The organism is Vibrio sp. MOR3 (assembly GCF_001557775.1).
GTDB classification, from domain to species: domain Bacteria; phylum Pseudomonadota; class Gammaproteobacteria; order Enterobacterales; family Vibrionaceae; genus Vibrio; species Vibrio jasicida.
Window position 1 is genome coordinate 1 of the sequence record NZ_LNRD01000014.1, and the last position, 57,671, is coordinate 57,671.

At 45.6% G+C, this 57,671-nt stretch carries 51 protein-coding genes, 1 pseudogene and 1 riboswitch (1 of these 53 running past the window's edge); of the genes and pseudogenes, 31 read left to right on the forward strand and 21 right to left on the reverse strand.

The features are described from left to right. Positions 1 to 161: 161 nt before the first annotated feature. From glpD to ATB76_RS21235, 4 genes are all read right to left on the reverse strand, one after another. On the reverse strand, positions 162 to 1,721 hold the full coding sequence (gene glpD / locus ATB76_RS21220) for a glycerol-3-phosphate dehydrogenase (RefSeq protein WP_061036085.1): 1,560 nt from the start codon (positions 1,719 to 1,721) through the stop codon (positions 162 to 164). 179 nt (positions 1,722 to 1,900) lie between these two features. Continuing rightward, the gene (locus ATB76_RS21225) at positions 1,901 to 2,692 is read right to left on the reverse strand and encodes a DeoR/GlpR family transcriptional regulator (protein WP_005436581.1); all 792 of its coding nucleotides are present in this window, start codon (positions 2,690 to 2,692) and stop codon (positions 1,901 to 1,903) included. Positions 2,693 to 2,882: 190 nt separating this feature from the next. Beyond that, positions 2,883 to 4,400, reverse strand: a complete 1,518-nt coding sequence (gene glpK / locus ATB76_RS21230) for a glycerol kinase GlpK (RefSeq protein ID WP_061036086.1) — start codon at positions 4,398 to 4,400, stop codon at positions 2,883 to 2,885. A gap of 58 nt (positions 4,401 to 4,458) precedes the next feature. Beyond that, positions 4,459 to 5,313, reverse strand: a complete 855-nt coding sequence (locus ATB76_RS21235; protein ID WP_005436583.1) for an MIP/aquaporin family protein — start codon at positions 5,311 to 5,313, stop codon at positions 4,459 to 4,461. A gap of 869 nt (positions 5,314 to 6,182) precedes the next feature. Here ATB76_RS21235 and glpT point away from each other — a divergent pair. From glpT to ATB76_RS21255, 4 genes are all read left to right on the forward strand, one after another. After that, positions 6,183 to 7,550, forward strand: a complete 1,368-nt coding sequence (glpT, locus tag ATB76_RS21240) for a glycerol-3-phosphate transporter (protein ID WP_038879065.1) — start codon at positions 6,183 to 6,185, stop codon at positions 7,548 to 7,550. A 53-nt stretch (positions 7,551 to 7,603) separates the two neighbouring features. Beyond that, positions 7,604 to 8,659 (forward strand): glycerophosphodiester phosphodiesterase, encoded by a 1,056-nt coding sequence (glpQ, locus tag ATB76_RS21245; RefSeq protein ID WP_052485327.1) that lies wholly within the window; start codon positions 7,604 to 7,606, stop codon positions 8,657 to 8,659. 483 nt (positions 8,660 to 9,142) lie between these two features. Then, complete coding sequence (locus tag ATB76_RS21250; RefSeq protein WP_038879070.1) at positions 9,143 to 9,409, forward strand: YqaE/Pmp3 family membrane protein; 267 nt, start codon at positions 9,143 to 9,145, stop codon at positions 9,407 to 9,409. Beyond that, the gene (locus tag ATB76_RS21255) at positions 9,410 to 10,057 is read left to right on the forward strand and encodes a hypothetical protein (protein ID WP_042603816.1); all 648 of its coding nucleotides are present in this window, start codon (positions 9,410 to 9,412) and stop codon (positions 10,055 to 10,057) included. Between the two features lie 342 nt (positions 10,058 to 10,399). Here the strand turns inward: ATB76_RS21255 and dapD are convergent, their stop codons facing one another. The 5 genes from dapD to ATB76_RS21280 all read right to left on the reverse strand — a co-directional run bounded on the left by dapD (position 10,400) and on the right by ATB76_RS21280 (position 15,317). Further along, positions 10,400 to 11,431: a 2,3,4,5-tetrahydropyridine-2,6-dicarboxylate N-succinyltransferase gene (dapD, locus tag ATB76_RS21260; protein WP_061036087.1), complete on the reverse strand. Its 1,032-nt coding sequence runs from the start codon at positions 11,429 to 11,431 to the stop codon at positions 10,400 to 10,402. A gap of 326 nt (positions 11,432 to 11,757) precedes the next feature. Beyond that, entirely contained in the window at positions 11,758 to 12,741 is a 984-nt protein-coding gene (locus tag ATB76_RS21265; protein WP_061036088.1) for a GGGtGRT protein, read from the reverse strand. Positions 12,742 to 12,764: 23 nt separating this feature from the next. Further along, a complete protein-coding gene (locus ATB76_RS21270; protein WP_009707467.1) occupies positions 12,765 to 13,457 on the reverse strand; it encodes an iron-sulfur cluster assembly scaffold protein in 693 nt (230 codons plus the stop codon). Positions 13,458 to 13,717: 260 nt separating this feature from the next. Next, positions 13,718 to 13,792, reverse strand: a riboswitch (Fluoride riboswitch). A gap of 156 nt (positions 13,793 to 13,948) precedes the next feature. Next, positions 13,949 to 14,248: a YebG family protein gene (locus ATB76_RS21275; RefSeq protein WP_038879081.1), complete on the reverse strand. Its 300-nt coding sequence runs from the start codon at positions 14,246 to 14,248 to the stop codon at positions 13,949 to 13,951. Between the two features lie 151 nt (positions 14,249 to 14,399). Further along, complete coding sequence (locus ATB76_RS21280) at positions 14,400 to 15,317, reverse strand: LysR family transcriptional regulator (RefSeq protein ID WP_005427361.1); 918 nt, start codon at positions 15,315 to 15,317, stop codon at positions 14,400 to 14,402. Positions 15,318 to 15,429: 112 nt separating this feature from the next. On the opposite strand from ATB76_RS21280, the gene ATB76_RS21285 reads away from it, so the two are divergent. The 7 genes from ATB76_RS21285 (at position 15,430) to ATB76_RS21310 (ending at position 27,659) form a co-directional block, all read left to right on the forward strand. Beyond that, a complete protein-coding gene (locus ATB76_RS21285) occupies positions 15,430 to 16,404 on the forward strand; it encodes a TDT family transporter (RefSeq protein WP_042603211.1) in 975 nt (324 codons plus the stop codon). 348 nt (positions 16,405 to 16,752) lie between these two features. Next, complete coding sequence (locus tag ATB76_RS21290) at positions 16,753 to 17,001, forward strand: GlsB/YeaQ/YmgE family stress response membrane protein (RefSeq protein ID WP_005436595.1); 249 nt, start codon at positions 16,753 to 16,755, stop codon at positions 16,999 to 17,001. Between the two features lie 22 nt (positions 17,002 to 17,023). After that, complete coding sequence (locus ATB76_RS28280; RefSeq protein WP_009707463.1) at positions 17,024 to 17,302, forward strand: hypothetical protein; 279 nt, start codon at positions 17,024 to 17,026, stop codon at positions 17,300 to 17,302. Positions 17,303 to 17,538: 236 nt separating this feature from the next. Then, positions 17,539 to 21,012 carry an exodeoxyribonuclease V subunit gamma gene (recC, locus tag ATB76_RS21295; protein WP_061036118.1) on the forward strand — a complete coding sequence of 1,158 codons (3,474 nt, stop codon included), beginning with the start codon at positions 17,539 to 17,541 and terminating at the stop codon, positions 21,010 to 21,012. 290 nt (positions 21,013 to 21,302) lie between these two features. After that, complete coding sequence (gene recB / locus ATB76_RS21300) at positions 21,303 to 24,941, forward strand: exodeoxyribonuclease V subunit beta (protein ID WP_061036089.1); 3,639 nt, start codon at positions 21,303 to 21,305, stop codon at positions 24,939 to 24,941. Then, entirely contained in the window at positions 24,941 to 27,118 is a 2,178-nt protein-coding gene (gene recD / locus ATB76_RS21305) for an exodeoxyribonuclease V subunit alpha (protein ID WP_061036090.1), read from the forward strand. The genes recB and recD overlap by 1 nt, the downstream gene beginning before the upstream one ends. A 160-nt stretch (positions 27,119 to 27,278) precedes the next feature. After that, positions 27,279 to 27,659, forward strand: coding sequence for a hypothetical protein (locus ATB76_RS21310; RefSeq protein WP_061036091.1), 381 nt, complete (start codon positions 27,279 to 27,281; stop codon positions 27,657 to 27,659). 40 nt (positions 27,660 to 27,699) lie between these two features. On the opposite strand, the gene ATB76_RS21315 is transcribed toward ATB76_RS21310, so the two are convergent. After that, the gene (locus tag ATB76_RS21315) at positions 27,700 to 27,885 is read right to left on the reverse strand and encodes a hypothetical protein (protein WP_005427310.1); all 186 of its coding nucleotides are present in this window, start codon (positions 27,883 to 27,885) and stop codon (positions 27,700 to 27,702) included. A 253-nt stretch (positions 27,886 to 28,138) separates the two neighbouring features. Beyond that, positions 28,139 to 29,476, reverse strand: coding sequence for an amino-acid N-acetyltransferase (gene argA, locus ATB76_RS21320; RefSeq protein WP_061036092.1), 1,338 nt, complete (start codon positions 29,474 to 29,476; stop codon positions 28,139 to 28,141). Positions 29,477 to 29,640: 164 nt separating this feature from the next. Here argA and ATB76_RS21325 point away from each other — a divergent pair, with 164 nt between their 5' ends. The 4 genes from ATB76_RS21325 (at position 29,641) to csdE (ending at position 32,853) form a co-directional block, all read left to right on the forward strand. After that, on the forward strand, positions 29,641 to 30,096 hold the full coding sequence (locus tag ATB76_RS21325) for a DUF2850 domain-containing protein (RefSeq protein ID WP_038864621.1): 456 nt from the start codon (positions 29,641 to 29,643) through the stop codon (positions 30,094 to 30,096). 283 nt (positions 30,097 to 30,379) lie between these two features. After that, positions 30,380 to 31,492, forward strand: coding sequence for a murein transglycosylase A (gene mltA, locus ATB76_RS21330; protein ID WP_042600076.1), 1,113 nt, complete (start codon positions 30,380 to 30,382; stop codon positions 31,490 to 31,492). A 102-nt stretch (positions 31,493 to 31,594) separates the two neighbouring features. Continuing rightward, a complete protein-coding gene (gene tcdA, locus ATB76_RS21335) occupies positions 31,595 to 32,404 on the forward strand; it encodes a tRNA cyclic N6-threonylcarbamoyladenosine(37) synthase TcdA (protein WP_005427322.1) in 810 nt (269 codons plus the stop codon). A gap of 20 nt (positions 32,405 to 32,424) precedes the next feature. After that, positions 32,425 to 32,853, forward strand: a complete 429-nt coding sequence (csdE, locus tag ATB76_RS21340) for a cysteine desulfurase sulfur acceptor subunit CsdE (RefSeq protein ID WP_054756489.1) — start codon at positions 32,425 to 32,427, stop codon at positions 32,851 to 32,853. Between the two features lie 95 nt (positions 32,854 to 32,948). On the opposite strand, the gene csdA is transcribed toward csdE, so the two are convergent. From csdA to ATB76_RS21360, 4 genes are all read right to left on the reverse strand, one after another. Then, entirely contained in the window at positions 32,949 to 34,160 is a 1,212-nt protein-coding gene (csdA, locus tag ATB76_RS21345) for a cysteine desulfurase CsdA (protein ID WP_042600074.1), read from the reverse strand. Beyond that, positions 34,160 to 34,759: a DJ-1 family glyoxalase III gene (locus ATB76_RS21350; RefSeq protein WP_005436618.1), complete on the reverse strand. Its 600-nt coding sequence runs from the start codon at positions 34,757 to 34,759 to the stop codon at positions 34,160 to 34,162. The genes csdA and ATB76_RS21350 overlap by 1 nt, the downstream gene beginning before the upstream one ends. Then, positions 34,756 to 35,646 (reverse strand): 2-dehydropantoate 2-reductase, encoded by an 891-nt coding sequence (panE, locus tag ATB76_RS21355; RefSeq protein ID WP_038879104.1) that lies wholly within the window; start codon positions 35,644 to 35,646, stop codon positions 34,756 to 34,758. Before panE ends, ATB76_RS21350 begins: the two co-directional genes overlap by 4 nt. A gap of 107 nt (positions 35,647 to 35,753) precedes the next feature. Beyond that, positions 35,754 to 36,551 carry an outer membrane protein OmpK gene (locus ATB76_RS21360; protein WP_038864630.1) on the reverse strand — a complete coding sequence of 266 codons (798 nt, stop codon included), beginning with the start codon at positions 36,549 to 36,551 and terminating at the stop codon, positions 35,754 to 35,756. A 323-nt stretch (positions 36,552 to 36,874) separates the two neighbouring features. Between ATB76_RS21360 and ATB76_RS21365 the strand changes: the two genes are divergently transcribed. From ATB76_RS21365 to ATB76_RS21380, 4 genes are read left to right on the forward strand one after another with little or no spacing between them, the layout of a single operon-like run. Continuing rightward, positions 36,875 to 37,471 (forward strand): LON peptidase substrate-binding domain-containing protein, encoded by a 597-nt coding sequence (locus ATB76_RS21365; protein WP_038864631.1) that lies wholly within the window; start codon positions 36,875 to 36,877, stop codon positions 37,469 to 37,471. Then, positions 37,468 to 38,826, forward strand: coding sequence for a DUF4397 domain-containing protein (locus tag ATB76_RS21370; protein ID WP_038879106.1), 1,359 nt, complete (start codon positions 37,468 to 37,470; stop codon positions 38,824 to 38,826). Before ATB76_RS21365 ends, ATB76_RS21370 begins: the two co-directional genes overlap by 4 nt. A gap of 46 nt (positions 38,827 to 38,872) precedes the next feature. Next, complete coding sequence (locus ATB76_RS21375) at positions 38,873 to 39,457, forward strand: RNA polymerase sigma factor (protein WP_038864633.1); 585 nt, start codon at positions 38,873 to 38,875, stop codon at positions 39,455 to 39,457. Then, on the forward strand, positions 39,454 to 40,116 hold the full coding sequence (locus tag ATB76_RS21380) for a ChrR family anti-sigma-E factor (RefSeq protein WP_061036093.1): 663 nt from the start codon (positions 39,454 to 39,456) through the stop codon (positions 40,114 to 40,116). The genes ATB76_RS21375 and ATB76_RS21380 overlap by 4 nt, the downstream gene beginning before the upstream one ends. A 63-nt stretch (positions 40,117 to 40,179) precedes the next feature. Here ATB76_RS21380 and ATB76_RS21385 read toward each other — a convergent pair whose 3' ends face one another. The 4 genes from ATB76_RS21385 to ATB76_RS21400 all read right to left on the reverse strand — a co-directional run bounded on the left by ATB76_RS21385 (position 40,180) and on the right by ATB76_RS21400 (position 43,915). After that, the gene (locus tag ATB76_RS21385; RefSeq protein WP_061036094.1) at positions 40,180 to 41,532 is read right to left on the reverse strand and encodes an MFS transporter; all 1,353 of its coding nucleotides are present in this window, start codon (positions 41,530 to 41,532) and stop codon (positions 40,180 to 40,182) included. 71 nt (positions 41,533 to 41,603) lie between these two features. Further along, complete coding sequence (locus tag ATB76_RS21390; protein ID WP_061036095.1) at positions 41,604 to 42,149, reverse strand: peptidylprolyl isomerase; 546 nt, start codon at positions 42,147 to 42,149, stop codon at positions 41,604 to 41,606. Further along, positions 42,149 to 42,718, reverse strand: coding sequence for a YajG family lipoprotein (locus ATB76_RS21395; RefSeq protein ID WP_042600070.1), 570 nt, complete (start codon positions 42,716 to 42,718; stop codon positions 42,149 to 42,151). The genes ATB76_RS21390 and ATB76_RS21395 overlap by 1 nt, the downstream gene beginning before the upstream one ends. A gap of 39 nt (positions 42,719 to 42,757) precedes the next feature. Continuing rightward, positions 42,758 to 43,915, reverse strand: coding sequence for a methyltransferase (locus ATB76_RS21400; protein ID WP_042600082.1), 1,158 nt, complete (start codon positions 43,913 to 43,915; stop codon positions 42,758 to 42,760). 204 nt (positions 43,916 to 44,119) lie between these two features. On the opposite strand from ATB76_RS21400, the gene bolA reads away from it, so the two are divergent. From bolA to nqrM, 9 genes are all read left to right on the forward strand, one after another. Next, positions 44,120 to 44,428 (forward strand): transcriptional regulator BolA, encoded by a 309-nt coding sequence (gene bolA / locus ATB76_RS21405; RefSeq protein WP_005427328.1) that lies wholly within the window; start codon positions 44,120 to 44,122, stop codon positions 44,426 to 44,428. Between the two features lie 471 nt (positions 44,429 to 44,899). Next, complete coding sequence (locus ATB76_RS21410; protein WP_038864644.1) at positions 44,900 to 46,240, forward strand: Na(+)-translocating NADH-quinone reductase subunit A; 1,341 nt, start codon at positions 44,900 to 44,902, stop codon at positions 46,238 to 46,240. 3 nt (positions 46,241 to 46,243) lie between these two features. Beyond that, on the forward strand, positions 46,244 to 47,485 hold the full coding sequence (locus ATB76_RS21415) for an NADH:ubiquinone reductase (Na(+)-transporting) subunit B (RefSeq protein ID WP_005436648.1): 1,242 nt from the start codon (positions 46,244 to 46,246) through the stop codon (positions 47,483 to 47,485). Continuing rightward, entirely contained in the window at positions 47,475 to 48,260 is a 786-nt protein-coding gene (locus ATB76_RS21420; RefSeq protein ID WP_038864645.1) for a Na(+)-translocating NADH-quinone reductase subunit C, read from the forward strand. Before ATB76_RS21415 ends, ATB76_RS21420 begins: the two co-directional genes overlap by 11 nt. Beyond that, the gene (locus tag ATB76_RS21425) at positions 48,260 to 48,892 is read left to right on the forward strand and encodes an NADH:ubiquinone reductase (Na(+)-transporting) subunit D (protein WP_005436651.1); all 633 of its coding nucleotides are present in this window, start codon (positions 48,260 to 48,262) and stop codon (positions 48,890 to 48,892) included. The genes ATB76_RS21420 and ATB76_RS21425 overlap by 1 nt, the downstream gene beginning before the upstream one ends. A gap of 7 nt (positions 48,893 to 48,899) precedes the next feature. Then, a complete protein-coding gene (gene nqrE / locus ATB76_RS21430) occupies positions 48,900 to 49,496 on the forward strand; it encodes an NADH:ubiquinone reductase (Na(+)-transporting) subunit E (RefSeq protein ID WP_005436652.1) in 597 nt (198 codons plus the stop codon). A gap of 33 nt (positions 49,497 to 49,529) precedes the next feature. After that, the gene (nqrF, locus tag ATB76_RS21435; protein ID WP_038864647.1) at positions 49,530 to 50,753 is read left to right on the forward strand and encodes an NADH:ubiquinone reductase (Na(+)-transporting) subunit F; all 1,224 of its coding nucleotides are present in this window, start codon (positions 49,530 to 49,532) and stop codon (positions 50,751 to 50,753) included. A gap of 155 nt (positions 50,754 to 50,908) precedes the next feature. Then, positions 50,909 to 51,913, forward strand: a complete 1,005-nt coding sequence (locus ATB76_RS21440) for an FAD:protein FMN transferase (protein WP_038864649.1) — start codon at positions 50,909 to 50,911, stop codon at positions 51,911 to 51,913. Positions 51,914 to 51,934: 21 nt separating this feature from the next. Continuing rightward, positions 51,935 to 52,168: a (Na+)-NQR maturation NqrM gene (nqrM, locus tag ATB76_RS21445; RefSeq protein ID WP_005427386.1), complete on the forward strand. Its 234-nt coding sequence runs from the start codon at positions 51,935 to 51,937 to the stop codon at positions 52,166 to 52,168. A gap of 69 nt (positions 52,169 to 52,237) precedes the next feature. Here nqrM and ATB76_RS21450 read toward each other — a convergent pair whose 3' ends face one another. After that, positions 52,238 to 53,452 (reverse strand): diguanylate cyclase, encoded by a 1,215-nt coding sequence (locus tag ATB76_RS21450; protein WP_038864651.1) that lies wholly within the window; start codon positions 53,450 to 53,452, stop codon positions 52,238 to 52,240. Positions 53,453 to 53,649: 197 nt separating this feature from the next. Between ATB76_RS21450 and dinB the strand changes: the two genes are divergently transcribed. After that, complete coding sequence (dinB, locus tag ATB76_RS21455) at positions 53,650 to 54,678, forward strand: DNA polymerase IV (protein ID WP_042600069.1); 1,029 nt, start codon at positions 53,650 to 53,652, stop codon at positions 54,676 to 54,678. Here the strand turns inward: dinB and ATB76_RS21460 are convergent. Beyond that, positions 54,675 to 56,600 (reverse strand): annotated as a pseudogene (locus ATB76_RS21460) (RecQ family ATP-dependent DNA helicase). The gene dinB and the pseudogene ATB76_RS21460 overlap by 4 nt on opposite strands. 91 nt (positions 56,601 to 56,691) lie before the next feature. On the opposite strand from ATB76_RS21460, the gene ATB76_RS21465 reads away from it, so the two are divergent. Beyond that, positions 56,692 to 57,171, forward strand: a complete 480-nt coding sequence (locus tag ATB76_RS21465) for a GreA/GreB family elongation factor (RefSeq protein WP_061036119.1) — start codon at positions 56,692 to 56,694, stop codon at positions 57,169 to 57,171. 59 nt (positions 57,172 to 57,230) lie between these two features. Continuing rightward, positions 57,231 to 57,671, forward strand: the 5' portion of a protein-coding gene (locus tag ATB76_RS21470) for a YggN family protein (protein WP_042600067.1). 303 nt of this gene lie beyond the right edge of the window; 441 of the gene's 744 nt are visible here — the first part of the coding sequence; it begins with the start codon at positions 57,231 to 57,233; its stop codon lies beyond the right edge, outside the window.

Genomic DNA, 57,671 nt, shown 5'->3' on the forward strand with positions numbered 1-57,671 from the left:
TTTAGCGTCTGAGTGTGTCATCTTAGTGTTTCAGTAAGGATTACTAAGTGATCAGATCACACACACTTGAAAGAGTTCAAAAAAAATCCCCAAGCTACAAGCTTGGGGATTTGTGTATAAGAGACAGGCGGGGGGCAGGCTTTGTATTAGGAGAGTCCAATTTAACTTACTTGTGAGAGGCTAACGACTTTCTGTTGCAGCTTCTCTTTTAGATATTCTGCCAGTGCGATTTTCTCCTCTTCGTTCATGTATAAACCAAGTTTTGTACGACGCCATAAGATGTCTTCATCGGTTAGCGCCATTTCGTGATTCATCAAGAAATCAATTTCACGTTGATATACGCCGCTTGCTTGCTCCGAAAAGCAATGACCAAGATCTTCTACGTTGCTAGTGCCTTCCATTAGGTCCCAAGTTTGTGTACCAAACTGAGTCACATAGCGCAGCAACATCGCTTCTGATGCCCATGAGTACTTCGCATGAATCATCTTCGCCAATTGCTCACGGCTACAACTGAAGTTACCGCCAGGAAGGGTTTGGTTTGCTGTCCAATCTTTACCCATTTCAGGCAGGAACGGGGCAAGTTTCTTCATTGCTGCTTCACCAAGCTTACGGTAAGTCGTGAGCTTGCCACCGAACACTGAAAGTAAAGGTGCGTGGTCGTATTCAGCGTCCAGTTCTAGTGTGTAGTCACGTGTGATCGCTTGCGGTGAGTCAGACTCATCATCACACAACGGACGTACACCACTGTATGTCCACACCACGTCTTCGCGGCTTAGCTGGTGGACAAAGTGTTGGTTAACGATATCGATCAAGTAATCGACTTCATCTTCGGAAATCGCGACTTCACGCGGATCGCCTTTGTACTCCACATCCGTTGTACCAATGATCGAGAACTTATCTAAGTAAGGGATCATAAATACGATGCGGTTATCTTTGTTTTGTAGGATGTAGGCCTGCGGCTCGTTGTGGATACGAGGAACAACGATGTGCGAGCCTTTGATCAAACGAATGTTGCGAGGGGAGGTTTGTTCTAATCCTTCATCAAAGAACTGTTTCACCCATGGACCGGCAGCGTTAACCAGAGCTTTCGCTTTGCGTTCGAAACGTTGGTCTGTGGTGACGTCATGAATAGTGACATGCCAAATGCCGCCTTCACGGTGTGCTTTTTCTACGCGACAGTAGTTGCGAACTTCTGCGTTATTCTCTTTAGCCGCTAGAACGTTCAACAACACCAAGCGTGCGTCATCTACCCAACAATCTGAGTATTCGAAACCGGTTTTCATTTCAGGTTTTAATAGGCCTGATTTTGCTAGGTTGACGGTTTTGCTGCCTGGAAGAGTGGTTCGTTTACCCAAGTTATCGTAAAGGAACAAGCCACAGCGGATCATCCAAGCTGGGCGTAAAAATGGGCGATGAGGTAAACGGAAGCGCATTGGTAGAGCCACATGTGGTGCTTTACGTAAGATCACTTCACGTTCAGCGAGCGCTTCCGAAACTAAACGAAACTCATAGTGTTCAAGGTAACGTAATCCGCCGTGGATCAGTTTTGAACTTGCAGAAGAGGTTGCCGATGCGAAGTCATTAGCTTCGTACAAACCGACGCTTAAACCACGGCCAGCAGCATCTGCAGCAATACCAGCCCCGTTAATGCCGCCGCCGATCACGATCATGTCTAGAGTAGGGGATGAATTCGTCGTGGAAGCATTTTGTTGGATACTCATAAATTTGACCTCTTGGTGAGCGAACGAGCATTTTGGAACATGAGCTTATCCTAGCTTAGGTTTCGTTTGTGGTCATTATTTATTTTCGTTTGTGAGCGTTTTGTGTGATTTGGGCACAAAAAAACCTCTGCCTAATTAAGACAGAGGTCATTTATGCGCGTAAATAGTGAGTGTAAACGCTATTCTGTTATGGCTCTTTCCATTTGTGTATCAACCACTTCGAGCGGAACGGCTGCTTCTTTTAGAATCGCGAGAATCTCTTCTGGTGGTTGTTTGTTGGTAAATACCATGTTCAATTGCGCGATATTGCCCAGTTTCACCATCGCATTACGACCAAACTTCGAATGGTCAACCGCAAGGAAAACGCTGCGGCTGTTATCGATAATCGCCTGTTTAACGCGAACTTCGTGGTAATCAAAGTCCAGTAGCGAGCCATCAAAATCGATACCACTGATGCCCAAAATACCGAAATCGAGGCGGAATTGTTTGACGAAATCGAGCGTCGCTTCACCGACAATGCCGCCATCTCGGTTGCGAACTTCACCGCCCGCCAAAATCACTTTGATTTCCGGGTTCGGTAAAAGAATGGTGGCAACATTAATGTTGTTGGTCACCACGCGAAGCTGTTTGTGGTTTTTATTGAGCGCTCGAGCGACGGCTTCTGGGGTCGTGCCAATATCAATAAACAAGGTTGCGCCATCTGGAATGTGTTTTACGAGTTCTTCCGCAATGACATCTTTTTCATTGAAGTTAAGCGCTTTACGCGTGTTGTATGAGGTGTTCTCTGAACTGAGAGGAATGGTTGCACCACCGTGGTAGCGACGAATTTTGTTTTCATCTGCGAGGTCATTTAGGTCGCGGCGAATAGTCTGAGGACTAACATTAAATTTTTCTACCAGCTCATCCGTGCTGACATAGCCTTGTTTTTTCACCAACTCAACAATCTGTTGGTGTCTTGGTATTTGCTTCACTTAGCACTCCCTTGTGCACTGGTAACCGCCAATGCTTCAAAATCGAAAATAGAAACTTGCTCTATTGTGCTCGAATTAGCGCATTGTGAGAAGCTGTGGGAGTGTGGAATCCGCGATCGAACGCAAAAAAAGAGCGCCAACTCGGCGCTCTTTACGATTAATCAGGGGGAAACTAATCGTTTATCAGAAATTAATCGTCTTCGTCGTGAAGCTCAGACCAGGTTTGAGCACACTTAACTGCGCGCTTCCAACCTTTGTAACGACGGTTACGTTTCTCTTCATCATCATGTGGTTCGAATGTGCGATCGAGCACTGCTTTGTCTTGCAGTTCATCAATGCTATCCCAGAAACCAACCGCTAGACCAGCTAGGTAGGCAGCACCCAAAGCGGTTACTTCGGTTACTTGAGGGCGATGAACTTCGGTATTAAGAACATCAGATTGGAACTGCATCAGGAAGTTGTTCGCCACTGCGCCGCCATCCACGCGAAGGTTCGCGAGTTTGATGCCCGAGTCTGCTTGCATTGCATCTAGCACATCACGAGTTTGGTAAGCGATGCCTTCCAAAGTTGCACGGATAATGTGGTTAGAGTTTACGCCACGAGTTAGACCGACAATCGTACCGCGAGCGTAAGCATCCCAGTATGGTGCACCTAACCCAGTAAAGGCAGGAACGACATAAACCCCATTTGAAGAATCGACTTTAGTTGCGAAGTATTCCGAGTCTTCAGCACCAGCCAGAATCTTCATTTCGTCACGTAGCCATTGAATTGAAGCACCACCCATGAATACTGCACCTTCAAGGGCGTAAGCTGGTTCACCTTTTGGACCACATGCTAGGGTGGTCAATAGGCCATTCTTAGAGGTTACCTTCTCTTGACCTGTGTTCATCAATAAGAAACAACCTGTACCATAAGTGTTCTTCGCTTGACCAGCTTCAACACACATCTGACCGTAAAGCGCGGCTTGTTGGTCACCTGCAATACCTGCGATTGGGATGCGAGTACCGCCTTTACCACCAATGTTGGTTTGGCCGTAGATTTCTGATGAGCGTTTGACTTCTGGCATCATCGACGCTGGAATGCCTAATTCATCCAACATTTTCTGATCCCAGCATAGGTCGTTAATGTTGAAAAGCATAGTGCGCGAAGCGTTGGTGTAATCGGTTACGTGAACGCGGCCTTGTGTCATTTTCCAAACCAGCCAAGTATCCACTGTACCGAATAACAACTTGCCCGCTTCCGCTTCTTCACGCGCGCCTTCAACGTTATCTAGAATCCACTTCACTTTTGTGCCAGAGAAGTAAGGGTCTAAAACCAGACCTGTATTGTCGCGAACGTAATCTTCTAGTCCGCGCGCCTTTAATTCTTCACAAATATCGGCAGTACGGCGACATTGCCACACGATCGCGTTGTAAACCGGCTTGCCTGTTTCTTTGTTCCATACAATTGTGGTTTCACGTTGGTTGGTAATACCGATACCAACAAGTTGGTCGCTACGGATACCGGTTTTTGCAAGTGCTTCAACCAAAGTAGAGCTTTGAGTTGCCCAGATTTCCATTGGGTCATGTTCAACCCAACCAGCCTCTGGATAAATCTGAGTAAATTCTCGCTGAGCGACGCTTACGATATTCGCGTCATGATCCAGAATGACAGCACGAGAGCTTGTCGTGCCTTGGTCTAGGGCAACAATGTATTTTTGCTCAGTCATGGTAAGAATCCTTTTGTTTCGTTATTTATATTTTAGTAAATGTTCGAATGAGTTGGTTTTAAGCTTGAGCTTGTTCTGCTTCTTCTTCGGTCTCGCACTGGTTAGGGATAGTACAGCCATGACCTTGTTGTGGCAGATATGCAGCAATCGCTTTCGGGTACAACCAACCACCGAAGCAAGCACCTGCGATAGGAGCAAGAATTGGAACAATAAAGTATGGGATTTCACGCGCACCGGTCAGTGCGTAATCCCAGCCGGCAAAGTAAGCAAACAGTTTAGGGCCGAAGTCACGAGCAGGGTTCATCGCAAAGCCAGTCAGTGGGCCTAAAGAACCACCGATAACCGCAATGAGAATACCGATAAGTAATGGGTTCATAGCGCCGCGAGGTGCACCGTTGTTCTCATCACCAAGAGCAAGAATGGCAAACATTAGCACTGCAGTAATCACGAATTCCACAGCAAAAGCGCCAAAGAAAGAGAGAGAAGCGTGTGGGTAAGTCGAGAAAATACCTGCTGTTGCTAATGCGTCTTGGCTGCTACGAACGAAATTGTGTGCGATTTCGTAATCAGTAAATAGGTTGCTGTACAAGCTGTAAACCAAAGCGGCAGAGCAAAATGCACCGAGCATTTGCGCAATGATATAAGGCACCACTTTCGCCTTATCGAATCCATGGAACATCGCCAGCGCGATGGTAACTGCAGGGTTGATGTGTGCACCGGATACGCCCGCAGTACAGTAAATTGCAATGGCGACGCCAAAGCCCCATACAATACTGATTTCCCATTGACCAAATTGAGCTCCGGTCAAAACGAGTGCAGCAACACAGCCTACGCCAAAAAAGATAAGTAATCCGGTACCGATAAACTCGGCCAAACATTCTCCGAGCAGTGAGGGGTGTTTGTTCGTTGTCATGTTAAGAGTCCTTTAATATTTATGCTTATCTAGCACGGTTCTATTGTGCATATATAAACGTTTGCGAAAACAAACGAGCGTTAAAAGTGAGCGTTTGAGCATAAATTTGTTAATCAAACTCTTCGTTTTTGTTAATTGACGCATCTTTTGCTCAAAAAGGAAACTCGATAAAACGATTCAGAAGCTTCTACTTCTATTTTTCGGCCTAAAACTACCGATGTGAAAATCAATGCACAAACTGGTAAGAGGAGTTTTGTGAAGCTGCTTCGCGAATGGTGGGAAATTACTCAGATTACTGGTTGAAAACTAACCCTAAAGAGCTAGCTGACACTAATGATGATAAGGGGGAGGCTGATATTGATGCGCTCGTTGCTCTGAGTTAAACCACCGTTAAGAATGAAGAAGTTTATTTGTGGTTGATACGACGTCTTTTACTAGAGATTTGTTTTGAATGCGCTTTGGGATTGGTTGGCTGATGTCGATGCTAATTGTTAACGAAGTGACATTGTTGCAACACGTCATGCTGGTCTTTAATTACTTAAATAGCGTGTTTTATCTCTTCAACCTCTACCTTTTATCCATTTATGTGGTCATTTGAGCGCTTGGTTTACTTAAGATAGCGATGATTTTGTTCGTTTGCGCACTTCATGCTCTATATAGACAGTAACGGAATGTGGGGGAAATGGAAGCACTGTCTAATTAAATGCTTCTAGTTCACTGTATTTACTGAAATTTAATTCCTATGCAACATTTATCACAGAAATAAAAATTGTATTTCATAAAATGCATTCACTTTCGAACGAAACTCCTTTTTGCTCGTTCGCGATTTATTACTCCCTACCATCGCTCACATAATTAATGAGGTTCCTATGTTTGGAATATTCAAACCTAAGGCGCATATCGATCGCTTATCGTCCGATAAGATCGACGGCACCTATTCTCGCTTACGTTGGCAACTCTTCATCGGTATCTTCGTCGGTTACGCTGGCTATTATTTAGTGCGTAAAAACTTTAGCTTGGCGATGCCTTACCTTATTGAGCAAGGTTTTAGCCGTGGTGACTTAGGTGTTGCTTTAGCTGCAGTTTCCATTGCTTACGGTTTATCAAAATTCTTAATGGGCAGTGTTTCTGACCGCTCTAACCCTCGTTATTTCTTAAGTGGCGGTCTGTTAATGTCTGCGCTTGTGATGTTCTGCTTCGGCTTTATGCCTTGGGCTACGGGCAGCATTACCGCGATGTTTATTCTATTGTTCCTAAACGGTTGGTTCCAAGGTATGGGATGGCCTGCCTGTGGTCGAACCATGGTTCACTGGTGGTCACGTAAAGAACGTGGCGAGATCGTATCGGTTTGGAACGTGGCGCATAACGTAGGTGGTGGTTTAATTGGTCCACTATTTATTCTTGGTCTTTGGGCATTTAACGACGATTGGCGCACCGCTTTCTATGTTCCTGCATTTTTTGCCACGCTCGTAGCTGTCTTTATTTGGTTCACGGTAAGAGATACACCTCAATCTTGTGGTCTTCCGCCAATTGAAGAGTATAAAGACGACTACCCAGACGATTACGACAAGTCTCATGAGAAAGAAATGAGTGCGAAGGAGATTTTCTTCAAGTATGTCTTTTCTAATAAATTGTTGTGGTCAATTGCGATCGCGAACGCGTTTGTTTACCTGATCCGCTACGGTGTGTTGGACTGGGCTCCAGTGTATTTAAAAGAAGCAAAAGACTTCTCAGTAGATAAATCTTCTTGGGCTTACTTCCTATACGAGTGGGCTGGTATTCCTGGTACGTTATTGTGTGGTTGGATTTCTGACAAAGTGTTTAAAGGTCGCCGCGCCCCTGCTGGCATCTTATTTATGGTTCTTGTCACGGTTGCGGTGCTTGTTTACTGGTTTAACCCAGCAGGTAATCCAGCCGTCGATATGATGGCGCTGGTGGCTATCGGTTTCTTGATTTACGGCCCTGTGATGTTGATTGGTTTGTATGCACTAGAGCTTGCTCCTAAAAAAGCGGCGGGTACTGCCGCTGGCTTGACCGGGCTATTCGGATACTTAGGTGGCGCTGTTGCTGCGAACGCTATTCTTGGTTACACCGTTGACCACTTCGGTTGGGATGGTGGGTTCATCATTCTTGTCGGGTCTTGTATTACCTCTATTATCTGCTTGATTTACGCTTTCTTGGGTGAACGCGCTCATCACGAACAAAAAGCACGTGAGAAAGAAGCATTGGCGTCATAAAACATTAAAGGGGCGGTGGAATACTGCTCCTTCAATAAGTTAAGGAAAGAACAATGAAAACAACGTCAATTTGCATGACGATTCTCGCTCTCGGCATTTCAGCTGGAGCGGTTGCACAACCGCTTGTTATCGCGCACCGAGGAGCATCGGGTTATCTGCCAGAACATACGTTAGAAGCAAAAGCTCTTGCGTATGCAATGAAGCCGGACTACATCGAGCAAGATGTGGTGATGACCAAAGACGATCAACTCGTCGTATTGCATGATCATTACCTCGATCGCGTGACCGATGTGGCTGAGCGATTCCCAGACCGTGCTCGTAAAGATGGTCGCTACTACGCGATTGATTTCACTTTGGAAGAAATCAAATCATTGCGAGTCACTGAAGGCTTTAACATCGATGATAAAGGTAACAAGGTTGCTGGTTATCCGACACGATTCCCAATGTGGAAATCAGATTTTACCGTTCCTACTTTTGCGGAAGAGATTGAGTTGATCCAAGGTTTAAATAAAACACTGGGTTATGACATCGGTATCTACCCAGAAATTAAAGCGCCTTGGTTCCATCGCCATGAAGGTAAAGACATCTCAAAAGCGGTGCTTAACGTTTTAAAGCAGTACGGTTACGACTCACAAGACGACAAAGTGTACCTTCAGTGTTTTGATGCGAATGAGCTTCAACGCATCAACAGTGAGCTCATGCCTGCAATGGACATGGATTTAAAGCTCGTTCAGCTCATGGCTTACACCGACTGGAACGAGACCATGGAGTACAAAGGCGACAAGGCAACACCATACAGTTATGACTGGATGTTTGAAGCCAATGGTATGAAGAAGGTCGCGGAATACGCGGAAGGGATCGGTCCTTGGAAGCCAATGTTGGTGGATGACAAATCAACCAAGGATAACATCATCATCAAACCTTTGATGAAAGCGGCAAAAGACGCGGGCTTACAAGTACACCCTTATACTTTCCGAGCGGACCCTGGGCGTATTCCTGCTTACACCGACAGCTTCGATGGGATGATGGACATCTTCTACAATCAGGTGAAAGTGGATGGTTTGTTTACTGATTTCCCTGATAAAGCGGTGAACTTTCTGAACAAGTAAAGTTCTAAAAAACTGAGTGTTTGAAACGCTCAGTATTACGTCACACGCCATGTCGTAACAATAGGCTCTCATTGAGCAATCATTATCCCTCAACAGTGACTCTCCTGTTGGGGGATTTTTATATGTATGGAACACGATCAACACCTTTTACTTCTCTTTCATTGCTCCCGCTGTGTATGCATTCCCATTGTTCTTGATTTGCAGATGCTAAATATTCACACCACCGATATGGTTACTATACAGGGGTATTGTAAATTGGTGCCCTTTGCTAATGCCATTGTGGAGAAGACTGTGTTCCATTGGCTTAGTTTGCCCTTTCAGCTTGCCGCTTAAGTCTTGCTTCACATGTCGGTTCGTAGCTCCAAATTCTTAGGCGGCCTTTTCTTTTGAACAAAGCGATCCCGACGGCAATTCATTCTCTGATAAGCCGAGCATTAGTGCGCAATACGATCATGAATAATAAAAGACTTAATAGGACATGACATGAGACTAGTACTTGCCATTCTAATTCCTTGGCTGCAATTTTTTACTATTGGCCGTTATTGGGCGGGAGTAATCTGTTTGTTATTGCAGATTACTTTGGTTGGTTGGTTGCCCGCTGCCATTTGGTCTGTATACGCATTAGTTAATTACGAAACGGATAAAAAAATCGAGAAGCTAGCTGCAGAGAGAGATGGTCCAGAGGCGTTCTCAAATTACGCACGAAAAGCGCCAGCGTCTTCGGATCAAGATGGTGGTGGAGACGAGTAGGTGTTTCCGTCGAATAAAGGTAAGCCTTATTTCTGGGGGGGCTTACTATTGAGTTGTTTTGGGTTTGCTTCTAGTGCACAAGCAGAGCTCACGATTCAAGAAGCGGTCGATTTGTGGATCTTGGATGGCGCAGAGTTCCGTCAGATGGTGAAATGCTCTCCGCAAGCGCAGTTGAACAACGGTGTGCAGCAAATCTATTACGACTCGTCATCTTGTGTATTGAGCGAACTGGCAACTTATGCGTTGGCAAAAGAGTGTTTTGGAGATGCGAAGGCTCAGCGCGTCAATATTCTGGATGCCGCGGATAAATCGAAAGTGATGTCTTTTGATATCAACGCTGCCAGCTGTTCATTATTAGAGAAAAAAACTGGTCAAAAGAAATCGAATCCAGCGCCACCACCAAAACCATCTCGACCATCGACATCAAACTCTAAGGCTTATGTTGTTCAGCTCTACTCTGGCGTTAAGCCTCCGAACAAGGTATTTGCACAATGTGCGACTGCACCTTTATATGAGCACCATATTCACGGCTCGTACTATTTGTTTAGTGACGTGTATTTCAAATACTCGGAAGCAAAGCAATTAATGGATCACTTAAAGTACGAATGCCCTGATTTATCGATGTGGATTCGTCCGATAAAGCGCTAGTTAAGACTGATAATTAAAAAATCCCCCAACAGTTTCCTGCTGGGGGATTTTTCGTAGGGCTAATTCACTGCAATACCCAAATGACTTCAAGATGCTCAGTTCAGAGCGTGGTCACTGATACGAGTTCAAGGAAAATGACGAAGTGAAATAGCTCGCTATTTTCAAGTTATTTGACGTGGGAATCGTGATAGTGACACGCTCCCAAAGGGCGAGTTGTCTTGGCTTTCATGCTTTGTTAACGAGCTTTGATTTAGACTGACTAGATCTTCAACTCGTTGCCGCGCCTGCAAGCCAAGTCAGCCTCGCTGAATCAAGCATCTCGAGGTTATTTGGGTATTCTTATTAGTTGTTTTTATGCAGTTCGCTGTTCAGTTCAACCGCGCTCTTGTTTGCAAGACACTCGATTTGACCTGTTACAGAGTTACGACGGAACAGTAGGTCAGAAACACCAGCAAGATCGCGTGCTTTCACTACTTCTACTTCTTGACCAGCAGAATCTAGCATGCGCACTTTAGAACCAGCAGTTACGTACAGACCTGATTCGATAGTACAACGGTCACCCATTGGGAAGCCAAGACCTGCATTCGCGCCTAGTAGAGAGTTTTCACCGATAGAAACCACAACTTTACCGCCGCCAGATAGCGTACCCATGATAGATGCGCCGCCGCCGATGTCAGAGCCGTTACCAACCACTACGCCAGCAGAGATACGACCTTCAACCATGCTCACGCCAGTTGTACCCGCGTTGAAGTTGATGAAGCCTTCGTGCATTACCGTTGTGCCTTCGCCAACGTGTGCGCCAAGACGTACGCGAGAAGTGTCAGCGATACGAACGCCAGTTGGTACCACGTAGTCCACCATTTTAGGGAACTTGTCTACGCAATCTACGCCTAGTGCACGACCCGCTAGGCGAGCTTCGATTTGACGCTCTGCCAGTTCAGGTAGGTCGATTGGGCCTTCGTTAGTCCATGCGATGTTGTGTAGTAGACCGAAGATGCCGTCTAGTACCGTGCCGTGTGGTTGAACTAGGCGGTTAGAGATAAGTTGAAGTTTTAGGAAACCTTCAGCAACGCTTTGTGGCTGCTCGTCAGTTGCAAGGATAACCAGTACAAGTGGTTGTGCTGATTCTGCTGCTTTTGCTGCGAAAGATGCGTTTGCAGTATCGCCGTTTGCTTCAAATGCTGCTGCCAGTTCTGCGCTTTGTGCTGCAGAGATCTCGATAGCTTGGTTGCCTTGCTCGTAACCTGCTACTGCTGCTAGTGCGTTAACAAGCGCTTCGCTTGGGTTAAGAACTGGGTTTGGGAAAAACGCTTCGATGATTTTGCCGTCGCGGTTTTTAGTTGCCGTACCAAAGGCTAGAGAGAAGAAAGCCATAGTTGATCTCCATGTGTTGAGTCTTGTGTCTCGTCTGTTCACTGACAAGAAATAATTAAGTTGTCAGCCATCATAAAGAGAGTGTTGGGGAGTTTAAAGAGGGGAAATGGAGAAAGTCTGTAGATGGATACCTTTTGTCTTTTTAGAGATATGTTTGTCTGATGAGAAATGTGTCGCAAAAGCCTTATCAGACCGATTTTGGGCAGAGACACAGTGACGTTGGAGAAGAGGGCATCGCAAAAAAAATAAGGGGAGGACCGAAGTCACTCCCCCTACACTGGGTTTGTTGGATTTACTGGCTTTGGATAGTAAAGCGATAAATCGACTTAGAGGCTTAGCTCACCGACCTCTACCGCAAGTGCAACCGTTGCACCTACCATTGGATTATTGCCCATACCGATGAAGCCCATCATTGCTACGTGTGCTGGTACTGAAGAGCTACCCGCGAATTGCGCATCGGCGTGCATGCGACCCATGGTATCGGTCATGCCGTAAGAGGCAGGACCTGCCGCCACGTTGTCTGGGTGTAGAGTACGACCAGTGCCACCGCCTGATGCCACAGAGAAGTAAGGCATGCCTTCACGGTTACGTTCTGCTTTGTAGATACCTGCTACAGGGTGTTGGAAGCGAGTTGGGTTGGTTGAGTTACCGGTGATGCTCACATCCACTTGTTCTTTATGCATGATAGCTACGCCTTCACGTACATCATCAGCACCGTAGCAAAGGATCTCACCACGTGGACCTTGCGAGAATCGACGACGTTCTACTTCCACTAACTCACCAGTTTGGTAGTTGTATTGAGTGCGTACGTAAGTGAAACCGTTAATGCGTGAGATTAGGTAAGCGGCGTCTTTACCCAAGCCATTTAGGATAACTTTCAATGGATTTTTACGTGATTTGTTCACGTTCAATGCGATTTTGATTGCGCCTTCTGCCGCTGCGAATGACTCATGACCGGCAAGGAAAGCGAAACAGCCACTTTCTTCATTCAATAGACGAGCCGCCAATGCACCGTGACCGATACCCACTTGGCGTTGCTCTGCCACGCTGCCTGGTTTTGTGCAGGCTTGAAGGCCTTCACCGATGATGTTTGCAGCTTCTTCCGCTGTTTTTGCACCGCGGAAAATCGCCAAAGCAGTGCCCAGTGTGTAGGCATCTGCAGCGCTTTCAAACGCGATAGGTTGAGTGTCCATCACCAGCGCTTTAGGGTCGATACCACGATCCATACAGTATTGGTAAGCCTCTTCCAGAGAAGAAAGTTGCATTTCGTCTAATGTGCGAAGTACAGATTCAGTAATTGGAGTGTTCATAATCTCTTTCCTCTAGGTGGCAATTATTGTTGGCGTGGGTTGATGGTAGATACGGCTTCGTCAAAACGACCGTAAGTCCCCGTTGCTTTGTCTGCCGCTTCTGCAGCAGATACGCCTTCGTTGATGGCTTTCATCATCTTGCCTAGGTTGAGATATTGGTAACCAATCACTTCTTTGTTTTCGTCTAGTGCGAGTTTTGTTACGTAGCCTTCAGCTAACTCCATGTAACGCACGCCTTTTGCTTTAGTTGAGTAACTAGTACCCACTTGGCTACGTTGAGTTTGACCAAGGTCTTCCAGTGCCGCACCAATTTCCAAGCCGCCTTCAGAGAAAGCAGATTGAGTACGGCCGTAAACAAATTGAAGGAAGATTTCGCGCATCGCAACGTTGATAGCATCACACACCAAGTCGGTATTCAGTGCTTCCAGAATGGTTTTGCCTGTTAGAATTTCTGCGGCCATCGCGGCTGATTGAGTCATGCCTGAACAGCCGATCGTTTCGATCAAAGCTTCTTCGATGATGCCGTTTTTGACGTTAAGAGTCAGTTTTGCTGCGCCTTGTTGAGGAGCACAAGCGCCAACGCCGTGGCTAAGACCAGAAATTGCGATAACGTCTTTTGGATTGATCATTGCGCCTTCAACAGGGATCGGTGCAGATGCATGAAGATCGCCGCGTTGAATCGGGCACATTGATTGGATTTCGTGTGAGTATTGCATAATGTTTTCCCAGTGTACGATATCCGGCATATTGGTCAGACTCAACGGCGTTGATTGCTCTTATTCGCTCCATCAGATAGAAAAACTATGTTCAGGAGGCTCACGCGTTTGTCGCCTTGTTGAGTTAACAACTATTTTGGATATCTTTTTAATTTTTGAGAAAACAGGTGCGGGGTTGGAGAAGAGTTGAATTGCTCACTACAGAACTCTTGCTTTCACAATATAGGTGAAAGCATTTCCAACAGGGCTGACCTGTTTTCGTTTCTGTAGGAGTCATTAGCTTTAAAGCGGTTCGAATCTTTCGATTCCGGTGGCACCCCATCACCGTGCCCATTTAGATTAGATCTAAGTCACACTAATCTGCAACATGAAATTTAGAGCAATTTGGGATATTAAATCGGTTCTTTATATTCTCAGAGATATATAGCGATAAATGCAACGCATAAAAAAACGTCGCATTATGCGACGTTTTTTCTAAACAAGTGAGAGGCTTATGCAGCGTCTTCTTGCTCGCTATCTTCTTCAACAGCTTCAAGCTTCTTTGCTTTTTTTGGTGCAGGTTTACGTTTTGCACCTAGAGCGTAAAGCACTTCTTCTTTGTTTTGCGCAAGGTACATTGCAAGATCTTCTTGCTTACCTTCGTCTTCTAGAAGTTCACTCTTACTTAGCAGTGAGAATAACTCGTCCGCCATATCCAGCATTTTGTCGTATGCGTCAGCTTCCGCTTTAGAGGTAAAAGTCATTTTCTCTTCTCCATTGCGTTCTACCACGTACTTGACGATTACAGCCATGGTTGGTCCTCTAAGTTAATTTGTTAAATTTTATACTGGCTTTTTATACAGTTTTTGACCAGTTAAGTCTAGCGACAAGCCTCAGAATGAGAGCCGTGTACAACTAAGTGACCAGCATTTGAACTATCTCCCGTGAACGACCCATCTCGAACTAGCCATCTTTAAGATGTGGGTTCTCTGGTCGCTCCCAATCTTGGCAGAATTCAATGAATGTACGTAGGAGCGGGTTTTGATACTTCTCTTTGTGGATCAAAAGCCAGAAGCGACGCTTCATATCCAGTGGCATGTTGAGCATTTTCACACGACCATCTCGAATTGCAGGTTCTGCAGATAGGCGTGATAAACAACCTAAACCCAGCCCAGCAGATACCGAATTGATCAGCGCTTCTGTTGTATTGAGCTGAAAAGCCTCATGCCAGTGTTCTAGACGCGGAGCGATGGCGCGCATAAAGAACTCTCGAGAGCCAGAACCCGCCTCTCGCAGAATCCATTCCGTGTCTTCGAGTTCGTTTAGGCTGATTGGCCCTTCATCGAAGTTAGGATAGTCCGGCGGACAAATCACACACATTTCGTCTTCACTGAATTGCGTTGATTCCAACTCTGGGTGTATGGTCTTGCCCTCGATGAGCGCGATGTCGAGTTCGTACGCGATCAACATGTCACAAATCTGGGCAGAGTTAGAGATGAATAAACTCTGCGACTGGTGATTCGTTTCATCACGAAAATCACTTAACAGGTAAGGTGCAACTTGGTTGCCGATGGTGTCACTGGCACCGATGCGAAGCAGCCCTGATAAGGTTTGGTCGCCATCGAACACACTCTCAATATCCCGAGCTCGGTTGAGGAGTTCATCCGCGAGGGGCAAAAGTTTTTGTCCTTCTTGGTTGAGAATTAAGCGGTTGTTCACCCGGTCAAATAGGTGATGACCAATTTGTTTCTCTAACTCAGACAGCGCCATACTCACGGCCGCCTTAGAAAGAAACAGGCTTTCCGAAGCCGCAGTTAGCGTCTTGTGCTGAGTGATCGTAGTAAAAACTTTCAGTTGTTTAAGAGAGATATGACTAGGCATGATATTCCGTTAAGTTTATCTGAACGTTAGTTTTAAATAATTAGATATATTGGAACGAAGTGCAAGAGTAATATACACCCCATAGAAAGTTAGCTTAGATTTTGAGGTCGTAATGATTCAAAGAACAAAAGCAAAAGTAATGGGAGCACCAACGCCAATGGCGGGTCTGGCTCTTGGTATTGCGAGCTTAGGTTGGAGTTGGGAAAACTTCGCCGAATTAAATGGCTATGGACAGTGGATTAGCGCAGGTATTGCAAGCGTACTGCTAGCAATCTTGGCGACTAAATTTCTTTTTCACAATCATTTGTTGAGACAAGATCTTGCGCACCCTGTGGTGGGTAGTGTCGTTCCAACTTTCGCGATGGGAACCATGGTGGTTTCAAATTCTCTAGGGCACTTTTTCCCTGTTGCAGGTGACGTGCTTTGGTTAGTGGCGGTAGCTCTACATATCGTGTTCCTAGTGAGCTTCTTGTACCACCGCGCGAAAGACTTCGAACTACACCACATGGTGCCAAGCTGGTTCGTACCACCAGTGGGTATTATCGTTGCAGATGTGTCTTTCTCAGGTAACCCAGTGCTTGCACCTATTGCACACGGTGCGTTGGTCTTCGGTATGGTGGCTTACGCGGTGATGTTGCCAATGATGATCTACCGTTTCATGTTCACTCATGAAATCCCAGATGCAGCAAAACCAACCATGGCAATCATGGCGGCACCAGCTAGCCTATCGTTGGCTGGTTACCTAACCGTAACGGCAACACCTTCACCAGTGATTATTGCTCTGTTGTTTGGTATCGCGGTATTGATGACAGCCATCATCTACTTAGCCTTCTTTAAATTGCTAAGACTGCCATTTAGCCCAGGTTACGCAGCGTTTACCTTCCCAATGGTGATTGGTGCAACGGCTCTGTTCAAAACAGCAAATTGGATGGAAGCAAATGGTCTAGCAGCGCACTATGTACAACAAGTTCGCGGTCTAGCAGGTATCGAATTGATTGTGGCAACGATTGTGGTGACTTACGTAGGTTTGCAATACATCAATAACTTACTAATCCAACCACGCTTGATGACGACACATCACGCATAAGTCTTACTCGTAAAGCAAAGTCTCTTGGTCTCTCTCGCCAAGAGGCTTTTTTTGTATCGGTAGGGTGGGATCTAAAGCCAATCTGCAGATAAAAAAATGCCACCCCAAAAGGGTGGCGGAAAATTAGATACAATTTTAATACATCAAACTTTAGTAACCGCAGCCATTGTAGCGAGAGTTCTCATGCAGAAAATGGCAATTCGAAATTTACCTCTCTTCACTATGCCTACTCAAAGTCATAACCTTTGGCTGACTTAGGCACTCGCAAATGTATAAATTACCGAGTGCTAATGTATAAAAAATATAACTTTCTAGAATGTTAACTTTCTCAATAGGAAGGATTTTTACATGGCTATCATTGCTTGGGCGGTTTTAGGGTTAGTTGCTGGTGTATTGGCTCAATGGATATTGCCGACGAGAACTTCAAATAGTTGGCTAGCAACCATCATTCTTGGTGTGCTCGGTGCATTTGTCGGTGGTTACGTAGGTTCAATGTTTGGTTTTGGTGCTGTAGGTGTGTTGAGCGTTGAGGGGATTATTACTGCGACCATCGGCGCTGTCATTTTGCTTTTTGTTTTCCGATTGCTGCGCAAATAACACGCTCAGACACGGTATCAGCATGCAGTATTCTCTCGAAGAAATCTTACACTACTTGAACGACAACCATTTTAGAGCCAGTAATAAAGCGGTCGCTGAAATCCTAGGTGTCAGCGTTTGGTCACTTATCTACAAATTGGATAAGTGTCATCCAGCAGACTCTTGGTTAGTTGATGACAAAACTGGGCTTCCTGTCGGCTACAGTTCAAAGAACTATCACCCTCATTTGTTCCAAAGGAGGGTGATATTGTCGAGTGTGTCTGTGTTAAGGCAACACTTACTTCATCAATATGCTCGCTAGGAGGGAGGGGGGCACTGGTGTGAGCTATCCCTTCCTTCCAACTCCGCTGTATTTTATATATCTACCTTGAGTACTCAGTGAGGAAGGGAAGTCATTGTCTACAGGCAGTTGATTACTTGTTCAAACTTTGTCTAATCTCTAACCTTTTGTTATTTAAGCTATCGAGATCGCTCTAGGAATAAATGTGGCTGTGCTAAGCTTGCTAGCAGTTTCCATTGGCATTCGGTGCACCTACTTTGTTTACTGTCTATCACTCCAATCAGGTCGATGTTCTCAAATCACTTCTTGTTGAACTGATTCGCATCAATCCATTAGAAAATCCATTCGAAAAAGAGCAAATTCTGGTGCAAAGCCCGGGTATGTCTCAGTGGTTAAAAATGGAATTGGCGAAAGAGTTTGGTGTTGCGGCAAACCTAGAATTTCCGCTGCCAGCGACTTTCATTTGGGACATGTTCACCCAAGTATTGGCTGATGTGCCTAAGCGCAGTGCCTTCAACAAAGAAGCTATGACGTGGAAGCTGATGCACTTGCTTCCGGGTTTACTAAACGAAGCGTCATTCGAACCTTTGGCACGTTATCTTCAAGACGACAGTGACAACTCCAAGCTGTATCAATTGGCAGAGAAAATTGCCGATATTTTCGATGGTTATTTGGTGTATCGCCCAGAGTGGATTGCAAGCTGGGAAGCCGGACAAACGGTGCCTGAACTTGAAGACGAACACCCATGGCAGCCGATTTTGTGGCAGGCGCTGTACGACCACACGGTTACCCTTGGGCAATCGCCTTATCATCGTGCCAATTTGTACGAACACTTCATTGATACGCTCGAAAACTTCAACGGTAATTTTGACCATCTGCCAAAGCGTTTGTTTGTGTTTGGTATCTCTTCACTACCGCCACGTTACATGGATGCGCTCAAAGCCATTGGTGAACACATTGATGTGCATCTGATGTTTACCAACCCATGCCGTTATTACTGGGGTGAGGTACGCGACCGTAAATTCCTAGCTCGCTTAGCTGCAAAGCATCGTCAGCACGTGGTGTGGCAAGAAGACCATTCTGAAGTGCAAGGTGAGAGTGAGCAGTTAAAAGGTTCACTAGAAGAAAACGTGGTGGATGAGCTGCATACCGATGTGGTGGGTAACAGCTTGTTGGCGTCGATGGGCAAACTTGGACGCGATAACATGTATCTGTTGTCGCAGCTTGAATCCCATGAGATAGAAGCTTTTGTTGATGTCGAGCGCGATAGTCTGCTCCATCAACTTCAAGCAGATATTCTTAATCTAGAAGAGCACCAAGACGACGAGCAAATCGACAGCAGTCAGCACAAACAAGTGGTGAGTTTGGGTGATAAATCTCTGAGCTTGCACTCTTGTCACAGCCCAATGCGAGAAGTGGAAGTGCTACACGACCAGCTTCTGGCGATGTTCGATGCTGATCCAACACTGAAACCGCGCGATATTATTGTCATGGTAGCAGACATCAATGCCTACAGCCCTGCGATTCAGGCGGTGTTCGGCAATGCGCCGGGTGAGCGATTTATTCCTTACTCGATTTCAGACCGAACGGCCGATCAAGAAAGCCCAATTTTGGCGGCTTTCATGCAACTAGTTAATTTACCGAATACACGTTGCTTGGCTTCTGAATTACTTGAGCTGTTAGAAACGCCGGCGATTTTGAAGCGATTCGACTTAAGCGAAGATGACTTCCTTCAAGCCAAACAATGGGTGGAAGAATCTGGCATTCGCTGGGGGCTAGATAGCCATACGGGCAGCGAATTTGAACTGCCAGAAACACGCCAAAATACATGGCAATTTGGTATTCAGCGTATGTTATTAGGCTACGCGATGCCAGAATCTGCCGGTTTGTTTGAAGCGCAAGAAGGTAGCCTCTCGCCCTACAATGAAGTACAAGGGATGGGCGCAGAACTTGCTGGTAAGTTAGCCCACTTTATTCAACAAATTAGCCAATATCGCCGCAAACTTTCCCATCTTCAGTCGATTGATGCATGGCGTGAAACCTTGGTGGCGATGTTGGATGACTTCTTCTCCGTTGAGCTAGAAGGGGAAATGGCGCTTAAGTCCATTCGAGATACCTTGAGTCAACTGAAAGAACAGCTAACCGATGCGGCATTTGATGAGGCCTTGTCGCCTTCTATTGTTAGCCAGTATCTACAAAACAAGCTGTCAGGAACACGAGTCAGCCAGCGCTTCCTTGCCGGACAAGTGAACTTCTGTACGCTGATGCCGATGCGTTCGATCCCATTTAGAACCGTATGTCTACTCGGTATGAACGATGGTGTGTACCCGCGCTCAATGCCACCAGAAGGTTTTGACTTAATGACAGGACGCACTAAACCGGGTGACCGTTCACGCCGAGACGATGACCGTTACCTATTCTTAGAAGCCGTGCTGTCTGCACAACAAAGTTTGTACATCAGTTACGTTGGGCGTTCTATTCAAGATAACACTGAGCGCGTGCCGTCTGTGCTGGTGTCAGAGTTGATGGAATATTGCCATCAAAACTACTGCCTAAATGGCGATCAAGGCCAGCCAGTCGATGACTCCGGTGATAAACTACTCAAGGAGTTAGTGAATGTGCATGCCATGGTGCCATTTAGCCCAAGTGCATTCCAAGGTTCTCACTCAAGCTATGCTAAGGAGTGGATTCCGGCCGCGTTAACCCAAAGCAATCAATCGCAAGGTCATGCGCGTGGCGAGTTTAACCGCGCATTGGATGATTACTTGCTTGGCGCAACCTTCCCAATCGAGTTGGACTTGGTGGAATTACAACGCTTCTGGCGTTTGCCAGTTCAGTATTTCTTTAACCGCCGTTTGAAAGTGATGTTCGAGCCGCCATTGCCTGTGATGGAAGATGACGAGCCCTTTGTATTAGGCGGCTTAGAAAGCTATCAAATGCGCGATGAGTTACTAGAAACCTTGCTCGAAACCGCCATTACTCAACCGTCCGCAAAAGCAGACGTACTCAAACATTTTATGAGTGAGCAACGCGCGCAGGGCAAATTACCGGTTGGCGCATTTGGTGATATCGAGTTTGAAACCAACCGTGTGCAAGCTGAAGAGTTGGTGGATAAGTTGGCGTTTTTATCCGGTGCACCACAAGACGATTTAGAAATTGACCTTACCTTCGATGTGCTTGGTGAAGGAAAAAACATCCGTCTAACCGGTTGGCTAACTCAATGCTATCAGTCTGGTTTGATTCGTTACCGCAGCGGAAAAATTCGTGCGCAGGATTACCTCGCTGCATGGATTGATCATCTTGCTATGTCTGCCTCTGGTCACGCTAGAAAGACCCACGTTATCGGTTATGACCGCAAGGAAGGCGCGGTGCATTTAGTTTACCCAGCAATGGCAGACGCTGCGCAAGCGAAACAACTGCTTGCTGAATTAGTGCGTTTGTTTTTTGAAGGCATGACCAAGCCATTACCATATTTCCCGAAAACAGCACTGGCGTGTGTCGAAGCGGGCTTTAGTCGTGGCCACTGGGCTGATGACGAAGAGAAATCGCTGAAGAAAATGGCGGACGCATTCAATGATGGTTACATGAGCCCAGGCGAAGGAAACAATGCGTATATTTCGCGTATTTGGTCTGCTTGGAATGATGAGCTTGCAGCAGAAGTTCGCACGCTGACTGCATTGGTTCTTCAAGGCGCAAGATTGGCAGCACAAGATGCTGATGATGAAAAGTAAGTTGGATTATTTAGACAGAGAAGAGAGTAGGGTGGCCGCCAGAAAATCATTATTTTTTGTAGGGCGTTCGCTGTACGGCCACAAGGTCAGAGGGACCATGATTCGTTTGAGTGTAGCTGCCTGAAAGGCTTGGCTTATCTCGTGAGGCGCATACTAGCGGTTGAAGATCAGGATAACCGTGAGTGAGATCCCACTAACCTTTAAATATTCCAACTTGTTAGACATATAAATAGAATTTTTAACGACAGATCACAGTTCGGTCAGTCGATAATCCGGAGAGATTCAGCGTTATGGCGCAAATGTCAGTTCCAACTCCACTGCAAACCATGACTTTTCCACTGCATGGTGCAAGGTTAATTGAAGCATCGGCGGGTACGGGTAAAACCTTTACCATCGCGGGTTTGTATCTGCGACTCCTACTAGGGCATGGCACGACAGATACCAAACACCGCGTGCCGTTGACCGTGGATCAAATTCTGGTGGTGACCTTTACCGAAGCTGCAACGGCGGAGCTGCGTGATCGTATTCGTGCGCGTATTCACGACGCGAGGATCGCATTCGCTCGCGGACAAAGCTCAGATCCTGTGATTCAACCTTTGTTGGAAGAAATAGAGGATCATAAACAAGCCGCTGAGATCCTATTGCAAGCAGAGCGCCAAATGGATGAAGCCGCGGTGTACACCATTCACGGTTTCTGCCAACGCATGCTGACGCAAAACGCATTCGAATCCGGTAGTCGTTTCAATAATGAGTTTGTGACAGACGAAAGCCATCTTAAAGCGCAAGTCGTTGCCGATTACTGGCGTCGTAACTTCTACCCTCTGCCATTCGCTTTGGCTGGAGAAGTACGCCAACTCTGGGGCTCGCCATCGGATCTGTTGTATGACATCAGCAACTACCTCACAGGCGCGCCGCTAAGTCTCTCTGTTCCTGCAATGGAAGGTAGCCTTGCCGATTTGCATGAGCAAAACTTAAAGCAAATTGATGCTTTGAAAGCCCAATGGCGTGATAACCAAGAGGACTTCCTCACACTGATTTCTGATTCCGATGTCAACAAACGCAGCTACACCAAAAAGTCTTTGCCGACGTGGTTAGAAGCGGTTAACGTATGGGCTTCGACAGAAACCACGGGCTATGACTATCCAGATAAGCTGGAGAAGTTCACCCAGAATGTGTTGCTCGAGAAAACCCCGAAAGGCACTGCGCCACAGCACCCTGTGTTTGAGGCGATTGAAACTTTCCTTGCCAACCCAATCAGCTTAAAAGCGCCGCTATTGGCTCACGCAATTGAGCATTGTCGCGTGATGCTGGCAAAAGCAAAAAATCAGAAACAATGGTTGTCATTCGATGACTTGCTGACTCAGCTCTCTGCCTCGATTGATACCGATGAAACCGCACTACTGACAGAGCGCATTCGCACGCTTTATCCGGTTGCGATGATCGATGAATTCCAAGATACCGACCCACTGCAATACAGTATTTTCAGTCGCATTTATTTGAATAATTCTGAGTGCGGTTTGTTTATGATCGGTGACCCGAAACAGGCGATTTACGGCTTCCGTGGTGCGGACATCTTTACCTACATCAAGGCGCGTAACCAAGTTAGTGCTCACTACACGCTTGGCACCAACTGGCGCTCAAGTGCCGATATGGTATTGGCAGTGAACCAGATTTTTGCTCTGCCAGATAGCCCGTTTATTTACGACTCTGACATTCCATTCCATTCTGTGGATTACAGCCCAAGTGCTGACAAACGAGTTTGGACTATGGGTGGTCAAAAGCAACCTGCGCTGACTTATTGGTTGCAAGAAGCGGAAGATAAACCATTGCCAAAAGGTGAATACCTCGCTGCTATGTCAGAGGCGACAGCAAGCCAAATTCAAACCATTTTGACCGCAGCACAACAAGGTCAAGCGTGTCTGGTCAATGGCGAAAAGCAGAGTCCAGTCAAAGCGGGTGACATTGCAGTGTTGGTGCGCACGGGTAGCGAAGGTCGCATGGTCAAACAGGCGTTAGCAGACCAAGGCATTGCTAGTGTGTATTTGTCCAACCGTGATAGCGTATTTACTAGCTCTGTGGCGCAAGACTTACAGCGTTTGCTGCAAGCAGTATTAACACCAGAAAACGATAGAGCATTACGCGCCAGTCTAGCGTCAGAATTATTTGCTCTGGATGCAGCCAGCTTAGACGCCCTCAATAACGACGAAACCGTGTGGGAAAACGCGGTTAATGAGTTCAAAGAATACCGCAAACTTTGGGTGCAACGTGGTGTGCTTCCTATGCTTCGAGCAGTGATCAGCAAACGCCATATTGCTGAACGTCTGCTAGAAGAAGGGGCGAGCTCACAAAGCGAAAACGGTGAGCGAGTACTTACCGATCTGATGCACATTGGTGAACTATTGCAGCAAGCAAGTAACGAATTAGACAGCGACCACGGTTTGCTGCGTTGGTTGGCGCAATCCATCAGCGATGCAGAGCATGGGTTGGGTGGCAGCGATGACCAAATTCAGCGTCTGGAATCAGAGCGTAACTTGGTGCAAATCGTCACCATTCACAAATCCAAAGGTCTGGAATATGACTTGGTCTTCCTACCATTTGTGTTTGGTTACCGAGAAGCAAGTGAAGCCAAATACTACGACGCTGAGAACGATCGTACTGTACTTGATATCACGGGTAACGATGCGTCGTTAAAACAGGCAGATAAAGAACGCCTTGCTGAAGATTTACGCCTTATCTATGTAGCGCTAACGCGTGCCGTGTATGCCTGCTTTATTGGTGCTTCACCACTGCGCAATGGTCGCTCAACCAAAGAGCCAACCGGTGTGCATCACAGTGCGATTGGTTACTTGGTGCAAAATGGTCAAGAGGGCGGCATCAACGACCTGTTTGTAGGACTGAAGAAGCAACAAGAGAATCTCGATAACGTCATGATTTGTGACCCTCCAAAGCAGCACGACGAGATATATGTTGCGGAGCAAACCGAGTTAGAAGCGTTGACTGCCAAAGAGCTGCAAAACCCGATTGATAGAAACTGGCGCATCACCAGTTATTCGGGCTTGGTTAAGCAAGGCTCTCATCATGCTGAACATGACGCGACGATTGAAATCACCGGCTTTGATATCGACTCTTCAGAAGAGCAAGATGAAGCGGAATTGGTTGAGCCAGAACGCTCTATCTTCAACTTCCCGCGTGGCGCACGTCCGGGTACTTTCCTGCACAGCTTATTTGAGGAAATTGAGTTTACTCAACCAGCGACAACGGAAGAGAACACCCAAATTATCCTCGGTTTGATGGAAAGTGAGCAGCTTGATGAAGAGTGGCTGCCAATCCTGCAACAGTTGATTGATACCGTGCTGGCAACGCCTTTGGATAGCAAAGCACTACTGCTCAATCAGAAAGGTCCGGCGCAACGTTTGGTTGAGATGGAATTTTTATTACCGATTGAAGTGCTATCTGCACCAGCATTGAACCGTGTGATTCAACGTCATGATCCGCTGTCTGCCAAAGCGGGCGATTTGGGTTTCCAAACCGTGCAAGGCATGTTGAAAGGCTTTATTGACTTGGTGTTTGAGCATCAAGGTAAATACTACGTCCTCGACTGGAAATCGAACCACTTAGGCGATGATGTGTTCCACTATCATGGCGATGCGTTGAAGTCGGCGATGGCGGATCACCGATACGATCTGCAATACCAAATCTACGCTTTGGCGCTGCATCGTTTCTTACGTAGCAGATTGCCAAATTATGATTATGAACAGCATTTTGGCGGTGTTTATTACCTGTTCTTGCGTGGTATGGATGGACAAAGTGATCACGGTATTTTTTCTGCCAAGCCAACCTTTGAATTTTTACAAGAGATGGATCATTTGATTGATGGTCAAGCACCAGACACGCGATCCAGCGAATCTGGTCAGATGGAGTTAATTTGATGAAAACCAATGATCTTCTTTCTGAGCAAAGCAGCCCAGTGGCAACTCGAGATCTAGCGGCAACGCCAGAACTATTGGCAACGTTAGAATCGCTAGCAAATAAAGGGGCGATTCGCCAATTGGATTTCCAGTTCGCACGCTTTATCTATTCTCAAGTTGAGCAACAAGAGAACAGCCAAGAACTGGCTTTTATTGCTGGTGTGGTCAGCAGTGAGTTAGGCAAAGGACACATCTGCTTGCCTCTGTTTGATAGCCAAGGGCAACCAGCAGATCTTGGCAGTAAGCTCGGTCTGTTTGGAGAGTCTGCGTTAGCGCTTAATACTCAACTGCAGGGCGTCAATTGGGTGGAGCTTCTGCAAGTATCGCCTTTGGTTGGTACTCAAGGTGAAGCCTTACCAATGATGTTTGATGGCGAGCGTCTCTACTTGCATCGTTACTGGTACTATGAAGTGACGTTGGCGGACAAACTCAATCAACTCGGTGCGGCTGTAAACTTACAGCCTCAAGAGTTCACACGTTTGTCTGAGTTGCTGCATCATTTATTCGCTCGTCAGTATCACTTTTTGTTCAATGCATTAGCCAAAGCGGAAGAGGCAGGAACCAGCAACCAAGTGCTACGTCAGCAATTAGTCTGTGATCATTTGGATGTGGTCACTGTAGACAGTCTCGATTGGGCAGCCATTGATGCGGCAGTCTGCCAAGCAAAACAGGTTCATGAATTGCAAGTGCTGGACAAGCTTGTACCGTTATCAGCTTGTGTTAACTGGCAGAAGGTCGCGGCAGCGGTAGCACTGACGCGTCGTTTTGCGGTGATTTCCGGTGGTCCGGGGACGGGTAAAACCACCACGGTAACCAAACTGCTAGCCGCGCTGATTGAGCAAGCAGGGCAAGAGAAAAACCTCACCATCAAGCTGGTGGCGCCAACAGGTAAAGCCGCCGCACGTTTGACGGAATCTATTGGTAAAGCGATTCAAGAGTTGCCAGTTGAGCTTGAGCTTAAAGCGAAAATTCCAACCGAGTCGAGCACTTTACATCGCCTGTTGGGCGCGATCCCAAACAGTGCAGAGTTTCGTCACAACAAACAAAATCCGCTACACCTCGATATTTTAGTGGTGGATGAAGCCTCCATGGTCGATCTGCCGATGATGTACAAAGTCGTCGATGCGCTGCCCAAGCATGCGCGTTTGATTCTACTGGGAGATAAAGATCAGTTGGCATCGGTAGAAGCAGGTGCGGTGCTCGGTGATATCTGTTCGTTCCACGCATTTGGCTTTGGCAAAGAGCAGGCGTCTGCGGTCGCGAAGTTAACAGGCTTTGACACGTTGGCGTACAGTACCAACAGTAATGCTTCGATTGCCGATAGCTTGTGCATGCTACAAAAGAGTTACCGATTCGACGCTCGATCTGGTATCGGTCAGCTAGCAAAAGCGGTCAACGCTGGCTCAGCGGCAAAAGTAGACGACGTTTGGAATCGTGATTTTGCTGATATCGAGCATTTCGCATTGAGTAGCCAAAACTACAATCAGATGATGCAGACTTTGGTTGCTGAATATGGTCGTTATCTAAAACGCATCGGACAGCAAGAGATTGACCAGAAGACTGGGGAACCAGAAATACTGACCCACAAAGCCAAAACAGTGCTGGATACCTTTAACCAATGCCGCTTGTTGTGTGCCATTCGTGAAGGTGATTTTGGTGTGAGCGGTTTAAACCAACGCATTGAAAAAGCACTAGCTGCACGTAAGTTGATTCAAACCCAAGACGAGCTTTGGTATCACGGCAGGCCAGTAATGGTCACGCGTAATGATCATGGCTTGGGATTGTATAACGGTGATATCGGCATTTGTATGCGAGACGACAGCGAAGGTGAGCCGCGCCTTAAAGTGTTCTTCGAACTGCCAGACGGCAGCGTGAAGTCGGTGCTGCCAAGCCGAGTCCCTGAGCATGAAACCGCATATGCGATGACCATTCATAAATCACAGGGCAGTGAGTTTGAATACACGCTAATGATTTTGCCGCCAGATTTCAGCCCAATCCTCACTCGCGAGCTGATCTACACAGGTATTACTCGTGCAAAGAAACGCCTTGCGATGTTCGCTGAGATGAATGTTCTCAAGCGCGGAATTAAAGTAAAAACCACCCGAGCGAGTGGGTTGGTTGAGCGACTTAGAAATTGAGTTTACTCATTCAAAAGTGAGAAGTTTTCATGAACTGAATATGTTTTTATGTGGCGGGTCGTAATCCCGCCATTTTTATGTCTGAGTCATTCGACCTGCATTGAACCCCATGCTTTTTCGACGATATTGTTTGAGCTTTGATGTCGAGTGAGGTGTGACCGTGGATTTTTCCTGGCTTCTACATATCGCATTTATCGCTTTTTTTGTATCAGGTGCTGCGTTGTTTATTTGGTTTGTAGTGCTAGGCGCTTTTCTCGTCTTCTTTACACCCAAAAATGTAAAGCAGTACGCTTTCAACGAGCGACATTTTTCTGAAGTTGAGCTAGCCATCAGCTCCGGTTTTCATTTTGGCTCTCTTATCTATGGCACCGGCCTGCTTGCGACCATCGCGTTTCCTCGACTTGGGAAAAAGCGGGGACTGAGCGATGTACGCAGCATAAGTCCTCAATGGCTTATTAAGGTTAGCGTGGTTTATTGGTTGATACTGCTAATCATTCTATTCGTTATATTTTTGACGTTATTAATTATGACCTTTCACTGAGCATACGTACAAAAAGACCGAGCGCGATGCTCGGTCTTTTTTAATTTTGTGTAAACGCATTGGTAAATGACACGCTGCGAATTTTGTATTGTTGCTGATAAGCCAAGATAAAATCTTTAATGGCGTCATTGACGGGAAATACGCAGTGGACGTCGAGCCCTTCGAGAAAATGGTTATCCGCCATATCCCAGAAGCTTTGAAGTGAGTTACAAATAATGGTTTTCATAACAGTGCTCATCTTATTCATTGTAAGAGTAACAACTGTCCTTGATGCGTCATGCAGAGCAGCCAAGCTTGCTCCGCACTTTAGGGTGATAGTTATTCACCTAGATCCATTTGCCGATTGTTTAAAATACGACCGTTTGTCGCGCAGAGTATAACCAACAGTATGTATATTGAAAAGGTTAAATTGCGACCAATGTCAATGTAAAGGTTTGCATAACTATTTAGGTTTAGGTTGAATTACGTTTCTTTAATTCTCACAGGTCTAATGCCAGAATTTTTGACTTACGCTGGAAGTTATACAGTCCTTGTTTTGCCCCCGGAAGATAATCAACGCTCACTTCATAAAAGCCTTGTTCTCTAAACCAATGAAGGCTGTGTGTGGTCAGCACAAAGATTTGATTGATGTTGTCTGATTTTGAACGGTGCTTCATGTAATTGAGTAGCAATAATCCACGGTTACCATCGCGATAATCTTGGTGAATAGCCACGCAAGCCATTTCCGCTTTTTGCTCTTCAATATATGGGTACAAAGCCGCACAACCGATGATCAAGCCGTCTTTTTCGATGATGGTGAACTTATTAATTTCTTGCTCAAGTTGCTCGCGAGATCGCCTTACTAGCACACCTTGTTCTTCTAGTGGGCGAATAAGATCTAAAATACCGCCAATGTCATCGATGTCCGCTTCACGCACCTGTTCGGCACTGGCCATGACAACCTGTGTACCGATACCATCGAAAGAGAACAATTCTTGGATGAGTGCGCCATCAACTTTGTAGCTAATAAGATGGCTTCTTGGCACACCTGCACGGCAAGCAGAAATCGAACCTTTGAGAAAACGTAATGTTCCAGAGTTATAGTCGGAATCTGGTGAGGTGTCTGCCATGAGTTTCGTGATGACATGCTCTGCTTCAATAGGGAACAATTCCGCGACGGCGTTACCGTTGTCATCAATAACCCCTTGCTCAGAGCAGAACCCAATCAATTTATCCGCACCAAGCTTAATCGCTAGTTGGGTCGCGACTTCTTCTGAGGGAAGGTTGAAGCATTCCCCTGTCACTGAGCTGGCGATTGGGCCGAGTAACACAATTGAGCCTTGATCGAGTGTGCGGTGGATTGCATCGGTGTCGATTCGACGAATGCGCCCGCTGTGGCAATAGTCGACGCCGTCATCAACACCGAGTGGCTGAGCAATGACAAAGTTGCCGCTCACAACGTTAAGTTGGGTACCCGCCATTGGCGTGTTGTTAAGACTCATGGATAAGCGCGCGGTAATCGCCAGTTGAAGCTGTCCTGCTGCTTGCATAATTACCGAAAGCGCGGCTTCATCTGTGATTCGAACGTTTTTGTGGTATGGCGTAGTAAGATCTTGTTTCTCTAGTAGTTGGTTGATCTGTGGTCTGGCACCATAAACAACGACGACTTTAATACCAAGGCTATGCATCAATGCAATATCATTGATAATGTTGCCAAAGTTTTTATCGGCAACGGCTTCGCCCCCAAGCATCAAAACCATGGTTTTTCCACGGTGTGCGTTAACATAGGGTGTGGATTGACGGAATCCTTTAACCAGAGCAGTACTACGAATTTTCACTACAGCCATTCCTTGTGTTTATTTATGCTTTAATATTGTCTTTTTATTCAATTATTGGCAAGGTAATTTTTTGGAATAAAGCACAAACATCGTGAGCGTGATGCTTGGCTGTGTTTGGTTGATGAGGGTACAATGTTCCCGTCTAGTTCAAACACGTGAGCCTCATGTCTTCAGTTGTAAATAAGAATGCTGCGATCGCTGCTCAATCAGAGCAAAATATCTCTACAAAATCGCCACTTCGTAAATGGATTGAGCGTTCGCTTATGCTAACGGCGATCGTAGGTACGATAGTTGTATTTATGATGTATGGTGATTTGATTACTCGATATATAAACCCACCAATTTCTAAGTCAGTGATTTATGGCAAGTGGGTAGAGCAAGACGTGGCGCCATATGCTCGTGAAGAGTTTATTCTTAGTGAGCGTGGTGTAATGGTGAGAGGTTCAACCGTCGCAACGGATTTCGAATTTGATGGCGACACACTTTCTTATAAGGTTGGTTCTACAGTGCGTCGATTTGACTTTCTCGATCAGCATCATTCTGAAATGAAGTTAGATTCAAATGCCCACTATCTGCCCGTTTTTCACCTAGAAGGTCATTCGAACCTAGCTATTCGCTAGCGCTTCATATTCGTAAAATTCTTTCTATAACTGCTTGCTGAGTCTCAGTGTGAGAGGGTCAGCGTTTTTGGGGATCTTAAAATTCCTGCCACTTCTATCAGACATTGTCCGGACAATTGTTTGATTACATTGCTGTTATTATCTAGCTTCTCTATTTTTATGGATGAATTGGCAGCAACTAAAGCCTTTGCCTTATCGCTGATACACTTTGTCGCAGCTTTTCAATTGCGTCGTTTGCATTTGTTTGCCATCCTTTTGCTATCTTCTATTACGGAAAAAACACGTGTTAAAAAAACTCCTTCCTATTGTTTCTTTGAGCCTGCTATTTGGCTGTGCCGCTGAGCCTGAACAGAACCTACTTGCTAAGCAAGATTACGATGGCGAGTTTTCGCATATCTTGAACAAAGCTGATGTCGTTGAATCCAACAAGCCGCAAGATTTCACTGAGTTCAACAAACAAGCTGAACAGGTTGTGATTAAGTCGCCTTCAATGGCAAAAATGTACCAGCCACTTTACGAGAAGTTGAGTGAATGGGCATTGCAGAGTGGTGATACGACAGCGCTCAGTGCTTACGGTATTCAAGCTGCGCAGCTTGGTGGTGGTGATAAGAAGGGCAACGTGTTGTTCACAGGCTATTTCTCTCCTGTGATGGAATTGCGTCATCAACCAAATGCAACATATAAGTACCCGGTTTATGGCAAGCCAAATTGTGGTTCAAGCTGCCCAACACGTGCAGAAATTTATAACGGAGCGTTAGACGGTCAAGGTCTGGTATTGGGTTACGCACCCAACCGTATTGATCCATTCATGATGGAAGTGCAGGGTAGCGGCTTTGTTCATTTCGAAGATGACGATACGCTGGAATACTTTGCTTACGCAGGTAAGAACAATAAAGCGTACGTGAGTATTGGCCGAATTCTAATTGAGCGTGGTGAAGTGCCACGTGAAGAGATGTCACTCAAAGCCATCAAAGACTGGGTGATGAAGAATGATGAAGCAACGGTTCGTGAGTTGCTAGAGCAGAACCCTTCTTATGTGTTCTTTGCTCCACAAGCGGATGCACCAGTAACGGGCTCTGCAGGTATTCCACTATTACCAATGGCATCGGTAGCAGGCGATCGTTCGATTCTACCTATGGGTACGCCAATTTTGGCGGAAGTGCCATTGCTTAATAAAGACGGTACATGGAGTGGCGCGCACCAGCTTCGTCTTCTAATTGTGTTAGACACTGGCGGCGCGGTGAAGCAAAACCATCTCGATCTATACCACGGTATGGGACCACGTGCTGGTACAGAAGCGGGTCACTACAAGCACTTTGGTCGCGTGTGGAAGTTGGGTTTGGAAAACACGCCAACGCAAGCACCTTGGGCTTTGTCGCCAGAGAAGTTACAATAGCCGCCTAGCGAGAGGAATCACCTCTCATCATCTAGACATTTCCTCAAAGAGTGCGTATAAATCGCACTCTTTGTTTTTCTATCGATCATCTGGAACTTCAATATGCGTGAACTCGATACTCCGGCATCTGACAGCTATAACCAACGTTTTGGTGGCACTCGTCGTCTCTACGGTAACAGCGAAGTAGAAATTCTTCGTGCTGCACACGTGTGTGTGATTGGTATTGGTGGTGTTGGTTCATGGGCGGTAGAAGCGCTCGCACGTACTGGTATTGGTGAGTTGACGCTCATCGATATGGATGACGTGTGTGTGACCAATATTAACCGTCAAATTCATGCGATGACTGGCACGGTTGGTCAAAGCAAAATTGAAGTGATGGCAGAGCGCGTTAAGCTGATTAACCCAGAGTGTAAGGTCAATCTGATTGACGATTTCATCACGCCAGATAACCAGCACGAGTACTTGAGCAAAGAGTTCGATTACGTGTTGGATGCGATCGATAGCGTAAAAGCAAAGGCGTCTCTACTGGCTTACTGTCGTAGCAACAAGATCAAAGTGATCACAACCGGCGGTGCTGGTGGTCAAATCGATCCAACCCAAATCATGGTGGCGGATCTGACCAAGACTATCCAAGATCCACTGGCGAAGAAGATCAAAGACACATTACGTCGTCATCATAACTTCCCAAAAAATCCAGCGCGTAAGTTTGGTATCGATTGTGTGTTTTCTACCGAGCAATTGAAGTACCCACAAGCCGATGGGTCAGTATGTGGCGTGAAATCGACAGCAGAAGGTCCTAAACGTATGGATTGTGCGAGTGGCTTTGGCGCAGCGACGGTTGTAACCGCAACTTTCGGTTTTGTTGCGGTATCACGCATCGTTGAAAAGCTGATCCAAAAGCATAAGAAGTAATTCAGAGAAGAGAGTACATCATGACTGATTTCCCTGTCTCGCCGTTTGGCACTGACATCACCAGTGAAGACATCGCCGCAACCATGCAGCAATTTAAAGGTTGGGAAGACCGCTACCGTCAGGTGATCCAATGGGGTAAAAAGCTGCCTCAAATGCCTGAAGAGCTTAAATCAGAGCAAGTTACGGTATCTGGTTGTGAAAGCTTAGTGTGGTTGGTGAGTAAAGAGCAAGAAGGTGTATGGCACTTCTGCGCTGATTCTGACGCGCGTATTGTTCGTGGTTTGATTGCCTTGGTGATGGCGGCTTACGATGGCAAAACGGCAAAGCAAATCCAAGCGTTTGATATTGATGCTTACTTTGAAAAACTGGGTTTAATTGCTCACCTAAGCCCATCGCGTGGCAATGGTTTGAAAGCGATTGTTGAGCAGATCAAAGCACAAGCTCAGTAGTTGGCGTTAGTTAAAACCGCACTAAGAACAGAATAAAGAAAAGGGTTGAAGCCAAACGGTTTCAACCCTTTTCCTATAAATCTACGGTGGTATTGTTAAAGCATATCGACCGCTTTCTCGACTGCTGCAATCAGCTTCTCAACATCTTCTAACGTATTGTAGATACCAAAAGAAACACGCACCGTGCCTTTGACGTTAAGCGCATCCATCAGAGGATGAGCACAGTGATGTCCAGCGCGAACAGCGATACCTTGTTGATCAAGCAGCGTTGCAATGTCTTGGTGGTGAACGCCATCCATTACAAAAGTAAGCACTGAAGCATTCGGTTGATAACCGAGGATTTGAATGTCATCCAATTGGCTTAGTTCTTGGTAAGCTTTGTTCTGCAGAGAATGCAGATGTGCCTCTACTGCGGCGTGATCGAAACCTTGGTACCAACCGATGGCTTTCGCTAGAGCAATCGCGCCTGCGACGTTCGGTGTACCTGCTTCAAACTTACCCGGCAAGGCAGAGAAAGTGGTTTTCTCAAACGAGACTCTTTCTACCATTTTACCGCCGCCGTGCCATGGTGGCATCGCTTCTAACAGTTCAAGCTTGCCATACAGGACACCAATCCCAGCGGGGGCGTATAGCTTGTGACCAGAGAAGACATAAAAGTCGACATCGAGCTCTGCCAAGTTCAACTGTTCATGAACAATGCCCTGTGCACCATCGACAACGACAACTGCGCCTACCGCATGTGCCATGGCGATGATTTTCTCGATAGGTTGACGAGAGCCCGTCACATTGGTGATTTGTGCGCACGCTACGATTTTACAGCGCTCCGACAACAGTGCTTCAAACGCATTGATGTCGAATTGGCAACCGGAGGTCATCGGAACCTTAATGATTTTTGCGCCCGTTTGCTCCGCGACAATCTGCCAAGGCACGATGTTCGCGTGGTGTTCCATTTCACTGATCAGGATTTCATCACCCGCTTGGAGTGTACTACGAGCATAAGTTTGCGCGATGAGGTTTAGTGCTTCGGTTGCGCCTCGAGTCCAAATGATTTCTTTTGAACTGCTCGCCCCAATGAACTTAGCAACGGCTTCACGAGAGGCTTCAAATTGGCTGGTCGCGTTGGCTGTTAAGCTATGACTGCCACGGTGCACGTTAGCATTTTGTGCACTGTAGTAACGGCTAATCACATCGATCACGCACTGCGGTTTTTGCGTTGTAGCTGCGCTATCAAGGTAAACCAAAGGCGACTGGTTGACGTCTTGATTTAGGGCTGGGAACTGTTCGCGTACAGCGTATACGTCAAACATTATTCGTCACCGAATTCGTGATAATGCAGTGTTGGGATAGTGACTAACGGTTCTGCGACCATCCATCCATGCTCTTTACCAGAAAGTTTGATAATGATTTCCATCGCGAACTCAAGCGCGGTTCCTGGCCCCTGACTTGTCAGTAGGTTGTGATTCACATCCATGGTGACACGCTTAGCTCGCCATTTGTCTTCAGGAATATGAGATTGGAAGCTTGGGTGACATGTCATCAGGGCTTCAGGGTAAAGGTTGTGGTGTTGCAAAACCAAAGCTGGCGCTGCACAAATTGCCGCAACCAGCTTACCTTCGTACATGTGCTGTTTCAGGATCTCAATCATGATGGTGCTATCACGGAAGGTTTCTGCACCACCTACGCCCCCAGACAGAACAATCGCATCAAACTCGTCATCGGCAATATCAACTAGCTTGCAATCCGCGGTTAGTGTCACGCCTCGAGACGCTTTCATAGTCAGTGCACCATCGAAATCTGCGCTTGCGACGGTTACGTCATAGCCTGCTCGAACCATTAAGTCGATAACGGTTACCGCTTCCATTTCTTCTGTGCCCGGCGCGATAGGTACTAAGATCTTTTTATTCATTGTTCTGTCCAGCTTTGTTCAATCTGTTTGATGCGTTGATAGAGTTTGGCGTTCTCTGGCGTACTAATGTGATGCTTTTCAGCAGCTTTCAGCAAATAACCGGTAATGAAATCGATTTCGGTGCGACGTTGGTGGAAAACATCTTGTCTCATTGAAGAGTAGTTGGCTGCTGTTGCGTTCACCACTTGCATAATGGTGGTGTGAAGAGAATCAAAATCGACCTTTATCTGTTCTGTATTCATTACCTCCACCAACTCATGGGTGATGTTCGCTAACTCGGAGGCAAATCCCGGATCGGCAAGCTCACCATTCTTACATTGATGAATGGCGGTTAGAGGGTTGATAGCACAGTTGATCGCAAGCTTGGTCCACAGTGCAGCGTTGATATTTGGGTTCCAATTCACCTCTGGCAAAGCGTGATTCATCACCTCCGCTAAGAAGCCACATTGAACACCTTTAGCATTAAAGCCACCCAGTTGAGTATTTCCCTGACCAGTGTGAAGCACCTGTTCTTTAATTGGTTTGTAAGCACCGTGTGTTGTTGTTGCAACTATTAATGGGTTATCAGCAAGTTTGGCTTCGATGAGTTGTGCGGTTCCCATTCCGTTATGCATCAACATTATGATGGTGTCAGTGTTGATGTAAGGAAGAAGAGGCTCAATCGCGGTTTCAACCTGCCATGCTTTTACTGTCACGACAATCAGATCTGCATTTCGAACAGAAGGGATGTGCTGATTAGAAAAACTGATTGCTGAGTTGTCATCAAGTTGGAGCAACTGCTCGCTGTTTGAGCTTCTTCCCCACAAGGAAACATTGTGTCCAGCAAGTTTGAATTTAGTCGCCCAAAGTGAGCCAACGGCTCCTGGACCTAGGATGAGAATATTCACCAAACGCTCTCATTAAAAAGGTTTGCTGCAAGGATAATGAGGGAAAAAAGGAAAGCAAATAAAAATGGCGCCAAGAGGCGCCATTTTTGGGGAACTTATCGGTTCTATTAGAACTTGTAAGTTACAGCGAAGTAGTGACCGAAGCCAGTTGTTTTACCAGCTAGACCGTCATCTTTAAGACCGTACACGTCTTTGTAGCCTTTTAGACCGTAACCAACTGCGAAGCGATCTGAGTGCCAGTAGATACCGTTGAACATAGCACCACCGTTAGTAGTGTTAAGTGCACCGAAATCGTCATCCATACCAAATTGGTAATCGATGTAACCTTGGTAAGAAATGAATGAACCGTTCTCGAAGAAGTAGAATGGTTTGAACCAGTTAGTCGAGATTTGGAAGCCGTTCCAGTCTTTTTTGTTTGAATCGTAAGTACCGTAAAGGTTAAGACCGATTTTACCGAACCAAGGAACCATCACGTCAGAACCAAGACCCACTTTTTGAGTGTTCACGCCACCGTTTGAACCATCCCACTCCATAAGAGTAGCTACGTATAGCTCTTGAACTGGACCGAAAGATAGGTCTTTACCAGTTAGGCCATCTAGAGACATACGTGGAGCAAACTTCATGAAGATTTTTGAGTCTGCGTCAGCTTTGTCGCTGCCTGGATCAGAAGTTAGGTTGAATACATCAACGTAACCGTAAAGATCGAAGATGCCAGAGCGGCCGCCGAATTCCATTTCTAGGTAGTCGTGCGTTGATTCGCCAGGTAGTTCATCAACAGCAGCCATAAGGTTGAATTGCATCCACTTGTAATCGTTCTTGTGGATGTCGCCGTCTGAGTAGTCAGCAGCCATAACTGGAGCTGAAGTAGCCGCTAGAAGGCTAAGAGCTAAAAGTGATTTACGCATAAGGGGACTCTCTATGTTTGTAATGATTCAGAACACGCAATCTGTGCCGCGCTTTCCAATTGGCGGGAATAATAGCGATAAAAATCTCAAATGAAAGTGATAAAGGATGCAAAAATGAAGGTTTTTAGTGAGGCTTGTCACGAAATTCATTTATTTCACGGAACTTTTTGGTTGTTGCATTAGTTTGCAATAAATATGTGACGAGTGTCGTTTGCGTAAACGTTTTTATGACTTTTTAAGCCAGTCGATTAACCAACATAAATCGTTAGTGATCTGACTAATAGTCCGTTCGTATGAGTGTGGGAACCAAAGAGGACGTTTGAATGAAAGAAGTCATGTTATTCCCATTAACCTCAGTAGTTTTACCGGAAGGCAAAATGAATCTGCGTATTTTTGAGCCACGTTACACAAGAATGGTAAAAGAATGCAGCCTCCAAAACGTGGGTTTTGGTGTTTGTCTTGTCGGTAGTGAGGGGGACCCTAAAGCGGTGGGAAATGTGTCATCCATCGGAACTTTGGTCACCATCGTTGATTTTGAAACACTCAGTGATGGGCTTCTTGGTATCACCGTAGTCGGTGAAAAACGGTTTACGGTCAAGCGAATTAGAGCAGACTCAGATGGTTTGCGTCATGCAGAGGTTGAGTGGTTAGACAACTGGCAGCAGCCTTTGTCGTCGCCAGACTTCATTTACTTAAGCCATCAACTCGCTCACGTGTACGAGCAGTTTCCTCAACTAGGGACACTTTACCAACATCGTTTTTATGATGACCCGTCGTGGGTAGTGCAAAGATGGCTCGAGCTATTGCCATTGGACAGCGCTCTATTTGAACGATTGGTGAGTGCAGAGGATTGTCTTCCGGCACTCGATTTTCTTAATGATGCCATCGAAGCCCCACCTCAAAGAGAGACAAGGATATGAAAGGACTAACCAAAACTGCAGTAACGCTGGTTGCTGTGCTAGGGATTGCTGCCTGCGGCTCAGATAGCGACTCGATAGAGTATTCAAACCTTCAAGCAGTACATGCTTCCGCTGACGCGCCGTTGGCTAATGTTTGGATAAATGATGGAGCGGCGTTAACCGGCGTAGACTATGGCGTCGGGTCGGGATACGTGAAGTTACCCGAGGGCAGTAACTCTGTTCAAGTTGATGTACAGCTTCCAGGCGCTGAAACGGTAACTGTTGTACCGAAAACTTCATTAGATCTCGACTCGGACCTAAACTATACAGCATTTGTCGTGGGTGACGCTTCAGGAGCACCAAATCCTGTTGAACCTTTAATTGTTACTCGTAGCGCGACTTCGATGGCGGATGCAAATAGTTTAGATGTTCAGGTGGTACATGCCGCTTCTGGCGTCCCAGCTGTAGACCTTTATGTGACTGCACCCGGTGCAGCCTTGGCAGATTCATCACCGATTACTAATCTCGCTTATAAAGCGTCAACGGATGTGCTGAATATCCCTGCAGGCGATTACCAAGTGAGATTGGCCGTGGGTGACACAGTAGCGTTTGATTCGGGAACCATTCCTCTCCCAGCCAATGCTAATTTGACCATTGCTGCTATTAAGACTGGTGATTCAAATAGCACCTCTCCGGTGAAGTTAGTGGTATTAGATGGTTCTGGCTCTTCTATACTTGAAGATATGGGAAGCCAAGCCGAAGTGCGAGTAGGGCACTTAGTTGACGGTGCTCCGGTTGTAGACGTCCACGTTGATGGTGCTGCGTTTGCTCCGCTTGCGGATTTGGAGTTTAAACAGATTCGAGGGTACTTGGACCTTGCGCCAAAAGCTTATGATATTGATGTGTTTGTCGATGGCACAACGACGGACCCAATTATCGATGTTGACGGTTTAGAAGTGAAAGGCGGTATGGATTATAGCGTTTATGCAGTTGGTGTTGTCACTCCTGCAATTGCAATCGAACCACTGGTCGTTGAAGACATGCGTCGTGCAGTTGCAACCAGCGCAACCTTGAACGTAACGCATGCAGCTGCGAATCCTGTGGCTGAAATGGTCGATATTTATCTCACTTCTAGCGCGGGAATCGAAGGAAGTGATCCAGCAATAGCTAATTTTGCGTATAAAGAAAGTGTACAAGGCGTATACGTGACGGAAGGGTCTTATTTTGTGACGGTGACGGTTGCCGGCGACCCATCTACAGTAGCCATAGATTCTGCACCTGTAACGGTAATGAATGGCGTCGTATACCAAGTAGTCGCTATCGATGATGGCAACAATGGTGGCTTCAACCTAATCGTTGATGACATCACAGACTAAGGACGAAGGGGGAGGAGGGCACTCCTCCCAATGATTAAGGCCGATTATGATGAGTGAAAGCCCGCAGAAACTTGGGCGTAGCGATTGGAATGAATACATGGACAAGGTGAAGGCGCGGGATAAAAATGCGTTCGAATTTGTCTTTCGTTTTTATGCGCCTAAGTTAAAACAGTTCGCCTACAAGCATGTTGGAAACGAGCAAGTTGCTTTGGAGATGGTACAAGAGACCATGGCAACCGTTTGGCAGAAAGCTCATTTGTACGATGGTACAAAGAGTGCTTTATCCACATGGATTTACACCATAATTCGTAATCTCTGTTTTGATTTGCTGAGAAAGCAGAAAGGCAAAGACTTACATATTCATTCTGACGACATTTGGCCTTCAGATTATTACCCGCCTGATTTGGTTGACCATTACTCACCAGAGCAAGATATGCTCAAAGATCAGGTAGTCAAATTTTTAGACATACTGCCGAAAAACCAAAGAGAAGTACTCCAAGCGGTGTACCTTCAAGAACTGCCGCACCAACAGGTCGCTGAATTGTTCGATATACCTTTGGGCACTGTGAAGTCTCGATTGAGGTTAGCGGTTGAAAAACTGAGGCATTCGATGCATACGGAGCAATTATGAACAAACATCCAGATAACAACTTGTTAGAGGCGTACGCTTCGGGAAGCATTGATGCAGTTTCTGGTTTGGTGGTTGCCACTCACCTAGAAACCTGCTCAAAATGTCGGGCGTATGTAAACCAGTTAGAAGCGGCGCAGGCCGACGTAGTAATAGAAAGCTCGGTGATGGAATATGACGTCGAATTTGACAGTATGTTCAATGACATCATCACCGCTGAGCCAAAATCAGACAGCATTATCATAAAAGATGTTGCGCGAGTTGCCGTGGCTGGTAAAGATTTTAAGTTGCCGAAAACGCTGAGTCGTTTTTCTGATCTAGTCGGTGAATGGAAGAGTTACGGTGGTAAAGTCTACAGCGCACAGATTGATTTGGGCGAAGATGCACGTGTCAATCTTATGTACATAAGCGAAGACGTGAGAATTCCTCAGCATACACACAAAGGGCAAGAGTCAACGTTGGTTTTGCACGGTGGATTTAGTGATGAAGATGGTCACTACGAAGTGGGTGATGTACTTGTCAGAGATGCGTCTGTTAAACACTGCCCATTTACTAAAGCAGGTGAAGACTGTTTATGTTTAACCGTACTCACCGAGCCGATGATATTTACACAAGGCGTAGCAAGAATCTTTAACTTGTTTGGTAAAGGCATGTACCCTTAAACATTGCGGCAGACAAAACCAAAAAACCACCGAATCTCGGTGGTTTTTTTCAATCATTTTTCTTTAATCTCTTTGCCTTGCTTTCTCGAGTAGCTCAGTAAAGTAGTGTCTGAGTGAATAAAGCATGATCAAACTAGGCACAACCATTAATGCGGTTAGTATGAAGAAAGTCGTCCAATCATTGAGATAATCCACCAGTTCCCCGCTGAAAGAGGCGAGGGTAGTGCGACCAAAGTTGCCAAGAGATGCAAGCAAGGCGTATTGAGTTGCCGAGAAGGCTTGTCCGGTTAAGATAGTCAAGAAGGACACAAATGCAACGGTCGAGAATGCCGTTGTAAAGTTGTCGACAATGATCGTTGCCAAGTAAAGATGCTCGTTTGGACCCACTTTCGCAATCCAAGCAAACATCAGGTTACTTGCTGCCATTGCGATACCACCTATCATTAAGCCGCGTACGATACCAAACTTCACATTAAACATACTGCCGACAAAGGTGAACAACATGGTTGCGCCCCAACCAATCAATTTGGAGTAATAGCCAATTTGTTCATTGCTAAATCCAATTTCTTTGTAGAAGGCAATCGACATTCGACCTAAGAAAGCTTCACCAATCTTAAATAAGAAAACAAACAGCAATAGCGTGATAGCGACGCGAACACCATTTCGGTTAAAGAAGTCTAAGAAGGGCTCTACAACCGTTACGGTAAACCAAGCTACTACTTTAGAACCCACCACTTCTTTATGGCGTTGCTCAGCTTCAGATTGAAGTTGCTCTCGTTGGGTTTTCGGTTCACCGACCAACAGCGTAAAAATCATCAGTAAAATGACAATAAACGCCATTCCGTAGTAGACACCATTCCAACCGATACTGTCTGCATTGATAAAGGCTAGATACCCAGGGAGTGAGTAACCCGTCCACCAACCAATCACCGCCATAGCAGAAGCTTGTGGCAGTTTAGATTCTTCTGTTTTTGGGAAGGTATCGATACGGAAAGCATCAATAGCAATATCTTGTGTTGCAGAAGCGGTCGCAATGCAGAGTGCTAGTAATGATGCCAACACAAGATTCTCGGCAGGGTTTACACCGGCAATAAACAGCGTCGCTACTAACACGATACTTTGGCAAAGGAATATCCAGCTTCGACGTTGCCCAAGCAAACGATGCAAAATGGGCAGTTTAAGTCGGTCTACCAGAGGTGCCCACGTAAAATTGATCGCGTAAACCGCGAACACGCTACCAAAGTAACCGATAGCAGAAAGCGTCAGGCCCGCATCTTTTAGCCAGCCAGACATATTAGATCCGATAAGGACCCAAGGGAAACCACTGGAACAACCCAGCATGAAAACCCAAAGTAGGCGTTTATCGAGGTAACTTTTTACCGTTTCCAACCAAGTGATGGAAGGTAATGAAGACATAAATCAATCCGTTAAAATAGAGCCACTAAAAGAGAAAGCCCTTCGAATATTCAAAGGGCTTATGGTTTTGGCTACTTGAGTAGAGTTGCTTTGGTAATGACGATTTGCGTCTCTGGGACATCGCGCATGCGACCGATAGACTTGGTTGGCTGCTTCGCCATATTCTGAATGACGTCAAAACCTTCCGTCACTTCTCCAAATACCGCATAACCAGGTGGGCGAGCACCATAGTTTAAGAAGTCATTGTCGACGAGGTTAATAAAGAACTGACGTGTTGCAGAATCAGGTGCGTTTGTACGAGCCATAGCGATCGTTGCTCGGTCGTTGTTCAAACCGTTGTTACCCTCGTTCTTGATTGGCGCGTAAGTTTTTTGCATCTGCATGTCTTGGTTGAAGCCGCCACCTTGCGCCATAAAACCAGGGATAACACGGTGGAAAATGGTACCTTCGTAACTGCCATCTTCCACGTATTTAAGGAAGTTAGCGACAGTAATAGGTGCTTTCTCTTCATTAAGCTGAACAGTAAAGTTACCTAGTGTTGTTTCAAACGCCACTTTAGGGCCTGCAAAAACACTGCAACTTAATAGTGCCAAAGAAAGAATCGCTTTGCGTAACATTAGAATCGCTCCTGCATGTATTGACGAAGCTCAGGATCGTTTGCGATTTCCTTCAGAGTTAAAGCCACGACATCATTCAATGTTTGTTCAATGTCTGAGTCTGAAGCGCTAAGTGTGCCTGAGCGTTTAGCTGTACCAGTATAGGTCTTAACTAGCTTGCCTTGCGGAGTTTCTGCGGTGATTTCAAGAATCACTTTCGCGTCCATCTCGTTTTCCATCACAGAATGTTTAACGTTGACTAGCGCTTCTTGTACTTCTAATTGAATAGAATTATCGCTGTTTAAATCCGAGTGAAAACCTTGAGAAGAGAACTGTTTCTCTAGCGCCTCTTCTAGCGAAATACGTAGGTTTTGCTTGGCATGGATTGGCAGAATGTTAGAGCGTCCGTTATCGACAAGTGCAACGTATTGCGCTGCACGAACGTCTTTACTGGTTAAGCTGTACGTCTTGCCTTGCACGATCGGGTTAGTGCTTAGTGTCGATTCAGCCTGTAGGTTCAGTTGTGGTTGTTGTGGCGTTGAACATGCAGCAAGCAAGGCAACCGAAGCCGCGAGTACCAGTTTTCTCATTTTATTATTCCTTTTAAACATGTTGCTAAAGTCAGGGCTTTATTGCTTTGCGCCTAATTTAGCAGGATCTTTTGTTGCCTGTAAAATCACGAACTTACTGTTAGAAGCGACTAGTTTCACATTTTTATCGCCAAACAGACGTTTTAGCTTCGCATCGTAACCAAGGTGACGGTTACCTATGACTAGTAATCTGCCACCTTTGTTCAAAATTTGTTTAGAGTCGCAGAACATCTGCCAAGCGATATGGTCGGTTACCGCTTGTTGTTGGTGGAATGGCGGGTTACACATCACCATGTCAGCACTATCAGGGTTAAAACCATCCAAACAGTTATTTGTAATGCATTGAATGTCGTAAGGTTCGCCTAGGTTATCAACTAAGTTTTGTTTAGCTGACTCGATAGCCATAAAGCTTTCATCCACACTCGTTAGGCGGGCTTGAGGGTTTAATTGGCCCATTTTCACTGATAGCACACCGTTGCCACAGCCGAGGTCTATGATGTGTTTCAACGTTGGATCTTGAGGTAGGTGTTGAAGCATAAAACGTGCACCTAAGTCCAGACTTTCGCCTGAGTAAACATTTGGTAGGTTTTTCAGTTGAATGTTTTCTCCATCTACTCCCCAAACGGTCATCGGATCGACTTCTATGATTGGCAGTGCATTAGCATTAGAAAGCACCAAACGATGTTTTTTCCACGCGAGAGACGTTTTTGTCTCACCTAAGTGTTTTTCAAACAATTTAAGTGTTGAAGTGTGAATCTCTTTTGCTTTGTTGACGGCAATAATTGGGCAAGAGTCAGGTAGCGTTTTACGTAGTTGACTTAATAACCAAACTAGGTGGCGATTACTTTTTGGCAATTGCATCAAGACCAAGTCTGTATTCTCAGGGATATCGTCCATCGTAGTGAGAAAGGCGACTGGCTTACATTGGTTATCTTCGAGGTTTTGCTGTGCACCCTTGTGTGAGATGAAGGAGTCACTCATGAGGGTGACATTGTGATTGTCCGAAAACCAACATGCCAAAGCGCCGAAGCTATCGTTAATAACAACAATGTTTTGGTTATCTGGTATTGCTAACTCTTCCACGTGATTGATGAGGTACTCATCCCCCGCATCCCATGCTTGAAGAGTCTCGTTAGAGCGCTTAGGGAAACGATGAAGCGATAGGCTTCTCTCGTGAAGATTCAGTTCGGTTTTCATAGCTAAACGTAAGTCAATTTGGAAATAAGTGATTATTGTCGCAAATGATGAGAGCTCAAGATACAAAAAGCTGTCAAATTTACTGATTTTCACAGGCTTTTGCTAAATCATGGCACATTGAAAGAGAGGGGAATATGAGTTCGCTTATTTAATTTGCCAATCGAGAGTATATACTTAGCGAATTGGCATCGATGAGGATGAAATATGATCCAAGAAATCATAGAAAAGAAACTGCATAGTGAGTTGCAACCTAATTATTTGAAAGTGATCAATGAGAGTTACATGCACAACGTTCCACCGGGTTCAGAAAGTCACTTTAAAGTGATAGTGGTCAGTGATGCATTCGCTGGTCAGCGCCTCATTGGGCGTCACCGTCAAGTACACACTGTACTGGCTGATGAACTTGATAATCACATTCACGCATTGGCGATTCACACCTACACCAATGAAGAATGGAAACAAGAGCAAGACGGTGCACCAGATAGTCCGATGTGTATGGGTGGCGGTCGTTAGAGTGTGATTAAAACACTGATTTAGAAAGATGGTTTCGACCATCTTTTTTTGTTTTACATCTTTACGGGATTAAAATGTGGCACAAATAAAGGTTAAAAAATGTGTTAACAGTGTTTCAACAAATGAATGAAAATTAACGCATGTTTCAAAGCGTGAATGTTTTATTTCCTTAGCAGATGCAAGGGATTTGGCATTTGTGCGATGGGTCAAAGTTATGACTATTCTTTAACCTTTTACACTCGATTCTACCGAAATAAACCCTCCTTTCCTAAGATTGGTCATGGCATCAAGTTCCTAAAAAATGCTAGACTACCGCACCTGATAAATCTCGCCTAATATTTGTGACGAGATAATTAATAGGATGTTGCGATTTTGATGTTTTAAACAGCATCGAAACCGGACACTGATGTCGTGTCTAAAAGTTACGCAATCAAAAGAATCTTTTTCCCGATAAAAGTAGTGCAAGTGCGTATGATTACAATAAAGAAGGGCTTGGATCTTCCTATCGCAGGAACTCCATCCCAGGTGATTAATGATGGTAAGACCATCAAAAAAGTCGCCTTGCTTGGCGAAGAGTACGTTGGCATGCGTCCTACCATGCATGTCCGCGTTGGTGATGAAGTGAAAAAAGCGCAAGTTCTTTTTGAAGACAAAAAGAACCCTGGCGTTAAGTTCACAGCACCAGCAGCCGGTAAAGTGATCGAAGTTAACCGTGGCGCTAAGCGTGTTCTTCAATCTGTAGTGATTGAAGTGGCAGGCGAAGAGCAGGTAACATTTGATAAGTTCGAAGCAGCTCAACTAGCAAATCTAGATCGTGAAGCGATCAAGACTCAACTGGTTGATTCTGGCCTTTGGACCGCTTTACGTACTCGTCCGTTTAGCAAGGTTCCAGCAATCGATTCAAATTCTAAGGCTATCTTTGTAACTGCAATGGATACTAATCCACTAGCAGCTCAGCCTGAGTTGATCATCAATGAACAACAAGAAGCATTCGTTGCAGGTCTAGACATTCTTTCAGCCTTGACAGAAGACAAGGTTTACGTATGTAAATCTGGCACTAGTTTGCCACGCTCTTCTCAGTCTAACGTAGAAGAACACGTCTTCGATGGCCCTCACCCAGCAGGTCTTGCTGGCACCCACATGCATTTCCTATACCCAGTAAATGCACAAAACGTGGCTTGGAGCATCAACTACCAAGACGTTATTGCGTTCGGTAAGTTATTCCTTACTGGTGAGCTATACACAGATCGTGTTGTATCTCTTGCTGGTCCTGTAGTGAATAACCCACGTCTTCTTCGTACTGTTGTAGGTGCTTCTCTTGAAGACCTAACTGACAGCGAATTGATGCCAGGTGAAGTTCGTGTGATTTCAGGCTCTGTACTTTCAGGTACTCACGCGTCTGGTCCACATGCTTACCTTGGTCGTTACCATCAGCAGGTTTCTGTCCTGCGTGAAGGTCGTGAGAAAGAACTGTTTGGCTGGGCTGTTCCTGGTAAAAACAAATTCTCAATCACGAAATCTTTCCTTGGTCACATCTTTAAAGGTCAGTTGTTCAACATGACAACAACGACTAACGGTAGTGATCGTGCAATGGTTCCAATTGGCAACTACGAACGTGTAATGCCACTTGATATGGAGCCTACTTTGCTGCTTCGTGATCTATGTGCAGGCGATACTGACAGTGCTCAAACACTGGGTGCGCTTGAACTGGATGAAGAAGATCTAGCATTGTGCACCTTTGTATGTCCTGGTAAATACGAGTACGGTCTGCTACTTCGTGAATGCCTAGATACCATTGTGAAGGAAGGGTAATCCATGCTTAAGAAATTCATAGAGGATATCGAGCATCATTTTGAACCAGGCGGCAAACACGAAAAATGGTTTGCACTGTACGAAGCAGCGGCAACGCTTTTCTACACGCCAGGTCTAGTAACAAAACGTAGCTCGCACGTCCGTGATAGCGTTGACTTAAAACGTATCATGATCATGGTTTGGTTCGCGGTATTCCCAGCAATGTTCTGGGGTATGTACAACGCGGGTGGCCAAGCTATCGCAGCACTTAACCACATGTACGCTGGTGATCAACTAGCGACAGTTATCTCTGGTAACTGGCACTACTGGCTAACAGAAATGCTTGGCGGCACCATAGGTGCTGAAGCAGGTGTTGGCAGTAAAATGCTACTAGGTGCGACTTACTTCCTACCAATCTACGCAACAGTATTTATTGTTGGTGGTTTCTGGGAAGTGCTTTTCTGTATGGTGCGTAAGCACGAAGTTAACGAAGGTTTCTTTGTAACTTCTATTCTATTCGCACTTATCGTTCCACCAACGCTACCTCTATGGCAAGCGGCACTAGGTATCACATTTGGTGTTGTTGTAGCTAAAGAGATCTTCGGTGGTACTGGTCGTAACTTCCTTAACCCTGCACTTGCAGGCCGTGCGTTCCTATTCTTCGCTTACCCAGCTCAAATCTCGGGTGACGTAGTATGGACAGCAGCTGACGGCTTCTCTGGTGCAACTGCTCTTAGCCAATGGGCTCACGGCGGTAGCGGCGCGTTGATCAACAACATCACTGGCGCTCCTATCACTTGGATGGATGCTTTCATCGGTAACATCCCAGGTTCAATTGGTGAAGTATCGACTCTAGCTCTAATGATCGGTGCAGCGATGATCGTATACATGCGAATCGCTTCATGGCGCATCATTGCGGGTGTAATGATCGGTATGATTGCAGTGTCTACGTTGTTCAACGTGATTGGCTCTGACACCAACCCAATGTTCAACATGCCTTGGCATTGGCACCTAGTTCTAGGTGGTTTTGCATTCGGTATGTTCTTCATGGCGACGGACCCAGTATCAGCTTCATTTACCAACGGTGGTAAGTGGTGGTACGGCATCCTTATCGGTGCAATGTGTGTGATGATTCGTGTAGTTAACCCAGCGTACCCAGAAGGTATGATGCTGGCGATTCTATTCGCGAACCTATTCGCACCTCTGTTCGACCATGTAGTTATCGAGAAGAACATCAAGCGGAGACTAGCACGCTATGGCAAGTAATAACGACAGCATTAAAAAGACGCTGGGTGTTGTTATCGGGTTGAGCCTTGTTTGTTCAATCATCGTATCAACAGCGGCAGTAGGCCTGCGTGATAAGCAAAAAGCTAACGCTGTCCTAGATAAGCAATCAAAGATTGTAGAAGTTGCTGGCATTGAAGCTGACGGTAAAAAAGTACCTGAGCTATTTGCTGAGTACATTGAACCTCGTCTAGTTGACTTCAAAACAGGTGATTTTGTCGAGACTGCAGAAGACGGTTCTACAGCAGCTAACTATGACCAACGTAAAGCAGCGAAAGATCCAGCAGAGTCTATCAAGCTAACAGCTGATGAAGACAAAGCTAAGATCCTACGTCGTGCTAATACAGGTATCGTTTACCTAGTGAAAAGCGGTGATGAAGTATCTAAAGTTATCATCCCTGTTCACGGTACAGGTCTTTGGTCAATGATGTACGCATTCGTTGCGGTTGAAACTGACGGTGACACTGTGTCTGGTATCACTTACTACGAGCAAGGTGAAACTCCTGGACTTGGTGGTGAAGTAGAGAACCCAGCATGGCGTGCTCAATTCGTTGGCAAGAAACTATTCGACGAGAACCACAAACCAGCAATCAAGATTGTTAAAGGTGGTGCTCCAGAAGGTTCTGAACACGGCGTTGACGGCCTATCTGGTGCGACACTAACTGGTAACGGTGTTCAAGGTACATTCGACTTCTGGTTAGGTGACATGGGCTTTGGTCCATTCCTAGCAAAAGTTCGTGACGGAGGTCTGAACTAATGTCTAGCGCACAAAACATTAAAAAGAGCATTATGGCGCCGGTGTTGGATAACAACCCGATCGCGTTGCAGGTTCTTGGTGTATGTTCTGCTCTTGCAGTAACAACTAAACTAGAAACAGCATTTGTAATGACACTAGCGGTAACATTCGTAACCGCACTGTCGAACTTCTCTGTTTCTTTAATCCGTAACCACATTCCTAACAGTGTGCGTATCATCGTTCAAATGGCGATCATCGCATCTCTAGTAATCGTGGTAGACCAAGTGCTTAAAGCATACCTATACGATATCTCCAAACAGCTATCTGTATTCGTAGGTCTGATCATTACGAACTGTATCGTAATGGGTCGTGCTGAAGCATTTGCGATGAAGTCTGCGCCAATCCCATCTCTAATTGATGGTATCGGTAACGGTCTTGGTTACGGTTTCGTTCTTATCACTGTTGGTTTCTTCCGCGAGCTGTTTGGCTCAGGCAAACTATTTGGCCTAGAAGTACTACCTCTAGTGAGCAACGGTGGTTGGTACCAGCCAAACGGCCTGATGCTACTTGCACCATCAGCATTCTTCTTAATCGGTTTCATGATCTGGGCTATCCGCATTATCAGACCTGAACAAATCGAAGCGAAGGAGTAAGGACGTCATGGAACATTACATCAGTCTGCTAGTTAAATCGATTTTCATCGAGAACATGGCACTGTCTTTCTTCCTAGGTATGTGTACTTTCCTTGCCGTATCTAAGAAAGTTAAGACCTCTTTTGGTCTGGGTGTTGCAGTAGTGGTAGTACTTACTATCGCGGTTCCTGTGAACAACCTAGTTTACAATCTAGTTCTAAAAGAGAACGCGTTAGTTGAGGGCGTAGACCTTAGCTTCCTAAACTTCATCACCTTTATCGGTGTAATTGCGGCACTTGTACAGATTCTAGAGATGGTTCTTGACCGTTTCTTCCCACCTTTGTACAACGCGCTTGGCATCTTCCTACCGCTGATCACAGTAAACTGTGCGATCTTCGGTGGTGTATCTTTCATGGTACAACGTGACTACAACTTTGCTGAATCTGTTGTTTACGGTTTCGGTTCTGGTGTGGGTTGGATGCTAGCAATCGTTGCTCTTGCAGGTATCCGTGAGAAGATGAAGTATTCAGACGTACCTCCTGGTCTACGTGGTCTTGGTATCACGTTCATCACTGTAGGTCTGATGGCGTTAGGCTTCATGTCTTTCTCTGGTGTTCAACTGTAAGTCGGGTAAACCGCATTAATTAAGGAATAGTCAATGGACATTATTCTTGGTGTAGTGATGTTTACTCTGATCGTACTTGCGCTAGTACTAGTGATTCTTTTCGCTAAGTCTAAGCTTGTACCAACAGGTGACATTACAATTTCTGTGAACGATGACCCTTCACTGGCGATCGTTACACAACCAGGTGGTAAGCTACTATCTGCGTTAGCTGGTGCTGGCGTATTCGTATCTTCTGCTTGTGGTGGCGGTGGCTCATGTGGTCAGTGTCGCGTAAAAGTTAAATCAGGTGGTGGCGACATCCTACCTACCGAGCTTGACCATATTACTAAAGGTGAAGCACGTGAAGGTGAGCGTCTAGCGTGTCAAGTTGCAATGAAAACTGACATGGACATCGAGCTTCCTGAAGAAATCTTCGGTGTTAAGAAGTGGGAATGTTCAGTTATCTCTAACGATAACAAAGCAACATTCATCAAAGAGCTTAAGCTACAAATCCCAGATGGCGAATCAGTACCTTTCCGTGCTGGTGGTTACATCCAGATTGAAGCGCCAGCTCACCACGTTAAATACGCTGACTTCGATGTACCTGAAGAGTACCGTGGTGATTGGGATAAATTTAACCTGTTCCGCTACGAGTCTAAGGTAAACGAAGAAACGATCCGTGCGTACTCTATGGCTAACTACCCAGAAGAACACGGTATCATCATGCTTAACGTTCGTATCGCGACTCCGCCGCCGAACAACCCAGACGTACCACCTGGTATCATGTCATCGTTCATCTGGTCTCTAAAAGAAGGCGACAAGTGTACGATTTCTGGTCCATTCGGTGAGTTCTTCGCGAAAGACACTGACGCTGAAATGGTATTCGTTGGTGGTGGTGCAGGTATGGCTCCAATGCGTTCTCATATCTTCGACCAGCTAAAACGTCTGCACTCTAAGCGTAAGATGTCATTCTGGTATGGTGCACGTTCTAAGCGTGAAATGTTCTACGTAGAAGACTTTGATGGCCTAGCGGCTGACAACGATAACTTCGTATGGCACTGTGCTCTGTCTGACCCTATGCCAGAAGATAACTGGGATGGTTACACAGGCTTCATTCACAATGTTCTTTACGAGAACTACCTACGTGATCACGAAGCACCAGAAGATTGTGAATACTACATGTGTGGTCCACCTATGATGAACGCGGCTGTAATCGGCATGCTAAAAGATCTAGGTGTAGAGGATGAAAACATCCTACTAGATGACTTCGGTGGTTAATCCCTCTAAGTGATTGAATCTATGGCTAGCTCTCTAAGAGCTAGCCATTCTTTTTTGTAAAATACAAAATGATATTCAACAGTTGCTATAGGAAATCGGTTTATCTCAAGAGAACCCATTTTCCATATCAATTTAACAACAATAGGAGTAAACAAGTGAGTAAATGGCTTGTTGCATTCGCTTCTCTATTGGTTTTAGCTGGCTGTGACCAACCAGCAGATCAAATTCACCTAAGTGGCCCAACAATGGGTACGACTTATAACATCAAATACATCGAGCAAGATGGTTTACCAAAACCAGATGTCTTGCAGGCAGAGATTGATCGCTTACTTGAAGAAGTGAACGATCAAATGTCGACATACCGTGAAGATTCAGAGCTGAGTCGATTTAATCAGCATCAAACCAGTGAACCGTTTGAAGTCTCGCCACAAACCGCTACGGTAGTGAAAGAAGCGATTCGTCTTAACGGTCTTACTTTAGGTGCACTTGATGTAACGGTAGGACCATTGGTTAATCTTTGGGGGTTTGGCCCTGAAGCGCGCCCTGATGTGGTGCCTTCAGATGAAGAACTGGCAGCACGCAAAGCGAATACTGGCATTCATCATCTTTCCGTTGAAGGTAACAAGATGTCAAAAGACATCCCGAACCTATACGTGGACCTATCGACTATTGCGAAAGGTTGGGGGGTGGATGTAGTAGCCGATTACTTGCACTCTCAAGGCATTCACAACTATATGGTGGAAGTTGGTGGTGAGATGCGCTTGAAAGGCCTTAACCGCGAAGGTGTGCCATGGCGCATCGCGATTGAAAAGCCAACTGTTGATGAGCGCTCAATCCAAGAAATTATTGAGCCTGGTGATATGGCAATTGCAACAAGCGGTGACTATCGTAATTACTTTGAGAGCAATGGTGTGCGATACTCTCATATCATCAATCCTCAAACAGGCAAACCTATTCATCATAAGGTAGTGTCTGTAACGGTACTGGATAAGTCGTCGATGACAGCTGATGGCCTTGCTACTGGTATTATGGTGCTAGGTGAAGACAAAGGCATGGAAATCGCGAATGAAAATAACATCCCAGTTTTCATGATTGTGAAAACGGACGATGGTTTTAAAGAACTGGCTTCGGAAGCATACAAGCCGTTCATGAAGAAATAACAACTTAGTGAGCATGTCCCAATGAGTACATTTCTAATTACTTTTGCTGTCTTTGTTGCGGTGATTGCCGCGATGGCAGTTGGCTACATCTTCCAGAAGAAGGTAGTGAAAGGCAGTTGTGGTGGTCTTGGTGCGGTAGGCATCGAGAAGGTATGTAACTGTCCTGAACCATGTGATGCACGTAAAAAGCGTGAAGCTCGTGAAGCACTACGTGCTGAAAAACTTGCTGCATGGGAAAAAGATCGCATTGCTTAATATGTGAATCCTAGACAGAAAAACCCAGCTTCGCGCTGGGTTTTATTTTTTCTGAACAGTGAATGTTCGTTACTGGTAAATGGTCTGATTTCGGCCATTCCCTTTTGCTTGATACAGCCGGTCGTCCGCTACCTTAATCTGTTGGTCAAGGTTGCCGTCGATGTTTGATACTCCAACGCTAATCGTTACTTGAATACTCTCGTCCTGATAAGGTACGGGTGTTTTCTCTACACGTTGACGCATTTGTTCCAGTCGATTGACGAATTCATCATAACTGCCACAAGATTGTATACAGAACTCTTCACCACCAAAGCGTGCAATCACGTCTTCTGGGAAATAGATCTTCAGGATATTCGCTACCATCACCAAGGCTGCATCCCCGCCGTCATGCCCGTAATTATCATTCACCTTTTTGAAGAAATCGATATCTAGCATCGCGATGTTGCGCTGTTCACATCCGCAACAAGCTTGACCAAATAAAAATCGACGATTCCATAAGCCAGTTAATGAATCTTGGTTGGCCATCCGGAACAATTCGGTAGTCGCTTCTTTCATGTCTAAGATTTGATGGACACGACAGAAAAATTCCTCTTGGTTGAAGGGTTTATATAAAAAGTCGTTAGCGCCAGCCTTCAGAAAGCGTGCGGTCATGGTGTGGTCGTCACTGCCAGAGATGCCTAGGATAGCCAGTTGGTTTTTATCCAGCTTTTGGCGCAGTTCTCGGATCATAGTGATGCCGTCTTTTACCGGCATATCATGATCTGTCAAAACCAAGGTGATGTCGGGATTTTGCTCGATGAGCTCAATAGCTTTTTGTCCATTTTCGGCTTGAAGCGTTTGAATATATTGATGTTCTAATAGCTGAACAACATGGTGACGAACGGTCATCGAATCATCAACAACTAAACATTTGTGGTGCTGGTTATTGGTCAAGCGCTTAAGCAATGGCAGAAGATAAGAGACAGATGCCATGCTGTCTTTCAGGATGTAGTCCAATACACCTTTTGCCAACATTTGCTCTCGAATATCTTCCTGAAACATGGCTGTCAGCACAATGACCTTATGTTTACAAGCAAGGAGGAGGTCGATGATCTCTCCATCCTGTGCGTCCGGCAAACAATAGTCGAGAACGGCACATAATAAGTCATGTTCATTCATCAAAAAGGATTTAGCTTCTTCAAAACTCTCTACGGCAAGCACTTCATAACCAGCTTGGCTTAAGATTTGATGCAAATAATTTCTGAAGGCGCGACTGTCTTCGACAACCAGTATTTTCTTACTCAAAGAAGTGTCCCTACTTTTAGTGTTACTTGCATCAATAATAACGAAATGTGAATACAGTGCTATCAATAATTCAGATTATTGACTCCAGATAACACTATTTTCAAAGCGGCTATTTATGGCTATACTGTTTTTTTAAACAGTATTTGTTTTGTGTGTAGATCGTGCTTGAAAGAATAAGAAAAATAATTCACGTTGATATGGATTGTTTCTATGCTGCCGTTGAGATGCGCGATAACCCAAATTATCGGGGAGTCGCCCTTGCGGTTGGTGGGCATGAAAAGCAGAGAGGCGTTATCAGCACGTGCAGTTACGAAGCACGTAAGTTTGGTGTACGCAGTGCAATGCCAACCGCAAGAGCATTACAACTATGTCCGAACCTCCTTGTGGTTCCGGGGCGTATGCACGTGTATAAACAAGTTTCTCAGCAGATTCGTGCCATCTTTGAGCGTTACACGCAAATCATCGAGCCTCTCTCTTTAGACGAAGCTTATCTCGATGTCACGGACTCATCAGCATGTCGAGGCTCTGCAACTTTAATTGCCGAATCGATTCGCCACGATATACATGTTGAACTGGGATTGACCGCATCAGCGGGCATCGCACCGATTAAGTTTCTTGCCAAAGTAGCCTCTGACATGAATAAGCCAAACGGTCAGTTTGTGATCCCGCCGGATAAAGTTCAGGAGGTGGTGGACAAACTTCCACTCGAAAAAATTCCTGGAGTAGGCAAAGTCAGTTTGGAGAAACTTCATCAAGCTGGGTTCTACTTATGTGAAGATATTAAAAACAGTGACTATCGTGAACTGCTGCGTCAGTTCGGGCGGCAAGGTGCTTCGTTATGGAAACGCAGTCACGGTATTGACGATCGTGAAGTAGTGGTAGAGCGTGAACGTAAATCAGTTGGTGTTGAGCGTACGTTTAGCGAGAACATCTCGACTTACGATGAATGCTGGAAAGTAATAGAAGAAAAACTCTACCCAGAATTAGAAAAACGGCTAGAGAAAGCCAATCCAGATAAATCGATCATCAAGCAAGGCATCAAGCTCAAGTTTGCTGACTTTCAACTTACGACGATTGAGCACATTCATCCCCAGTTGGAACTAGAGGATTTCAAGGTGCTGCTGCGTGATATTCTTAAACGCCAAAATGGTCGAGAAATTCGTTTGCTGGGCTTGAGTGTGATGCTCAAGCCCGAAGCACAAGCTCGTCAATTGAGCTTTTTCTAGGATCGAGCGATTTCCACTTGTTTCAATACTTGCTCGAAAGAGACATTCGCCATTGCTCCATAACCTTGCAGTTTGCTCGCTTTTAACTGAGTGATAAGTGGCGTACTAATGCCACATAAAAAGCGAGAAACCGCTGCATTACTGACGGCGGTAGGTGATAGTTGGATGAATTCGTTAATCCATGCTGATAGGTGAGTGAGTTCAGGTATTTCATTTTGAGAGCTTGGAAACGTAGCGACGTGCCCGCGACATACTGAGCAGTGACCACATTGCGTCGGTGCATTGTGATCAGCGAAGTAATGGGCCAGTTGATGACTCAAGCAATCGTCAGATTGGAATAAATTCAGCATGGTATGGATACGTTCAATATCCTTGCGTTCTTTGGATTGAAATAATTCAACCAAATGCTGAGCGAGTCCGTCTTGGCTTTGAGTTTCTGGAAGGACAGAATACACATCTGTTAGTAGTTTGCTTTCCAGCTCAATCCAGCCGTTTTGATGGAAGTAATCCAAAGCCGCAACCACTCGACTTCTCTCCGATTGGTAATGCATCCACAGCGCTTCCAAATCAACCTGACACCAAACTTTGGCCCTTGTCGAACAGGTAAAAATAGCCTCAATAAACTGGCGACGTTCACCGTGAAATTGGTTGAGAATGAATTGCTGATCTTGCAAAAACTTGAAGCGATATTCAGCAAAATAACTGTATTTTGCGGTAATAACTTGGGCGAGTTCCAAATAAACTAGCAGTGTCTTTAATGGCAATTGACGAATGTTACTGTCTCGAGATAAACGCAAAGCCATTACTTCCCATTGAGGAGCATGCTCGCGAATTTGCTCCAACACATAATGAATTGAGCTCGGTTCTGGGGTATCACCAAACACAAAGTTTTCTAGGACGGTTAAGCCCGAAGTATTCCCAAGTAAAATGCATTCTGAACGCTCGCCATCACGCCCTGCACGTCCAATTTCTTGCGCGTAGTTCTCGATTGACTTAGGTAAGTCAAAGTGAATTACTCGGCGAATGTCGGATTTATCGACTCCCATACCAAACGCGATGGTCGCGACAATGCAGTCAATTTGTGACGCCATAAATTGATGTTGAATCTGTTCGCGGATTTCGCTTTTCATGCCAGCGTGGTAAGCATGTGCATTGACGCCTAAATGGATCAAAGACTTTGCCACTTGCTCGGCGGTTTGCTGCTGTGTCACGTAGACGATGGTCGGAAGTTTTGGTGCAGCCGTAATAAGATCGCCAAGTTGAGTGGGCTTATTCGCTTCTTCACAAGGAATAACGGAGATATCAAGGTTAGGGCGATAAAAGCCAGTCACTGTAATGTGTTCACTCGCGATATTGAACTTCTTCTGCATATCTTCAATAACCGCAGGGGTTGCAGTGGCGGTTTACAATAGAGATTGTTTGTTGTTGAGGGCTTGCTGTTATTGCGGGAGTTTGAGGTAATCAGGGCGGAAGTTGTGGCCCCATTCAGAGATACAGTGCGCTTCATCGACCACCATTAAAGAGATAGGAATTTGACGAATAAACTCTCGAAAGCGCTCGTTCTTCAAGCGTTCAACCGAGATCATCAAGATTTTAATCTTGCCACTTTTTACGCCCGCCATTACTTGTTGAGTTTCTTCGCGACTTTGGCTGCTGTCCACTGATGCCGCAGGAATCCCTCGACTTTGTAAAAAGCTTAATTGGTCTTTCATTAAAGCCAAAAGCGGCGAGATCACTAACGTTAGATTGGGTAGCAAAGTCGCGGGCAGTTGGTAACAAAGTGATTTACCTGAGCCAGTCGGAAAGATTGCGGCAGCGGAATGACCACTCATCACAGCTTCAATGACGGGTTGCTGTCCTGATCGTAAAGAATCAAAACCAAACACAGACTGAAGTGTTTGCTGAAGTGGGTCACTTTGCATAATAGGGAAACCTCTATTTGATGGTAAACTGTCGCAGAAAACGATTCTTTAAATTACCACATTCTCAATGCTTAATGCGCGCCCTAAAAGTATGAACAAAGCTGACTTAGTCCAAATTATCATTCAACACTTAGAAGAGAAGCTGCAAGTTGCTCACGCCTCTACACAGCGAGCTATTGACGCTGCGACAGATGAAGAAACTGTCCCTGAGCATAAATACGATACGCTAGCACTTGAGGCATCTTATCTTGCGCATGGACAGGCCATACGCGTGCAAGAAAGTGAAGAAGAGCTTCGCCAGTACCGCACTCTTGTGTTGCGTGATTTTGTCGATGCTCGTATCGCGGTTGGTGCTTATATTGAATTAGTGGACGAAAATGATATCGAAAAAGCTTTCTTTATAGGGCCTTGCTCTGGCGGATTGACTGTCGAATGGCAAGGCAAAGAGGTGTTTGTTCTTACGCCGAAATCCCCCCTTGGTCGTGCTTTGATGGGGAAAGAAGAAGGGGAGGACGTAGAGATGAAAATTGTCGATAAAACAACTTGTTATGAAGTCGTGACGATTTGCTGACATCCCACCCATAGGTGGCTGTTATAGTTAAACAGGATAACCATGAAAAAGAGAAAGTAATGAAGAAACTGCTCACGCTCTCCTTGTTGACTATCAGTGCCAGTGGCTACGCCGCTCAGTGTCGCGTTGATATTAACAACGAAGTTCGTATGGATGGTCAGAACTTAGAAATCGTACATGCCAATGGTGAAAAAGCGGTCGTCGATGAAGACAATAACTTGTTCATCAAAGGTGAAATGATCGAGCTAGACGATGATCAAAAAGCGGCAATTGAAAGTTACCGCGAGAAGATGAATGCTTATATTCCGCAAGCGAAACAGCTGGCGAGTGATGGCTTAGCCCTAGCAAATGACATCATCGATGATATCGCAGTAAGCCTTGATGCGCCTGATTCGTTTGATAACGTTAAGGTTGCGGTAAAGGATTTCTTTGCCGATGTAGAAGCCCGTTACTACAAAGACGGTGATTTTATTCTGCCTGCTGACAGTTTTGACTCGATG

Coding starts and splice junctions, on each gene's coding strand:
- ATB76_RS21370 (WP_038879106.1), top strand. CDS start 37,468: ATGAAAGGACTAACCAAAACTGCAGTAACGCTGGTTGCTGTGCTAGGG.
- ATB76_RS21410 (WP_038864644.1), top strand. CDS start 44,900: ATGATTACAATAAAGAAGGGCTTGGATCTTCCTATCGCAGGAACTCCA.
- recD (WP_061036090.1), top strand. CDS start 24,941: ATGAAAACCAATGATCTTCTTTCTGAGCAAAGCAGCCCAGTGGCAACT.
- glpD (WP_061036085.1), bottom strand. CDS start 1,721: ATGAGTATCCAACAAAATGCTTCCACGACGAATTCATCCCCTACTCTA.
- nqrF (WP_038864647.1), top strand. CDS start 49,530: ATGGACATTATTCTTGGTGTAGTGATGTTTACTCTGATCGTACTTGCG.
- ATB76_RS21325 (WP_038864621.1), top strand. CDS start 29,641: ATGTCTTCAGTTGTAAATAAGAATGCTGCGATCGCTGCTCAATCAGAG.
- ATB76_RS21235 (WP_005436583.1), bottom strand. CDS start 5,313: ATGACAACGAACAAACACCCCTCACTGCTCGGAGAATGTTTGGCCGAG.
- ATB76_RS21285 (WP_042603211.1), top strand. CDS start 15,430: ATGATTCAAAGAACAAAAGCAAAAGTAATGGGAGCACCAACGCCAATG.
- nqrM (WP_005427386.1), top strand. CDS start 51,935: ATGAGTACATTTCTAATTACTTTTGCTGTCTTTGTTGCGGTGATTGCC.
- ATB76_RS21385 (WP_061036094.1), bottom strand. CDS start 41,532: ATGTCTTCATTACCTTCCATCACTTGGTTGGAAACGGTAAAAAGTTAC.
- nqrE (WP_005436652.1), top strand. CDS start 48,900: ATGGAACATTACATCAGTCTGCTAGTTAAATCGATTTTCATCGAGAAC.
- glpQ (WP_052485327.1), top strand. CDS start 7,604: ATGAAAACAACGTCAATTTGCATGACGATTCTCGCTCTCGGCATTTCA.
- glpK (WP_061036086.1), bottom strand. CDS start 4,400: ATGACTGAGCAAAAATACATTGTTGCCCTAGACCAAGGCACGACAAGC.
- recB (WP_061036089.1), top strand. CDS start 21,303: ATGGCGCAAATGTCAGTTCCAACTCCACTGCAAACCATGACTTTTCCA.
- dapD (WP_061036087.1), bottom strand. CDS start 11,431: ATGGCTTTCTTCTCTCTAGCCTTTGGTACGGCAACTAAAAACCGCGAC.
- ATB76_RS21380 (WP_061036093.1), top strand. CDS start 39,454: ATGAACAAACATCCAGATAACAACTTGTTAGAGGCGTACGCTTCGGGA.
- ATB76_RS21250 (WP_038879070.1), top strand. CDS start 9,143: ATGAGACTAGTACTTGCCATTCTAATTCCTTGGCTGCAATTTTTTACT.
- ATB76_RS28280 (WP_009707463.1), top strand. CDS start 17,024: ATGCAGTATTCTCTCGAAGAAATCTTACACTACTTGAACGACAACCAT.
- csdA (WP_042600074.1), bottom strand. CDS start 34,160: ATGTTTGACGTATACGCTGTACGCGAACAGTTCCCAGCCCTAAATCAA.
- ATB76_RS21425 (WP_005436651.1), top strand. CDS start 48,260: ATGTCTAGCGCACAAAACATTAAAAAGAGCATTATGGCGCCGGTGTTG.
- ATB76_RS21275 (WP_038879081.1), bottom strand. CDS start 14,248: ATGGCTGTAATCGTCAAGTACGTGGTAGAACGCAATGGAGAAGAGAAA.
- ATB76_RS21415 (WP_005436648.1), top strand. CDS start 46,244: ATGCTTAAGAAATTCATAGAGGATATCGAGCATCATTTTGAACCAGGC.
- ATB76_RS21315 (WP_005427310.1), bottom strand. CDS start 27,885: ATGAAAACCATTATTTGTAACTCACTTCAAAGCTTCTGGGATATGGCG.
- ATB76_RS21390 (WP_061036095.1), bottom strand. CDS start 42,149: ATGTTACGCAAAGCGATTCTTTCTTTGGCACTATTAAGTTGCAGTGTT.
- bolA (WP_005427328.1), top strand. CDS start 44,120: ATGATCCAAGAAATCATAGAAAAGAAACTGCATAGTGAGTTGCAACCT.
- ATB76_RS21465 (WP_061036119.1), top strand. CDS start 56,692: ATGAACAAAGCTGACTTAGTCCAAATTATCATTCAACACTTAGAAGAG.
- ATB76_RS21360 (WP_038864630.1), bottom strand. CDS start 36,551: ATGCGTAAATCACTTTTAGCTCTTAGCCTTCTAGCGGCTACTTCAGCT.
- ATB76_RS21420 (WP_038864645.1), top strand. CDS start 47,475: ATGGCAAGTAATAACGACAGCATTAAAAAGACGCTGGGTGTTGTTATC.
- ATB76_RS21375 (WP_038864633.1), top strand. CDS start 38,873: ATGATGAGTGAAAGCCCGCAGAAACTTGGGCGTAGCGATTGGAATGAA.
- ATB76_RS21280 (WP_005427361.1), bottom strand. CDS start 15,317: ATGCCTAGTCATATCTCTCTTAAACAACTGAAAGTTTTTACTACGATC.
- ATB76_RS21350 (WP_005436618.1), bottom strand. CDS start 34,759: ATGAATAAAAAGATCTTAGTACCTATCGCGCCGGGCACAGAAGAAATG.
- ATB76_RS21400 (WP_042600082.1), bottom strand. CDS start 43,915: ATGAAAACCGAACTGAATCTTCACGAGAGAAGCCTATCGCTTCATCGT.
- tcdA (WP_005427322.1), top strand. CDS start 31,595: ATGCGTGAACTCGATACTCCGGCATCTGACAGCTATAACCAACGTTTT.
- csdE (WP_054756489.1), top strand. CDS start 32,425: ATGACTGATTTCCCTGTCTCGCCGTTTGGCACTGACATCACCAGTGAA.
- ATB76_RS21290 (WP_005436595.1), top strand. CDS start 16,753: ATGGCTATCATTGCTTGGGCGGTTTTAGGGTTAGTTGCTGGTGTATTG.
- ATB76_RS21265 (WP_061036088.1), bottom strand. CDS start 12,741: ATGAACACTCCAATTACTGAATCTGTACTTCGCACATTAGACGAAATG.
- glpT (WP_038879065.1), top strand. CDS start 6,183: ATGTTTGGAATATTCAAACCTAAGGCGCATATCGATCGCTTATCGTCC.
- ATB76_RS21395 (WP_042600070.1), bottom strand. CDS start 42,718: ATGAGAAAACTGGTACTCGCGGCTTCGGTTGCCTTGCTTGCTGCATGT.
- ATB76_RS21365 (WP_038864631.1), top strand. CDS start 36,875: ATGAAAGAAGTCATGTTATTCCCATTAACCTCAGTAGTTTTACCGGAA.
- ATB76_RS21270 (WP_009707467.1), bottom strand. CDS start 13,457: ATGCAATACTCACACGAAATCCAATCAATGTGCCCGATTCAACGCGGC.
- dinB (WP_042600069.1), top strand. CDS start 53,650: ATGGATTGTTTCTATGCTGCCGTTGAGATGCGCGATAACCCAAATTAT.